Here is a 57,671-nt window from a genome sequence, read left to right on the forward strand (position 1 = left end):
GGTTAGTACCAAAGAAAGAGTTGATAACTGATGATAATGTTTTAGCATTAATCAAGTCAATTGGTGTAAACACCTCGTTATCTCTAACGTTCATTCTCTCACGAATAGTTCTAGCCATACGTGCTAAACCGACACCGAATTGTTGAGACAATTGTTCTCCAACTGTTCTAACACGACGGTTTGATAAGTGATCAATATCATCAATCTCTGCTTTAGAGTTGATCAATTCGATCAAATATTTTACAATGGTAATGATATCTTCTTTGGTAAGCACTTGCTTTTCCATTGGGATATCTAAACCAAGTTTTTTGTTCATTCTATAACGACCAACTTCACCTAAGTTATAACGTTGATCAGAGAAGAACAATTTATCTATAATACCACGAGCAGTTTCCTCATCAGGCGGTTCAGCGTTACGCAACTGACGGTAAATGTGCTCTACAGCTTCTTTTTCAGAGTTTGTTGGATCTTTTTGTAACGTGTTGTGGATAATCGCATAATCTGCTTGATTATTATCCTCTTTGTGTAACAAAATAGATTTAACGTTTGAATCAATGATTTCTTCAACATTATCTTTGTCGATAATAGTATCTCTATCAAGGATGATTTCGTTACGTTCGATAGAAACTACCTCCCCGGTATCTTCATCAACGAAATCCTCGTGCCAAGTGTTCAATACACGCGCAGCAAGTCTTCTTCCAATATATTTCTTAATACCAGTTTTAGAAACTTTAATTTCTTCAGCTAAGTCGAAAATCTCAAGGATATCCTTGTCTCTTTCGAATCCAATTGCACGGAATAAAGTTGTAACTGGTAATTTTTTCTTTCTATCGATATAAGCATACATTACGCTGTTGATATCTGTAGAAAATTCTATCCAAGAACCTTTAAAAGGAATTACTCTGGCAGAATAAAGTTTTGTTCCATTTGCATGGAATGATTGTCCAAAGAAAACCCCAGGAGAACGGTGTAGTTGAGATACTACAACACGCTCAGCACCATTGATTACAAAAGTACCGCTTGGAGTCATATAAGGTATTGTTCCAAGATAAACATCTTGTACAATAGTTTCAAAATCTTCGTGTTCTGGATCTGTACAGTATAGTTTTAACCTAGCTTTTAAAGGCACACTATAAGTAAGACCTCTCTCTATACATTCTTGAATTGTATAACGTGGTGGATCAACAAAATAATCTAGGAACTCCAATACAAAGTTGTTTCTTGTATCTGTGATTGGAAAGTTTTCCATGAAGGTGTTGTACAACCCTTCGTTGCCTCTTTCGTCAGATTTCGTTTCTAATTGAAAGAAATCTTTAAAAGATTTAACCTGAACATCTAGAAAATCTGGATAGTCAGGGATATTTTTTGTAGAGGCAAAATTCAATCTTTCAGTCTGATTTGTTATCATCAATGGACAAAATTTTGATTAAAAAAAAGTAATTTTTTTGTGTAAAAACACACTGTTTAATCTATACTTTCTTATTATAATCAATACATCTTTAAAAATAAACCGGTAAAGATTCAGTTCAATTTTTTTTCTTCGTATTGATCAAAAACTTTTTCGTATTTTAAACTATTTGATAATAAAACTTGATATATTTTATTATACGAAAAATGGTTTAGGTCATTGAGTTAACTCAAGACCTAAACCTAGTTCTTAAAACTGAGTTGAATTATTTAAGCTCAACTACAGCTCCAGCTTCTTCTAATGATTTTTTAAGACCTTCAGCCTCTTCTTTAGAAACACCTTCTTTAACGTTACTTGGAGCACCGTCAACTACATCTTTAGCCTCTTTCAAACCTAAACCTGTAAGTTCTTTTACTAATTTTACAACTGCTAATTTAGAAGCACCAGCTTCTTTTAATACAACTGTAAATTCAGTTTGTGCTTCTTCAGCAGCACCTTCTCCACCACCAGCAGCAACTACTACAGCTGCAGCAGCAGGCTCGATACCATACTCGTCTTTTAATATTGTTGCTAATTCGTTAACTTCTTTAACTGTTAAGTTAACTAATTGTTCTGCGAATTGTTTCAAATCTGCCATTTTTTCTATCGTTTAAAATGATTTGTAAAATATAATTTATTTATTGTGCGCTAATTAAGCAGCAAGGAAATAACATTCCCTGCGTTTGTTATTATGCTTCTGTCTCTTCGCTGTTTGCGAATTGATTTTGTAAAGCAGAGATAACTCTTTGTGCTGGTGATTGCAATAATCCAATAAGTTCTCCAAGAAGTTCTTCTTTAGATTTAATAGTTGCTAATGCATCTAATTGATCATCTCCAATATAAATTTCAGAGTTAATATAAGCTCCCTTTAATAAAGGTTTAGCCGATTTTTTTCTAAAATCTTTAATTATTTTTCCAGGTGCATTTGCAACATCTGAAATAAATATAGCACTATTACCAGTCAATACTGAAGGTAAATCACCATAGTCATTAGCAGAAGCTTCCATTGCTTTTGCAAGCAAAGTGTTTTTTACAACCTCTAATTTAATACCTGCTTTAAAACAAGCTCTTCTCAAGTTTGAAGTTGTTTCTGCGTTTAATCCAGAAATATCAGATACATAAATAATATTTGTACCAGCTAACTGTGCAGTTAAATCTTCAATCGCGATTGATTTTTCTTCTCTAGTCATACTAAAAATTATTAACTACCAATTATACTGCTTTAGGGTCCAATGCAATTGCAGGACTCATAGTGCTTGTAAGGTGAATACCTTTAATGTAGGTACCTTTAGCAGCAGTTGGTTTAAGTTTGATTAATGTTTGAATAATTTCGTGTGCATTGTCATAAATTTGCTCAGCTCCAAAAGAAACTTTACCAATTCCTGCATGTACGATACCAGTTTTATCAACTTTAAAGTCAATTTTACCAGCTTTAACCTCTGCAACAGCTTTTGCAACATCCATAGTTACAGTACCTGTTTTAGGGTTTGGCATTAAACCTCTAGGTCCTAAAATACGACCTAATGGCCCTAATTTACCCATAACAGCTGGCATAGTAATGATAACATCAACATCTGTCCAACCATCTTTAATTTTTTGTAAATAATCGTCAAGACCTACATAATCAGCCCCAGCTTCTTTAGCTTCCGCTTCTTTATCTGGAGTAACCAATGCTAATACTTTAACGTCTTTACCAGTTCCGTGAGGTAATGTAACTACACCTCTAACCATTTGATTCGCTTTTCTTGGATCTACACCCAAACGAACTGCGATATCAACAGACTCATCAAATTTTGCAGAAGCTATAACTTTAATTAATGCAGCTGCATCTTTTAAAGAGTATAGTTTGTTCTTTTCAATTTTTGAAGCAGCCTCTTTTTGCTTTTTTGTTAATTTTGCCATTTCTTTCTCTTAATTAAAAAGGAGCATCTCCTGATACAGTTATACCCATAGATCTAGCAGTTCCAGCGATCATGCTCATTGCAGATTCGATTGTGAATGCATTTAAATCTACCATTTTATCTTCAGCAATTGCTTTGATAACGTCCCAAGTAACACTAGCTACTTTTTTACGATTTGGTTCACCTGATCCAGACTTTAGCTTTGCAGCTTCCAATAATTGGACAGCAGCTGGAGGAGTTTTTACAACAAAATCAAATGATTTGTCTTTATACACAGTAATTTGTACTGGGCATATTTTGCCAGGTTTATCTTGTGTTCTAGCATTGAACTGCTTACAGAACTCCATGATATTAACCCCAGCAGCTCCTAAAGCAGGTCCAACCGGTGGCGACGGATTCGCAGCACCTCCCTTAACTTGTAGTTTAACTACCTTACTAATTTCTTTAGCCATTTTTTAAAAAATTTAACACCATAATCATAGGAAGCGATTATAGTGGTTATTATAGATGTAACAAAAATTATACTTTTTCAACTTGCATAAAACTCAACTCTAATGGAGTCTTTCTTCCGAAAATCTTAACCATTACTTCAAGTTTACGCTTTTCTTCATTAATTTTTTCAACCGTTCCGTTAAACCCATTAAAAGGACCATCGATCACTTTTACAGTTTCTCCTAAGTTGAAAGGAATAGCACGAGTATCTGTATTAACAGCCAACTCATCTACCTTACCTAACATTCTATTTACTTCAGATAATCTCAAAGGAACAGGTTCTCCGCCTTTGATCTCTCCTAAAAATCCAATTACACTAGTAATAGACTTAATAATATGAGGTATCTCACCAACTAAATTGGCTTCGATCATAACATATCCAGGAAAATAAACTTTATCCTTAGACATTTTCTTTCCTTCTTTTACAGTAACTACTTTTTCTGTAGGCACTAAAACTTGGGAAACATAATCACCCATACCTAATCTGGCAATTTCAGTTTCGATATAAGCTTTGACTTTATTTTCTTGTCCGCTTACAGCTCTAACTACGTACCATTTTTTCACATTATTATCTGCCATCACAAAAAAATTATCCTTTTAACCAGTTAAAAAATCCAGCCAAAGCTTTTGCAAAAAATTCATCTACTCCCCATGTTGCCAGAGCGAACAGAACTGAAAATACAGCTACAACAATTGTCAATTTTTGAACCTCAGCCCAAGCAGGCCAAGAAACATTTGACTTTAACTCTTCGAAAGCCTCTGATAAATAATTCGTAACTTTTGTCATTTGATATATTTTTTATTGCACGGGCGGAGGGATTCGAACCCCCATCAACGGTTTTGGAGACCGCTATTCTACCCTTGAACTACGCCCGTAATTAAAAGCCAGTGATTTCAGTTAAGAAAATCAACTGGCTTTTTATAATATTTATAGGATTATCCTACGATTTCAGTTACCTGACCTGCACCTACAGTTCTACCACCTTCACGGATAGCGAAACGTAAACCTACGCTCATTGCGATTGGGCTTAATAAAGATACATTGATAGTCAAGTTGTCTCCTGGCATTACCATCTCTACTCCTTCTGGTAAAGTAATAACTCCTGTTACGTCAGTTGTACGTACGTAGAACTGTGGACGGTAGTTATTATGGAATGGAGTATGACGTCCACCTTCTTCTTTTTTCAAGATATAAACCTCAGCTTTGAAAGTAGCGTGTGGTTTTACTGATCCTGGCTTAATGATAACCATTCCTCTTTTGATAGATTCTTTATCAACACCTCTTAACAATAAACCTACGTTATCTCCAGCTTCACCTCTGTCAAGGATTTTACGGAACATCTCAACTCCTGTAATAGTAGAAGTTAATTTATCAGCTCCCATACCAATGATTTCAACAGCATCTCCTGTATTAGCAATACCAGTTTCGATACGACCTGTAGCAACAGTTCCACGTCCAGTAATTGTAAATACATCCTCAACTGGCATCAAGAATGGTTTTGCAGTATCACGAATTGGCTCTTCGATCCAATTATCAACAGCTTCCATTAATTCAATGATTTTAGGAACCCAAGCAGGATCATTATTCAATCCTCCTAAAGCAGAACCTTGAACTACTGGACCATTATCTCCATCATATTCATAGAAAGATAATAAATCTCTAATTTCCATTTCAACAAGCTCTAACAACTCAGCGTCGTCAACCATATCTACTTTGTTCATGAAAACTACCATTCTAGGAATACCAACCTGGCGACCTAAAAGGATGTGCTCACGAGTTTGTGGCATTGGACCATCTGTAGCAGCAACTACTAAGATAGCTCCGTCCATTTGAGCAGCACCAGTAACCATGTTCTTTACGTAATCCGCGTGACCTGGACAGTCAACGTGAGCGTAGTGACGGTTAGCTGTTTCATACTCTACGTGTGATGTATTAATAGTAATACCTCTTTCTTTCTCCTCTGGAGCGTTATCGATTTGATCAAACGATTTTGCTTGACAGTAACCAGCATCAGACAATACTTTTGTAATTGCTGCAGTTAATGTAGTTTTTCCGTGATCCACGTGTCCAATTGTACCTATGTTTAAGTGCGGTTTGGAACGATTAAAATTCTCCTTTGCCATTTTACTTAATTTTTAATCTTAGTTATATATTAATTTTCAATTTCCTACTTACTTGAGCCAACTACGGGAATTGAACCCGTGACCTCTTCCTTACCAAGGAAGCACTCTACCCCTGAGCTAAGTCGGCAGAGAGTTCTGATTTTAGATTCTTGAATTTAGATTTCAGATTTTATAATCCAAAACCTACAATCCGAAATCTTAACTTCTTTTTTTTGTGGGGAGAGCAGGATTCGAACCTGCGAAGTTCACACAGCAGATTTACAGTCTGCCCTCGTTGGCCGCTTGAGTATCTCCCCTTTATTTTATCAATAATTGCATGAACAATTTCAAATCGCATTTGAAATATTTAGAGCCGGCGGAGGGACTCGAACCCACGACCTGCTGATTACAAATCAGCTGCTCTAGCCAACTGAGCTACGCTGGCAATATCAATAAAAAAGTCCGCTATTTCTAACGGACTGCAAATGTAGCTATTTTATCTTTGTATCAAAACATTTTTTGAAAAAAATTTTCAATTATGTTCAATTATATATGTGCTCTTATTTTTTCTTTCCTTTTTACCAGTAAACGTTCTAAAGACTCTGCCGAAAGTTCAACTGCTTCCTCGAATGTTTTACATTGCTTCTTAACCAAAAAATCATCCCCAGGAACATTAATTTTAACCTCTACTGCCTTATTCTCCTTATCACTTGTTCTTTCAACTTTCAAAAAAACATCGGCCGAAACCACGCGATCATAATATTTTTCTAATTTATCCATTCTCTCCTGAATAAAATCTACCAACTTTCTGTCAACAGTAAAGTTAACTGCATGAACATCTACCTTCATAATACTAATTTTAGGGTTAAACATTTCAGAACTATTATTTGTTCCGAGGATGCGCATCAGTATACACCTTTTTAAGCTCTGCTAAACTATTATGAGTATAAACCTGCGTAGACGCCAAACTCGAATGCCCTAATAATTCTTTAACTGAATTTAAATCCGCTCCGTTATTTAACAAGTGAGTCGCAAAAGTATGCCGAAGCACATGTGGACTTTTTTTTACCTTTTCAGAGACTTTACTAAAGTAAGAATTTATTAATCGATACACAAAAGATTCACTCAATTTTAACCCTTTTCGAGAAATAAAAAAATAATCTCCATCTACTATCTTTTCAAGCTGAGATCTTTCCTGCAAATACATACCAAACTGCTCCACAATAACAGGCAAAATCGGAATAATCCGTTCTTTATTTCGTTTCCCTAAAACCTTAACTACATTAGAAGACAAATCAACGTTACTCTTCATTAAATGTATTAGCTCTGCTCTTCGCATTCCCGTAGTATAAAACAAATCAACAATAAGCTTATCCCTTACCTCTTCAAAACCAATAGGACTATCAATATCAGACATTAAATCTGTTAATTCTTTTTCAGAAAAAGGAATCTGAATAATTTTTGGTGTTTTCAAAGCCTTATGCTTCAACATCGGACTCACTTCTATTTGCTTTGTTTTTAAAAGAAACTTATAAAAAGCTTTCAAAGAAGCCATTTTTCGATTTACAGAAACATTTGAAATATCCGCATCGACCAAAGAAACAATCCAACTTCTAATCTGACTGTAATTTACCTTTTCAATACTTTCCTGCTCAAAATTCTCCCTATTAAATATTTCAAAGAACAAAATATCATTCAGATATGCATTGACGGTATGCGGAGAATATTTTTTCTCCAATTGAAGATAATCCCGAAATGCTTCTTTATTTGATTTCATAAGAATAAACACTTTTCCATATTATACAAATCCAAACCCTACACCTATATATAGAATACTATTTATCTCAAAATTAAGCATAAAAAAACCGTTAGCATCAAAATTTTGACAGCTAACGGTAATTATTTTTATAAAGCTATATACTAACTCTCTAAACCATCTCTCATGTTTTGGATGTAAGCAGCTTTTTGAATTTGTGCTCTTTTGATAACAGAAGGCTTAATAAAAGCAGTACGTGCTCTTAGTTGACGAACAGTTCCTGTTTTATCAAATTTTCTTTTATAGCGCTTTAATGCTCTATCGATATTTTCTCCGTCTTTAATTGGTATAATTAACATAATATTGACACCTCCTCTCGTTAAGGGTGCAAAAGTATATATTAATTATGAATTATGAGGTATAAATTCCAAATTATTTTTCTAAATATAAATTTCCTTATAAATACTCTCTGCGTGAGGGATTGTAATGGAAATTCTTTTATATTCTTAAAGAAAGAATATAAAAGATTACTTCACTTAATATCTATTTTAATTGGAGTTCAGTGAACTTCGTTTGTAATGGAAAGCCCGACCACAAAAACAAAAGCCACTCAACGTTTGCTAAATGGCTTTTGTTTTTGTGGGCACGCCCAAATTATTATTTTACTCTTTTAATAAGTTTCTTGAAATAACAACTTTTTGAATTTCAGTAGTTCCTTCTCCAATTGTACATAATTTAGAATCTCTATAGAATTTCTCTACAGGAAAATCTTTTGTATAACCGTAACCCCCGTGAATTTGAACTGCCTCGTTTGCAATTTTCACACAAGCCTCTGAAGCATACATTTTTGCCATTGCACCAATGGTTGTTACAGGTTTATGCTGTTGTTTTAAGAAAGCAGCTTTATGCAATAACAATTCCGAAGCTTCAATTTCGGTAGCCATATCAGCAAGTTTGAATGAAATTCCCTGAAAATTACTAATAGGTTGTCCAAACTGATGTCTTTCTTTAGAATATTTAAGAGCAGCTTCATACGCGCCTTTTGCAATTCCTAATGACAAAGCTCCGATTGAGATTCGTCCACCATCTAATATTTTCATAGCCTGAACAAATCCTTGCCCTACTTCTCCTAATCTATTTGCATCCGGCACGCGACAACCATCAAAAACTAATTCTGCAGTTTCACTGGCACGCATTCCTAATTTATTTTCTTTTTTCCCTGACGAAAACCCTTTCATTCCTTTTTCAAAAACAAAAGCTGTCATTCCTTTAGAATCGCCTTTTTCTCCTGTACGAACAATTACTACGGCAATATCTCCTGAAATCGCATGTGTAATAAAGTTTTTAGCTCCATTTACAATCCACTCGTCACCATCTCTTACGGCCGTTGTATTCATTCCGCCAGCATCAGAACCTGTATTATGTTCTGTCAATCCCCAAGCTCCTATATACTCAGCTGTTGCAAGTTTTGGCAGCCATTTTTTCTTTTGTTCTTCATTTCCAAAAGTCAAAATATGATTTGTACATAACGAATTATGAGCTGCAACAGATAATCCTATTGAAGGATCTACTTTTGAAATTTCTTCAACAACTGTAATGTATTCATGATATCCTAAACCGGAACCTCCATATTCTTCGGGTACTAAAACTCCCATAAATCCCATTTCGCCTAATTTTTTAAATAAAGGAATTGGGAAAATTTGAGCCTCGTCCCACTCCATTATATAAGGTCTTATATTTTTATCGGCAAAATCCTTTATTGACTGAGCAATCATTGATTGCGTTTCATTGTAATCAAAATTCATTGTGTGTTATTTTTTTAGAACTCCAAATATAAACTAATTATTTTTGCTTTTTCAACAGGAAAATCTTTAATTTTTGATAAATCCTCAATATTATTAAAATTTCCGTTCATGCTTCGAGCTGTCACGATCTGTTTTGCCAATGCATATCTGAAATAAGGAAACTGCGACAATTCTTTTAAAGAAGCATCATTTATTGCAATTTTTTTCAAATTTGGAGGTATCACCACTTTAAAATGAGAATTCAATTCTGCAATTACTTCAGGCGAAAGTCCCCAAACATCACTCATTTGTTCATAGAAACAAAACAGCCTAAAATCTCCTTTTGTTTTAATATACGCAAAGACAAAGCTTCACCTATTCCATACAATTTAATTAAATCGTCCTGAGTTGCCTGATTAATATCTAAAACTATTATTTTATTTTCTTTTTTCGAATAAGTTTTCTCTGTATACTCTTTCTGTTCTGTCTTAAAGTTAGATTTATTCTGAGTCCAGTCCGGAAATTTAAACAAAGGCGAAATAACTTTTAATAAAGAATCTGAAACTTTTGTGACTTGCTGAAATTCTTCAGTTGAATTTACATATTTATTTTGTTTTCTAAAAGCTAACAAACGATCAATTTCTTCAATCGACATTCCAAGTTTATCCCCTTTATAGTCTGAGATAAAATTTGGATTAAAAGTATACACTTTTGGCTCCCCATTATATTTTATTGATTTCAACGAATCAATTTCAGTTTGTAGAGAAACCCATTGTTCTTTCTCAGGGAAAGACTTTTCAGGAAGACTAAAGTCTACAAAAAAATAAACTACCTTTAATACTATTATAAGTATAAAAAGCAAAAAAATCCCTGTGCGTTGCTGACTTGTAAACTTAAAAAGTCCTGATAATATTTTAAAACTCATTAATTAATACATTTTCTATTTCTAATTGTAATATGATTTGTGCGAAAATAAATTATTTTATTAAGAAAAGTATTAAATAAATGACTAATTTACGAATTGATTAATCTGCTATAAAACACTAGTAATTTTAATGAATATAAGAATTTAAAGAGTGTTTCTTGTGGGTATTATCACATAATTAAATATTTTATAACTTAAAAGATGATTATTGTTTTTATTTTTTACAAAAAACAATACATTTGGAGCTTAATAACAATAAACCAATATAATATATGTCAATTTGGAGAGTTAAACCAATATCTGCTTTTGAAGCTGATATAAAAAAAAGTAATTTAAAAAGAGTTCTAGGAAAGTGGAGCCTTACTGCAATTGGAGTTGGTGCCATTATTGGTGGTGGAATTTTTGTTCTTACAGGTACGGGGGCATATTATCATGCAGGCCCTGCATTGGCAGTTTCTTTCATTATTGCAGGTATTGCCTGCGTTTTTGCTGCTCTTTGCTATTCTGAGTTTGCGTCAATTCTACCGGTTGAGGGTTCAGCTTATGCTTATGCTTACGGTACAATTGGAGAAATCTTTGCCTGGATCATTGGTTGGGGACTTATACTTGAGTACGCCATGGGATCAATGACCGTAGCGGTTTCCTGGTCAGGATACTTCAACAAATTACTTAAAATGTTTCATATTAAACTTCCTGAATGGCTCACAACAGACCCAGCCAGCTATACTGGAGAGGGTTTTTCTATGAATCTTCCTGCTTTCTTAATTGTACTTTTAGTTATTTCATTACTTATTAAGGGAACAAAAAGCGCAGCAAAAGCAAACAATATGATTGTTATTCTTAAAGTTTCTGCTGTAATCTTTGTAATCATTGCAGGACTTTTCTTTATCAATACCGCTAACTGGCATCCATTTATTCCAGCAGCGACTCAAATCATTGAAAAAGAAACAACTCATAATGCATATGGAATTGGCGGAATCGTTTCTGGAGCTGCTGCAATTTTCTTTGCTTATGTAGGTTTTGATGCAGTTTCTACACAAGCTGGAGAGGCTATTAATCCTAAAAAAGACGTTCCTTTTGCAATTATTGCTTCTTTATTAATTTGTACTACATTATATATTCTTGTTTCTTTAGTGCTAACCGGAATGATGAGTTATAAAGATTTCAATCCACTAGGAAAATATCCTGAAGCTATAAAAGCACCTGTTGCTTATGCATTTGATATTGCCGGACAAGCCTGGGCTGGATTTATTATTACAATTGCCGCAACTATTGGTTTAATATCTGTATTAATGGTAATGATTATGGGACAATCAAGAATTTTCCTTGGTATGTCTAAAGATGGTTTAATTCCTGCTGTATTTTCTAAAGTAAATCCAATTTCTGGAACACCAAAAACTAATTTAATGATTTTAGGAGGTATTATTGCTATAGTAGCTGCTTTTACTCCAATCAACAGATTAGCTGATATGACTAGTTTTGGTACTTTATTTGCTTTTACAATGGTTTGTATTGCAGTTTGGATTTTGAGAGTAAAACAACCTCAATTAACAAGAACTTTTAAAGTTCCTGCTCTTCCAGTAATTGCCGTTTGTGGTATTTCAATCAACACTTATCTAATGATTAACTTGAGTTTAGATGCTCAATTACTTTCACTTGGATGGTTAGCGATTGGTATTTTAGTTTATTTTGGATATAGTAAAAAAAGAGCCAAACTTAACCAGCCAAATACTGAAGCTGAAACAGAATAAATATCAATATGATTTCATAAAAAAACTCCATTAGTAGCAACTAATGGAGTTTTTTTTATTTTATAAATCAAAAACTGAGGTCCTTTTTGAACGAATTAAATCTTTTAATCGAATCCAAAATGCAAGGGTAAGATAAACTCCAAAGCCCAAACCAGCCGTTACAAACGAAATATAAATAAAAAATAATCGAACACTCGTTACACGCATTCCAAGCTTGTCAGCTAATCTTGAGGAAACATGAAATCCATATTTCTCGAAAAAGAATTTTAGTTTTAAAATAGCAGACATAGTTGGTTTTAGATTTATCCTTCGGCTACGCTCAGGATGATATTCGACATTCTTCAGGTGAACAAAAGTACAAAATTATCTAATTGGCACATTTTCTAATTATTAAATTACCAGATTATCTTAATTATTCTTCAACAACTCCATGCCTAATGCGCATTTTAAACACGCTCTCTTATTACAATATTCATTTTTAAGTTCTAATAAAGTTTGAGTTTCAAAAGCATTTTTAGACAGGATCCCAAAAGATTTAAACTTACTTATAATTGTATTATTCTCTGGCGCAACTTCATTCATGAACTCAATTAGATCTTCAGAAATTGTTTCACCTCTTGTGGTGGAATAAGCAAATTGAAGCGGAATTATTGTATTTATAATCACTAAATCTAAGAATGCTTTTGATAAAGTTTTCGCTTTCATTGGACTTTCTTTATCAAACTGATAGTGGTTTTGCCAATATAAACTAGCAGAAACCCTAAGTAAACCATATACTTCTTTAACCGTTTTTAGACTTATAATTTTAGAGAATAGATTTTGATGTTTGCTATATAAATTTGCCAATTGCGAAAGCCGAATCGTAGGGAAATTATCCGGTCGATGTTTAAAAAACTGAACCGAATCTATATGACATTTTTCGAATTGGTATTTATGCAGAAGATAGAAATACCTAATTTTTAAGTCTGTAAAATAAACATCTTCTCCTTCTTTATCTAATAAACCAACAGTTCCTAAAAATAAAGCTTCGAGATTTTCAACTTCGAAACTTTCTTTTCGAATAACCGAAAATGGAATAGCCTTAGCCACTTGCAAGAAAGAAACTCCATTTGTATTTAAACCAAAATTCTTTGCTAATAAACAGAATAAAACAGCCTCCCAATCCTGATTTGTTTCTTCAAGCAAATCGTAAATAAATTTTGACTTGCGTTCTAATCGTTCAAAAAACAGCCTTTCTTTCCAATTTTTAAAAACAAAATCATCTATTTCCGAAATTTGTCTTTCACAGAATATCCATGATTTTGGTGCAAGAAGTGATTTATAGGAAGATATAACATCAAATGAAACATAATCTTTTAAAACTAAAACTGGAATTTGAATGTTGTTTTCTTTAAAAATTTCCGCATCGTGCTCCCAGACGACATGCAAAATTACATTTTCGTATGCAATATCTTTTTCATGATGATGCACATACCAATCAGAAGATTTTAGGTGAATTTCGATATTTCCTGCCCACTTTTGATCTCCAATTATAATCTGGGCATTAAAAAATCCGGGCCTGAAAGCTCTAAATAATCACCTGTTTTAATAATAATGACAGGTTCGTTTTGTGTAGTTCTTAAATTCAAGGTTTCAAACTTCTTGAATTTCCAGAGATAATGAAGAAAATCTTCTTTCATTTTTTGGCTTTTACAATGATTTACAAAAGCCTAAATTTAATTAAAAATAATATTAATCCTACAATTTATAGTTAAATTTATTTCAACATATATAACTTAGCACAAGCTCGTGCATCAGATAATGCTTCATGATGGTTTAACTGAATCTTCATTTCCCGGCAGCAATCGCTCAATTTTGTTGGTTTTAAACCTTTTGCTTTATAAATCTTAACGGTACATTCCCATTTTGAAGCAATATTTAAATCTTCATAATCTAAACCGTGAAGTGCCATTGATTTAAGCAAAACGTTACGATCAAAACTTTCGTTATGTGCTACTATTACCCTATTTTTTAATCTTCTTTCAATTTCAGGATAGACCTGTAGAAACGATTTTGCATTTATTGTATCTCTCGGATAAATACCATGAACCTGAATTGTAAATGGATTATACTCATTATTAGGCGGTTTAATCAAAGTGACAAATTCGTCTACAATTATTCCGTTTTGCACAGTAACAATCCCAACAGAACACGGATGATACCCTGTAGCAGTTTCAAAATCTATTGCGGTAAAATTCATTTTAAAATCTATTTAAGCTAAAAAAAACCATAAATCTAATCTCGATAATTAGATTTATGGTTTTATAAAATTATAAAAAAATGTCTTATTTTATAGATCCAATGATATCATATTTTGTAATAATATGATGGTTTCCATTTTCAAGATCTACTAAAACTGCATCGTTTTCTTTGGTAAACAATTTAGAAACTTCTTCGATTGGAGTTCCTAATTTTACAATTGGGAAAGGTTTTCCCATTACTTCTTTAATTGGTTTTTCGGCTACATTTTTATCCGCAACATAACTTCTAAACAAATCTGTTTCATCTACAGAACCAACAAATCCGTTAATGTCTACAACCGGAATTTGAGAAATTTTATATTTTCTCATACGCTCAATTGCATGGGAAACCAATTCTTCAGTACGAACAACGATCAATTGTTTATCGATATGATCCTTAATTACGTCTTCGGCTTTGGTTACGTTTTCTTCCAGGAATCCACGTTCGCGCATCCAATCGTCATTAAACATTTTACCAACATAACGGCTTCCTGAATCGTGAAAAAGAACCACAACAACATCATCAGGTTTAAAATGTTCTTTTAACTGCAACAAGCCCTTAATACAGGCTCCAGCAGAATTTCCAACAAAAATAGCTTCTTCAAGAGCAATTTTTCTAGTATAAACCGCAGCATCTTTATCAGTTACTTTTGTAAAACCGTCGATTAATGAAAAGTCAACATTTTTTGGTAAAATATCTTCTCCAATTCCTTCAGTGATATAAGAATAAATCTCATTTTCATCAAAAATTCCAGTTTCGTGGTATTTTTTAAAAACAGATCCATAAGTATCAATTCCCCAAATTTTAATATTTGGATTTTTTTCTTTCAAGTATTTTCCAACTCCTGAGATAGTTCCTCCGGTTCCTACTCCAACTACAAAATGAGTAATTTTACCATCCGTTTGTTTCCAGATTTCAGGTCCTGTTTGCTCATAATGCGCCAACGAATTAGACAAGTTATCGTATTGATTTACGTACCATGAATTTGGTGTTTCATCCGCTAAACGCTTAGAAACCGAATAGTAAGAACGTGGATCAGTTGGCTCAACATCAGTAGGACAAACCACTACTTTTGCTCCAACTGCACGCAAAATATCCATTTTTTCTTTGGACTGTTTATCTGATATAACACAAATTAACTTGTATCCTTTTATGATTGCTACAAGAGCCAATCCCATTCCTGTATTTCCAGAAGTTCCTTCAATAATAGTTCCTCCAGGTTTTAATCTGCCATCTGCCTCTGCGTCTTCAATCATTTTCACGGCCATTCTGTCTTTTACAGAATTACCCGGATTAAAAGTTTCGACTTTTGCCAATACCAAGGCATCAATTTCAGCAACAATTTTGTTGAGTTTTACCAATGGTGTATTACCAATTGTTTCTAAAATGTTTTTTGAAAAGTCCATTTTTATTTAAATTTAATATTTGGTTTTTAATGTAATAAGAACCTAATTCTATTGGAAGAAATTCCAAACCAAACCAAATCGGATAACAAAATCACGATAAGGATTATTAGGCGCTGAATAATAATCGCTTTTAGAAAACAGAGCATTGATGTGTTCTGCTTTTAAATAAAATCGAGTCTGGCGAATTCTCGCATTTACAAATAAATCGAATAACGGATAACCTCCGATTTTTTTATTTTCCTGAATAAAAAACTCTCCAACAACCGGATTGTAATCGTTACCATAATATTTAGTAAAATAATTAAACACGACTCCGGTTTGCATATATAATGCCTTTTTGAAAAAATATCCTGAATAATAGAATGTATTTCTGGTTACAAAATCAGGCACATTTAAAATTAAATCAGATTGATCTACTTTTTGATACAAAAGTGTGTTGTCAAAACCAAAAGGTCCAAACTTAAACTCTCTGCTCGCTTTTATTGTCAAATAATTAATCGCATTTCCGTATTGTGCCGGGCTTATAATTTGAGTCTGATCTGCAATTTCTTGTGCTGTCGAAATATCTTTAAAATACAAATGATCTTTTAAAACTGAATATTCAACCTCTGCATTCAGCCAAGGTGTAAAAACATTTGCACTAAGAGAATTTATTTTTTCATTCTTAAAGTTATTCGACCAATTGTATTTTACGTAACTACTTTGATATAAATTATAGTTGTTATTTGGCAATTTATTGACGTTTCTATATCTAAAATCAAACTGTATTTTATCATTCAAATTGTATCTCAACTTAGCATCTAAATCAGAAAGTGACACATCTGTGATTGATCTTGAATATAAAAAACGACCGTTCCATTTGTTTTTCTGATATTCATATTGTCCTCCAAAATTATTAATCTGTTGGTATATATTATCCGGAATAGTTCTTCCATCTTTAAAAACTATAATTCTGTCATATTTATAATTTGATCTGTAATCGTCTACAAAAAAATTGAATTTCCCCAATAGCGAATTCTCATAAGCAACTCCAACTTTATTATATAATTTTTCATAACGAGTCTGATCATTAATATTACTTGTTGCATAAGACTCTCCAAAACGCTGAATCTGCTCGCCATCTACCGTAGATAGTACAGTTGGCTGATTGTATTCGAAGTATTTATATTCGTAATTAAACTGATGTGTTACATATAAATTATTACTCCCATTTGTTGGATTTATCCTAAAAGCATGGTCAAAAAACAAGCGTCTTCCTTTTAATAGCGACTTAGCATCTGTGAGGTAAACTTGTAAACGCTGACGATTTTTATAATCTTTATTATCACTTTCAAAATCTGTCGGTGTCGTTATCCCGCCATTTTCTTCATTCGAAATATCCTGAGAAGTAAAATGCGCATTTAAAGCATATCTTCTACTTGTTGTTGCATAACTTGTGGTAAATCTGAAATTTCCGGCACTTACCAATTGGTTTATATAATCACCCTCTGAACGTAAACCCCTGTATGCAATAGAAAAATTAAGATTTTTAGATGTATTTAATGTAATAAATGAATCTACGTTTTGTCCTTTATTTATTGTTGTATTAAAAAATAATTCGGTTAACGGAGTTGCTGCCGAGTAATATTTAATTTCATTAGCTTCCATATAATTAAAGTGTTTGCCTTTGAAACCAATTTCAGGATACGGCGAAAAACTTGTTAAATTATATTGTAATGTATTATAGGTTTGCCCAATGTTTGAGAAAGGCAAAAGCCCAAAAGTATCTTTTCTAAGATGGTTTTGCTTATAGGCACTTTTTAGTGTTAACGAAGTGTCTATGTATGTTGTGTCATGTTCTAATGTAATAATTTGATATTGGTCAATAGTTGCAACTAATGATTTTTTCTTCTTTACGGTATCAGTTATACTTGAATATTTTGTGTTCATGTCTAAACCTTTTTTAGGAGTAGTTTTTTCTTGAGAAAACAATAAAGTTGGTACAACTAATAGATATAGAAAAATGAATATTCTCATTTGATGGCTTTATATGTAATTATTTCGATAAAATTTGATGAAGCAAAGGTAAAAGATAAAAACGTATAAATAAAAAAACATAATAGATAATATAATATCTCAACAGATACTATTTTAAGCAAGAACCCCGATTACAAAAATTGTAATCGGGGTTCTAAAAAATTCAAAATAATTATTGTTTACTATTCTAAGTTAGCTTTTACTTTATATGATTGAGTTTATTCAGAATCCAAATTAACCATCATAAAAGCAATACTAAAACTTGTCCCAGAATAATTTAGTATTCAGTAAGTCACCACCAATAGCAGCGGCAGCTTTAGTATAATTTGTACCATTCACAGATTGCTCAAGACCAGGGTATGTGTATCTTACAGGAACTGTCAGGATATTTTTATTTATAGCAGCTGTTGGTGATTTTAATACAGGGAAATCTAATCTTCTATAAGATGTCCATGCCTCAAATCCTCTGTTATAAAGAGCATACCAAGCTTGCATACCAATTTTTTCTTTCCATGTTGCTCCACTTCCTGCACTTAAATAATTTACTTTAGGTTGTGTTAAGTAAGTTGTTATAGCAGCAGGTGCTACTCCCCAATCCGCCATTGAAGCAGTAATTCCAGCATCATAATATGTTTTTGCCACAGCTGAACCTCCCGGGATCAAATTTTTCTCAGCAGCTTCTGCCAATAAGAAATTCAATTCAGAAAAGTCAAATATTGTAGCAGGATACTCAGCTTTATTTAATGTAGCGGTAATGTGCGAATATGTTGCAAAAACGTTAGCTTCACCATAAGTACCTCCTACATAAGTTCTACCCGCGGGAATAACCGGAACTGGCTTAGTAGCATTCACAAAATATTTCGCCATTCTTGGGTCTCCACCCGGAACAACAGCATCCATTGCTGCAACAAAAGTTTCAGCCGGAATAAAATCATCTCTCTTACTAACAACTAAATCAGCATATAATGGGTTTTGATTCCCTGAAGTAGTTAAGTATACTAATTTAGTATTATCTGTATTAGCAGTCATTACGCCAGAAGCAATAGCTGCCTGAACCTGAGTAGCAGCATATGTTGCATCAACATCCGAAATGTTTACAGCTAATCTTACGATTAATGAATTAGCAAATTTTACCCACTTTGCATTACTTGCTGCATCACCTGCGTAAATAATATCAGCACCACCAAAGTTAGCATATGCAGCATTTTTTTTCAATACAGCAACATCTGCAGTTAATCTTGTTATAAGATCTTTGTAAATTGTTTGAGCATCATCATAAGCTGGTAAAGGATATTTTACAATATCTCCTGTCTGAGTATAAGGAACATCCCCAAAAGTGTCTACGAGGATACTATATGCATAAGCTTCTAAAACATCAATAAGAGCTAATTTATTTTGGTTAATAAGAGCAGCTTCGTCTGTTTCAGTAACCTGACTTTTAATCATCCCTTTTGCATCATGAAAATCAGCTAATACATCTCTGTACAAAACACGAAAATGAGCATCAGGAATTTTTCTAACAGTAAGCTCGTATTGACTTTCGTTTGGATAAGTAGTTTCTGCCCATTGCTGAGCAAATAATCTAAAAACGTTAATATTTACGTTTGTACTTGCCATCTGGTCTACTAATTTCTTTTCAGCATTAGTAAACATATATTCCGGCTTGGTTGTAGTTGGTCTTTTTGGATCAACATTCATATCTGTAATATCAGTACTGCATGATGACATTGCAACACTAACAAAAGATATTAATAAAAGTATTTTTTTCATGATTTAGAATTTTAATGTTAGGTTACAACCAATATTTCTTGTTGTAGGAAGAGAACCTCCTGAATAACCTGCAGACAAGTTACCTGAACTAAGTCCACTTTCTGGATCTGCATCCGGAAGATTTTTATGGATGATCCATAAGTTAGAACCTATTAAAGAAAGTCTTAAATCTGTCAACTGCAATTTAGAAACTAATGCTGAAGGAAAGGTGTATGTAAGAGTTACCTCTCTTAATTTCACATAACTTGCATCATAGATAAATGCTTTTTGTGGATTCTTAGTATATCCATAAATACCACCTGCAACTTCTGGAGCTGGTGTTCTTGTAGTATTAGGTGTACCATCTTGGTTTACACCCGGAAGGATAACTCCACCACCGTTTGCAAGTGTATTTCTTACTGGATTTCCTAACTCATTATATCCTGCAGTTGAAGCATATAAACCTGAGTTTTGTCCGTAGTATTGATCCAGAGAGAAAATATCTCCACCTTTTTGCATATCAATTAAGAAACCTAATGCAATTTGTTTGTAAGAAAATTTATTACGAATTCCACCAATCCAGTCCGGAGTAACATTTCCAATAACATTGGTAACTGACTCAGTCACTAAGTAAGTTCCTCCCTTAGTAACTTTTTGTCCATCTGGAGCATACAGGTAATCTTTACCAATAATATCTCCATAAGCATGACCTGGTTTAGCGACTATACTTACCCCACCTTGAAATGTTCCTAATGTTAATATTTCAATTCCCGGAGCTAAAGCAACAACAGTATTTTCGTTTTTAGACCAGTTTACAAAAACATCCCATTGAAAATCCTTCAATTTTACAGGAGTCAAATTAAGTTGTACCTCAATACCTTTATTCTCAACAGATCCTGCATTTGCATATCTTGAAGAATATCCTGTTGATGTAGAATAGTCTACAGGAAAGATTTGATCAGAACTCAAACTTTTGTAAACACTTGCTTCAAAACCAATTCTTCTATCAAGGAATTGCATTTCTAAACCTATCTCTTGAGATTTAGTTTTTACAGTTTTTAGATCCGGATTAGCACTTATGTCTGGTTTGGAATACAATGGATTTGATCCAAAGTTATTGAATTTACTAAAGACGCTTTGTAATGCATACAAATCGATATTTCCTTGTGGGTTCTCAGCGTAACTCGCTCTTAATTTTCCAAAAGTCAACCACTCTTGGTTAACATGCTTAGTAAAAACGTAACTAGCAGAAGTAGAGAATGTATTTACTTTGTTATTCCCTTTTGGCAATGTAGAGAATGCATCATTACGCACTGTACCATCTAAGTATAAAAAGTCTCTATACCCTAAAGAGACAGATGCATAAGCACTATTCACTCCTGAATTATCTTCAGCCTCTACAGGATATGGAGCAGGATTTACTGAGTTTGATAATGCATAAATTCCTGGTATAATAAGTCCTCCATCTGTAGAAGCAAGTGTAGAAGTACGTCTCGTTCTTAAAGAGTTAAGTCCAACTAAACCATTTAACGAAATACTTTCTGTAAGTTTTTTATTAAAATTCAAAGTTAACTGATAATTTTGCTCAGAAAACATACCACTATATTTTTGGTATCCAGAACCAACAGCCAATCTGTTTATTCCAAATGTACCATTTAAAGAACCAACTGCTTTTCTTTCTTCACGCAATTCAGAATAACTATCTGTACTTGCTTTTCCGGTTACAGATAACCAGTCAGCTACTTTATAATCTAATTGAGCATATCCTATAAAACGGTTTCTCTCATCAGATTGGTAGTTTTTATATCTTGTAAAATAAGGGTTATCCCAGTATTTAGCGCTAGTATTACCATTAGCAGGATCTGCCATATTCCAAGAGATGTTTTGTCCTCCTGAATTTTTAAAAACTTGTTCCTGAGCTTTGATATCAACATTTGTACCCCACCACTGACGGAATAATCCGGCAACGTTATCACCACCATATCCTGTTGTATTTCTACCAACTGTAGTTTGTGCCAAATAATTTGCAAAAGCACTAACAGATAATCTATCAGTAAACTTGTGGTTAATTTTAAGACTGATATTATTTTTCTTTAATTCACTATTTGGTAATATTCCGTTTTCTTTATAGTTGTTATAGTTTACAACAAAATTAGTTTTGTCTGTACCATCCTCTATAGAGATAGAATTATTGAATGTTGTAGCTGCCTGAAAAAAGGTAACAGGTCCATTTTCAGCTGCTTTCCATTCTGTTTTCTTTCCAAAATTAGGAGAATATTTAGTATAAGCATCCCATTGGTAAACTGAAAGACTTGGATCAAAAGCAACACCATAAGAAGCATCGTCTGTAGTAGTCGCAACTTGGTTTCCGTTACTATCAATAGTAAAGAAAGCTCCTGTTGGCCCCACTGGAATACCCTTAGGATTACCATTACCATCATAAGTTGGTCCGTAACCTTGTCCGTATTTATTTTGATAAACAGGGAAAGTTTTTTTATCAACACTACCTACTGTAAAATCACTAGAAATAGTTACTCCCATTCCTTTTTTGGCTTTTCCTTTTTTGGTTGTAATCATGATTACACCATTACCAGCTTGCCATCCGTATAATGCTGCTGCTGCTGCACCTTTCAAGACGTTTAATGTCTCGATATCATCTGGATTAATATCCATAGCCGCATTACCGTAATCGTATGTATTACGAGCTCCCTCAGTTTGTTTTCCTGCACTTGAGTTCGTATTAGCGTTATTAATAGGCATACCATCAATAACAATAAGCATTTGATTATCTCCTGTAAGGTTTTTAACACCTCTGGAAACTACGTTTGTAGAACCACCAAAGTTGGTGTTTTTTCTAATATTTACACCAGCTGCTTTTCCAGAAAGTTCATTAAGAAAGTTTCCACTTGCAGCACCTGAATTTAAATCAGCACCTTTAATCTCTTGTGAAGCGTAACCTAAAGATTTTTTCTCTCTTTTAATCCCTAAGGCTGTTACTACGACACCTTCAAGTTCAACTGATGAACTTATTAATTTTACATTTATTGCAGTTGAGCCTGCAGAAAATTCTTGAGATCTCATCCCAATGTAAGTAAATACCAAGGTTTGACTTGGTGTTGCTTTGATAGAGTATTTTCCATCAAAATCTGTTTGCGTTCCTGTTTTTGTTCCTTTAACTAAAACACTCACACCTGGCAAAGGCATTCCTGCATTATCGGAAACAATTCCTGAAACAGCTCTTTCTTGCGCAAAGGTAAGTTGCGCCATAAGTACTACAAGTAGCACTAAGAATCCATTAAACTTTAGTTTCATTTTTTAAATTTTGAATTAGTATCCGGCAAACATCATAATATTTTCTTAAAACAACAAGCTGATTTTAAACTTCCCTTAGTTTTTTTTTAATATTATTTTAACACATACTCATATCTCAATAGTTAATTAGCACTTAATTAACGGCATCTGCAATTTTAAACCTAAAATACTGACTTTTCACTAATCTAAATTTTAACATTTAATTAACACATAAAGGAAGAATTACCCCAATAAAAACACTTATAAAGCCATAATTAATATAGCTTTTACCTTACAAAAATGTAGCTAAATAAAACAATTCCAGCTAGAAATGTTTTATTTGACTACTTTTAAAATTACAATCCTTTATCCGTTTACTTCAAATTTTGATTCAATTATCCTAAAATTCACACATTCTCAATTTCAGCTTTTATTATCACTTTTAAAGAGTTTCAAAGCTCAATTTTATAAAAACTCTCAATCATAAAAATGCCTTACGCTTTTATAAATTAAGTTCTCTTATACCGCTACCAATTCAGATTCTGATATTAATCCATGTTTATTTCATTTACATCTATTGAATTATTCCAGAAAAAAAATATAATATTTGCTTTTTAAAACTAAAAAGAATGCTTGCAAAAAATTTCTCCGGATTTGTTTTCGAAACTGGCACTGATGAAGCTGGTCGCGGTTGTTTGGCTGGACCTGTAACTGCTGCTGCCATAATTTTACCCACTGATTTTGAACATGAAATTTTGAATGATAGTAAGCAATTATCCGAGAAAACAAGATTTTTTTTAAAACCTATCCTTGAGGAACATGCCGTTTGCTTTGCAGTTACTCATTTATTTCCTGATGAAATTGATGAAATAAATATTCTAAACGCTTCGATGAAAGGAATGCAGGAATGTATTTTAAAATTAAATCAGGTTCCTGAATTTATTATTGTTGATGGAAATCGTTCTTTGAATGCTAAATTGGGTTTAAAAAATTCTGTTGGAAAACAATTTTCTAAAACCGAGATAGAACTCTTAAAATCTATCCCCAACCAAAGTATTATAAAAGGTGATGCCAAGTTTTTGAGTATTGCGGCTGCTTCTGTACTGGCAAAAACATACCGCGATGAATACATGGATCAAATCCATGAAGAATTCCCAATGTATAATTGGAAAAAAAACAAAGGCTATCCAACCAAAGAACATCGCGATGCCATTAGAAAATATGGCCCAACAAAATACCATCGTATGAGTTTCAGGCTCTTGCCGGATCAATTAGAATTTGACTTTTAAACTAATAAAGAAAGGCTTATCAGATTTGATAAGCCTTTCTTTATTAATCTATATTCGATCATTTAAAATCGTTGCAATTACAATCTTATTTCTTGCTTTTTAAGAATTCAGCAAATTGTTTTGTATCAAAATAGAAAGCTCTAATTGCTGCAATCTTTCCATTTTTTAAATCAAAATGTTCTGAAATTGGTATTGAAAGTGTTTTACCTGATTTTTTTGCTCTGCCCTTTATTGTAAAATAAATAATTACTTCATTTTTGGTAGCGTCACTAAAATAAACAGGCTCTTTTTCTATCTCCAAATCAAAAAATTCAGCTGATTTAGCATACATTTTTGTCCATTCATCAAACCCTTTATATGTTCCTCCGTATGGCAAACCTTCCGCCTGGCTATAAATCGCACCATCTTCGATTAACCCCGACATTGCTGCAAAGTTTTTACTTTTAAAAAGCAACTCATAATATTGAGCAACAACTTTGTAATTATCGGTTTCCAGATTTTTTAAAATTTCAGACTCAGACAAAGTAACTTCTGAATCCCAAAAACCAATAATTTTACTTATCTGGCCTTTTCCGTTTAGTCTCGCAAAATCACGACCGCCCATTATAAGTTTACTTTTTGAATCAAGAATTTTCCAATCCCAGCTTACATAATTGTCTTTTGCGACTTTTGAACCGGAGGTTAATATCGCATCCGGATATTTTTTATAAAACTCATTAATAACATTATTTAATGCTGCAGCACCTTTTATAGATGCCGACGGATCCTCAAAAGTGCTATCGTCTAACCAGATTGTTTTTATTAATTTTAACCGTGTTTCACTATTATGTTCTAACCATGCTTTTTCATAAACTGCAATTGGATTTAATTTATCTTTCTTTTGAGCAAAAAGGCCATTAAGCATAAAAAGGAAACACACAAAGTAGATTTTTCTCATAAGTTTTTAAATTTAGTTAAAGCTATTTTTAGAAGTATTAACCCAAATTTACCATAAAAACATTACAAAATCACAACACTCCTGTAATTTGCCATCAATTCAAATTCCTGACTATTATCAAATCAATTTTACATTTTTAACAATCTTTTTTTCAAAAATTAACTTCTATCCTAAAACAGAAACTTCATCTCTCAATTTAAAAGCAGTTTTAATTTGGTTTTCCCAATCAGAAATGTTTTCAGTCGAGGCTCTATCTGCTTTATCAAAGTAAAAATGATTTTGAATCTCTAGTCCGCAATAGTTGAAAATTCCGGTATCAAAAGTCAACGTTAATGCTTTATCCATTCCCATTGCCTCGTACTCCTCTTTTGATTTTCCATGCGAGTTGATGATGATTGCTTTCTTTCCTGTCAATAATCCTTTTTGAACACCCTGATCGTATCGATAAGCAAATCCATAACTAAAAACACGATCAATAAAACCTTTCATAATCGCCGGCATTCCTGTCCACCAAATTGGGTAAATAAAAATAATCTGATCTGCCCAAGTGATAAAATCCTGTTCTGCTTTTACATCATCAGCAATCTGCCCCATTCTTTGTCCTTGCATATCTTCCAGCGATAAAACAGGATTAAAATTGATTTGATTTAAATCTCGAACAATAACTTCTTCTCCTGAATTTTCAAGACTTTCAACAACGGTTTGCTTGAAAAAATGGTTTAAACTTGCTGAATTTGGATGCGCGTAAATAATTAAATTTTTCATGTTTTCTATTTTTAAAGATTGAACATGACAAATGTAAAACGGAAGATTTGGCGACAATTGTAAGAAAACGAAAAGTGGTTTTTAATCCGCTTTTGAACTGCAGATATCACTTTGGAATTTTAGAAATTTCGTTGGAGAAATATTCATATAATATTTAAAATCGTGTATCAATTGACTCTGATCATAATAACCACATTGATCAACGATAGAAAGCCAATCGGTTTTTGAATCGTTTTGAATATCTTTCTGAATGGCTTCAACCGCTTTTAAAAATCTTTCGTACCGACTGATTTCTTTAATGGTATAACCAAAAAACTTCTTTTGATTGAGCTGAATATTTCGTTCTGATTGATTGGTTCGAGAAGCAATTGCTTTGATGGGATTTAGGTTCTCCTCTTTAAAATCGGCCAGAAGAGTTGTTAAAGCATTTTGCTCTCTTAAATAAGGCTTGCAGAATTCTAATATATAATCAACACGTTCTTTTGTATCAGACAAATTATTGAGTTCTTCCCATAAAACTGAAAAGCAATTCTCTGCAATTAAAACGTCCGGGTGAATTGGTAATGAATGTGTTAGAAGTGCATTTCCAAAGAATCTATAAAAAGCATCTTCTTTAAAATTGGCTACTAAAATCTCCGAATTGGGTTCTAGTGTATAATCGAATGCTTGTTTTATTGGTCCCAAAACAATACATTTTTCGATTTCGAGAGTTGAGTTCTTTTCTGATTTTAAAGATGATTTTGTTCCGAAATTAAAAACAAGAATGGTTTGAAAACTAGGCAATAAAGTTTTCGTTATCGGAAATGCTGTTTTATTCTCAGCAAAGTAAAAATGAGAAAAAACAGTTTCAAATGCTGAAGGAACAGCAATTCTAAAATTGTTATTTTCTTCAGCATCTTTCATACTATTTATATTTTAGAAGCCTGTAATATTATTTTTTAACACATAGAAACATAGCTTTTTTAGCTAAAAAAAAAAGGCGTTTCACTTATTTAAAATACACAAAGCTAACTATGTGAAAGAAATGTGTTTCTTTTTTGCACTCTTTATACACATAAAAATCTATGTCTCTATGTGTTTAATTAAAATTTCATCAAACAAATTCGGCTTCAAACAATTGAGTCAAATGTTTTACAATTTTGGCTTTCACTTCAGTTTCGTCAACTCTTTCTACACCAAGTTCTACGTTTAATGAAGTAACACCTTTTCCGCGGATTCCGCAGGCGATAATATTATCAAAATATCCTAAATCGGCATTTACATTTATAGCAAATCCATGCATGGTTACCCAGCGTGAAGCACGTACACCAAGAGCACAAATTTTGCGAGCAAACGGAGTTCCAACATCCAGCCAAACACCTGTTTCGCCATCACTTCGTCCGCTTTTTATACCGTATTCTTCTAAGGTCAGAATAATAGATTCTTCGAGAAAACGTAAATATTTATGAATATCTGTAAAGAAATTTTCTAAATCTAAAATAGGGTAACCTACAATTTGTCCTGGTCCGTGATAGGTAATATCTCCGCCTCGATTGATTTTATAGAAAGTTGCTCCTTTGGCTTCAAGCTGTTTTTCATTTAATAACAGATTCTCCATATCACCACTTTTCCCTAAAGTATAAACATGCGGATGTTCTACAAATAGCAAATAATTTGGCGTTGGTAAATCAAGTTCTTCTCTTCTGTTTTTGATTTTTAAGTCGACTATGTCCTTAAAAAGTTCTTCCTGATATTCCCAGGTCGATTTATAATCTTTACTTCCTAAATCTTGAAGTTGAATTTTTTTGTTCATTTTAATTATTTTTCAAACTCTACTTCAAAGTTGAGTTTGTCAGGATTCTCCATATAATCCGTGAAAGGGTATTGAATTGTAATTGATTTGCGGTCTTCGCTAAACAAAGCGTTTGGGTTTGATACTTTTTTGATTTTTTTAGGAAAATGATATTTTACAACATAGTTTGACGAAGCAAAAATCATCTTAGACATATCTGCTGCAGAATCCTTTACTTTTTCAGCAACTTGTTTGTCTATTACGGCTTTACGCGTAAACTTCTTTCCGTCGTAAGTATAACTTAATTTGCTTTTATTATTTGCTAAACCTCCTCCAAATGCTGATGAAGGGCTTCCGCTGCCTCCTTCTAATTTTTGAAGCGCGCTTGCTGTTTGCAATATATCCTGTAGTTCATTTACGTTTTTAAAATCAGTAGAAAGTGTCATTAGAAACTCTTTTTTCTCTGCACTCATCTTAGTATTTACTACAAAATTTTCCAGTTTTTTAAGCTCTTTTTGAGTTTCTGGTGATAGTTTTGCAATACTGTCTTTTTTCTCTTCAAATAATTGTTTGAAGGTAAAAGTGGTATCGATATTTTTCTTGGCATCCGCTCCCATTTGACTCCCTACTTGATCTCCAGCCATTGCCATAAGCGCAGCTCCATCCATATCGACAGAAAATTTACCGGTTCCATTGTCAGTTATGTACATGTTTTCAGTAAATGTGCAACTTGTTAATGTTGCTAATAAAAAAGAAAAACTAAGTAGTTTATATAATTTCATAGGGTTAATTTTTATCAAAGATACGAAGTCTATTTTTAATTGTTTAATCGTTGAGCGTTGATTTGTTTAATCGAATAATTGTTTTTATTTATGATTTCTATGATAAAACTTTTTTAGAAGCTAATCCCGCACCCGAGCCTGAAAGTGCGAACTGGCGAAGCAATCCGTTTCAAACGAAGTTCACTGAACTCCAATTAAAATTAAGAATTAAGTGAAGTAATCTTTTGTGGCTCCCGATAGCTATCAGGACCGCCACAAAAGGATTTCCACTTCTATCGGGGCTAGGGCATTCATTTTCATAAGAGTGTTTTCGTTTACTTGTCAGTTTTGACGAAGTAGAAATGACAAAAATTAATATCAGCTTTATTCTAAAACTACTTCTAAGTTTGTCATTTCTGGATTTTGCCAACAATCTGAAAGTTGAAATTCTAAAGTCAGTGACTTTCTATCTGAACTTATAATTGCTTTTTCATTTGAAAATGATACTATTTTTCTGGGAAAATAATATTTTAAAGTATAAGTTTCCGTCAACTTATATTTAGAATACTTTGTTTCAAATTCTTTAGCATTTTTTTTATCCTCATCAAATTTTTTCTGATCTGTAATTATCACGTTTCTTTTGAAAATCATTCCATCAAAAGTATATTTTATTTTAAAAAATTGCCCTGAAATTGGGTAATTCTCTTTTAAAGAATTTGCTAAACCAAGACTTTCATTAACATTAGGAATTTCTTCTATTTTTTTAAACTCAAAAGAAACGGTATTAAAATTTTCCATTTGAACCGGATCAACTTTTATATGCATTTTAACATTGGCTTGTTCCCGAAACAATGCCTGATCAGATTTACAAAATCTTACAAAAGTTTCCTGATACTTTGTGATATAATCCTGAAAAACAAATGTTGTGTCTCTAAATTTTTCCGCCATTAAATTCTGTTCTCCTAACTGCATATAACTATTTTCATCCCGAAGCTGGACAACTTCAATAGTTCCACTTCCGTCTGGATTGATTTGTATGGTTTCGGTAATTTGACAACTTGTAAGGAGAAATAGAATTATTAAGGCTGATATGTATTTCATTTTTTCTTTGAAGATTCTCAGGTTCTGAGAGACTAAGATACTGGTTTTTTTTTCTCTTTTCTTTTTATAAAATAAAATTTTATCGGTTTGTGTGTCATTTCGACAAAGGAGAAATCACATCCAGTATTCTACAAAGATTGGCGAATTTCTTTGTGGAGTTTCTAGTGTGATTTCTCCTTTGTCGAAATGACAAAAAGTGAAAATCATTATAAAACATCCCAACTAAAAAGTCTGTTGAAAACTAAAATTTCTAAAATAGCCCCGATAGAAGCGGTATCCTTTTTTGCTTTTTTCGGCAAAAAAGATACAAGCGAATAGCGGGACTAAAGGGCATTGTAAATCAAAAATTACTGCTTCAAAAAATCTAAAAACTGCATTCTGAAATCTACATTCTTTTCTTTATCTTTGCACACTTAAAAAAGAGCACAAAATGGCATTATCAGAACAAGAAATCATCAGAAGAGAAAAACTTCAAAACTTACGCAACTTAGGAATCAATCCTTACCCAGCTAATCTTTTTCCTGTAAATCATACTTCGAAGCAGATTAAGGAGTCTTTTGAAGAGGGTAAGAAGGTTATCGTTGCCGGACGTTTGATGAGCGTGAGAGATCAGGGAAAAGCTTGTTTTGCTGAATTGCAGGATAGCGAAGGGCGTATACAATTGTACGTGAATCGCGATGTTTTGTGTGAAGGTGATGATAAAACATTATACAACACGGTTTTTAAAAAATTAACTGATTTAGGCGACTTTATTGGTATCGAAGGTGAATTATTTACTACACAAGTTGGTGCGCAATGTATTCGTGTGAGCGGATTTACTTTCTTGAGTAAAACTTTGCGTCCATTACCTTTACCAAGAGTCGATGTAGACGGAAACGTTCACGACGCTTTTACAGATGCCGAGTTACGTTACAGAATGCGTTATGTAGATTTAACGGTTAATCCGCAAGTTAAAGAAAACTTTATCAAACGTACGAAGTTGTATACTGCAATGCGTGGTTATTTTAACGATGCAGGTTATCTTGAAGTTGAAACTCCGGTTTTACAGTCAATTCCTGGTGGCGCTGCTGCGAGACCTTTTATCACGCACCATAATTCGCTTGATATTCCGCTTTACATGCGTATTGCAAACGAATTGTATTTGAAAAGATTAATTGTTGGTGGTTTTGAAGGTGTATATGAGTTCTCTAAAAACTTTAGAAATGAAGGTATGGACAGAACGCATAATCCTGAATTTACCGCTATGGAAATATATGTAGCCTACAAAGACTACAACTGGATGATGGAATTTGCTGAAGGTTTACTTGAGCATTGTGCAATTGCCGTAAACGGAACTAGCGAAGTGACTTTTGGTGAACACCAAATTAACTTTAAAGCGCCGTATGCTCGTGTTACCATGACGGATTCTATCAAACATTTTACTGGTTTTGATATCTCTGGAAAAAGCGAAGAAGAATTGTTTGACGCTGCAAGAGGAATGGGTATCGACGTTGATAAAACAATGGGGAAAGGAAAATTGATTGATGAAATTTTTGGCGCTAAATGCGAAGGAAATTATATTCAACCAACTTTCATTACTGATTATCCTAAAGAAATGTCGCCTCTTTGTAAAGAACACCGTGACAATCCTGAACTTACAGAGCGTTTTGAATTAATGGTTTGTGGTAAAGAAATCGCAAATGCTTATTCTGAATTAAATGACCCAATTGATCAGCGTGAACGTTTTGAAGACCAAATGCGTTTGGCTGCAAAAGGTGATGATGAAGCAAACGGAATCATCGACGAAGATTTCTTGAGAGCACTTGAATACGGAATGCCGCCAACTTCTGGAATGGGAATTGGTATGGACCGTTTGATTATGTATTTAACTAACAATGCATCGATTCAGGAAGTTTTATTGTTCCCGCAAATGCGTCCGGAGAAAAAACAATTAGTTGAATTGTCTGATGAAGAGAAAGCAATTATCATTTTACTAAAAGGAAACGAAAATAAAATGGATCTCGCGCAACTAAAAGTTACTTCTGGTTTAAGCGGTAAAAAATGGGATGTCTCAATGAAAAACTTATCTAAAAATGGTTTAACAAAAGTTGTTGTTGACGGTGAGTTTAAATTTGTAGAATTAGCAGAGTAAATTTTAAAAATTCAATTTTGGAAATTGCTTCGCCTGTTCGCTAGCGCTCGGGTTCAAATTCCAAAAACTGGGATTCTAAATATATCAAACCCCGACAGATTTTAAAAATCTGTCGGGGTTTTTATTTGAATTTAATGACTTAGAAACAATTATGTTTAAAATTACTTTCTTTATACAGTACTCATGTATTCACATTTCTTGGTATTTATGAATTGATTCATTTATAAATCAGGAACTATAATTTTCAGAAGCTGTTTTATTCAAAACAAAATTTAAATATCTTAATGGTATATTTTTCTTCGAGGGTTCAGACTATATCTACTATCAAACCTCCCGATTAAACAACTAAAAAACAACAACTTAATAAATACGAATTATTTTATAGTAAAATATATTCATCTCTACTGACGTAATGTAAAACAAAATTGGGCTAATATTGAATATACAATTGATTCCATTTTTATTTTTTTTAGCAAACAAATTACTACATTTGAAAAAAATTAGACTTTATATAAAGCCTAATTTTTTTTTTACCTAAAACCCATTTAATTAACATTTTTCAACCAATACCATAAATGAAAATTAGCCAAACAGAACCTAACGAAGACTTAGCAGCAACAAACAAGAAAAAAAGAAATCGTTACAAATTTGCTCTTATTACTATTATCCTTCTCTCGACTGCATCATTTTTTGGATTTAAATATTTTAAAACTGAAACTAAAACTATTTGTTTAGAAACAGATACCAAAATCTATGATGCCTACAAAGACGCAGTGGTGCTTATAAAGCATAGATATGGCTATTTTGCTAAAATTAATGGGAAAGAATTTCAACTTACTGTTGAGGACGCTAAGGAAGAAACAATTTATGGAACTGGCTTTTTTGTAGATACAGACGGAAACATGATAACCAATAAACATGTTTTAGAGCCGTGGAATTCATCAGATGAAGAGAGTGAAAAAGTAAATACTAGTATACGAAATCTAAGAATGAAGATTGCTTCTATTCTTACTAAAGATGTTTCTGAAGATGAGTATGAAAGTTTTATTGCTACAAACTGGATAAATGCTTCAGTGTCGTATGATGAAGGTGAAGGAGAGGGAGATTATGAAGAAACAAGCGAAGAAACTACAGAGCCAGCGGGTGAAGAATTTGTTAGTTCAAATGAAACAACAGCCGATACATCGACAGTAGCAACTGATATTGCAGCATCTATTCCGGTAAAAGAATATGTTTCTATAGATGAGATTGAGGTATATGTAAAAACCTTAGACATTGAAGTAGCCCTTCATGATTCTGATAATTTATGGCTTAATTGTGAGATTAAAAAACTTTCAGAAGACACTAATATTGATTTAGGTATTTTACAGCTAGCTGATCATAAAACTCCAGCAAGTGTTACCAATGTAATCAATCTTGATAATGCAATCGACGATGATAAATCATTGACTCCTGGCCAAAAAGCGATAATGGTGGGTTATCCTTTGGGAATGGATTTGGCACAAACAAATTCAGGGATAAAAGTGCAGCTTTATAACGGCCAAATAAGTAAAGAATCAGACGGTAATAAAATTCAATACAGCATAACCTCTACACATGGTGCTAGTGGCGCACCCGTTTTTAATGAATGTGGTCAACTGATTGCAATTAATTTCAGTGGAGTCGATCAGGTTCAGGGTATAAATTTTGGAATAGTAGCTAAGCATGTTCGCTCTCTCTAATTTGAAAAGTTCTAAAAATAAAAGCTTTTAAAACTAATCGCGTTTTCACATTTCAAATCAAATAAAAATTCACACTTATTAATTATGAATAAAATTTTTAATATCTGTGCACTACTGTTCTTTAGTGCCGTTTTTTCACAGATTCCAACTCTGGATGTCGAAAATCAGAAAAAAAATTCAGTAATCCTGCAGGAAGTAAAAATTGAAACCAAAATTTTAGGAAATCTTGCATCAACTACAGCAACATATATATTTTACAATCCTGGTGACAGAATTTTAGAAGGAAACTTTACACTTCCGTTACCAGAAGGCGTAAGCATAAGCGGCTATGCTTTAGACATCAACGGAAGTTTAAGAGACGCAGTTCCTGTTCCGAAAGAACGAGCTAAAGAGGTATTTGAAAGTATTGAAAAAAGAAATATAGATCCCGGTATTATTGAAAAAGTAGCCGGAAATAATTTTAGAACCAGAATTTATCCAATTACTGCCAGAGGCAGCAGATTCATTAGGATTACATACAATCAGGAATTAAAAAATTCGGCCACTGATTATCAGTATTTTTTAAGTTTTGCCAATGCAGTCAATATTCCAAAATTTAATCTGAAAGTATTGGTTAATGAAAGTCTGACAGCTCCTAAAATTACGGAAAATCCAGATGGAAGTTTTGCTTTTCAAAAACAAGGAAATCAATGGATTGCTGAAATAAACAAAGCGAATTTTACGCCAAATGAAAGTCTTAAAATAAGTATTCCAAAAGTAAACGAATCTTCAAATGTATTGCTTCAAAAAGCTTCTGACGATAAATCTTATTTTGCTGCAAGCGTTTCGATGAATTTCCCTGTAAAAGAAAAAGCAAAATCTCAAAAAATTGCTATTATTTGGGACAATTCATTCAGCGGATCAAAGAGAGACCATCAAAAAGAGCTTGATTTTCTTAATGCTTATTTTTTAGAGAACAAGGATATTGCCGTATCTTTTATACTTTTAAATAATATTCTCGAAAAAACAGAAGAATTTACTGTTTCTGGAGGAAACTGGAGTACATTAAAAGACCGAATCCTTAATCTGAAATATGATGGCGGAACTGACTTTGGTGCTTTAAAAGAAATTCCGCAAATAGACGAATATCTTTTATTTTCTGACGGAATTTCAAATTTTGGAGATTTAACTTTAAAATTTAAAAAACCGCTCAACAGCATAGCAAGCACACCGACTTCTGATTTTAATCTGCTTAAACTTTTAGCACTACAATCAGGAGGAAATTTTATCAATCTTAACGAACTAGACACTCAATCTGCTCTAAAAACGTATAACAGATTGCCTATTATCTTTTTAGGTTTTAAAGAAGCTAATACTATTCAGGAATTGTTTCCTAATATTGGAACTGCAGTAAATGAGCCTGTCAATATATTTGGAATTTCATCTCCAAATTTGGGCAAACTTACAGCTCTTTTTTCTGTAGGGAATAAGAAATTTGAAGTTCCAGTAGATTTTAATAACGCAGTACAAGTAGATAAATGGCCAATTGCACAATTTTGGGCGCAACGAAAAATTAATGATCTTGAACTTAATTCAACCCAAAACAGCGATGAAATCAGAAATCTGAGCGAACAGTTTGGGGTGGTAAGCAAAAACACCAGCCTTATAGTATTGGATGACATCAATGATTATGTACGTTTTGGCATCACTCCTCCACAGGAATTACTACCAGAATACAATAAAATTGTTTCCCAAAACAAAAGACAAATTTTAGAACAAAGAAAAAATCTTCTATCAAAAGCTTTTGATAAAACACGTGAACTGTCAACCTGGTGGAATACCGAATTTAAGTCTATAGAAAAAAAACAGTACCCTACAATTTCCAAACAGTCACAAAAAGCATCGGCACTAGAAAGTGCTAATGTTCATAATGGCAATTCAGATGCTGTTTACGCTGAAGAAAGCAACTCCATTACCGATAAAGCAAAATCCACAGGTAAAATAACTTTGGTAGATGTAGAGAGCAATCAAGAGTACATGAAAGATTTTCAGACTTTACAGTCACCGGAATTGATTTACCAGAAATATCTTGAAAATCGTCCTAAATATGAAAAACAAGTAACCTATTATTTTGATGTTTCTAAACTGTTGTTTAAAAAAGGGGACAAAGCACTTTCTCTAAAGGTTTTAAGCACACTAGCAGAACTTGATTTGGAAAATGAAGAATTGTATAAAACAATATCTTACTTATTGAAACAGAGAGGTAATTATGAAAAAGAATTGTGGATTACCCAAAAGATTCTAGAATGGAGACCATTCGATCCTCAAAGTCATAGAGATTATGCATTGGCTTTGGTTGACAATAAAAAGCCTCAGGAAGCTCTTAATATCTATAAATCTATGCTTTATCAGGAATACACCGATGAGATTTCTGTTAGAGATAACGGTATTGAAGAGATTTTGATTATGGAAATCAATAATATTTTGAGTCAAAACAAAAATGTTGATGCAAGCAAAATAGATGATCGTCTAAAAGCAAATCTCCCAGTCGAAATCCGAATTGTTATTAATTGGAATAAAGACAATACTGATATTGATCTTTGGGTTACAGATCCAAGAGGAGAAGACTGCTCCTACTCACATAGATCTACGGAAATTGGAGGAAGATTAAGTAACGATTTTACTCAGGGTTTTGGTCCTGAACAGTTTTTACTAAAAAAAGCAATCAAAGGGAAATATAAAATTAAAACTAATTTTTTTGGTGAGAGACAGAACATTCTTTCTGGACCAACGACCGTTATGGCAGAAGTATACCTGTATTATTCTGATGGAAGACAAGAGCGAAAAATTGCTGTTTTCCAGAGTCAGAAAGAAAACAAGCGTGAAAGCGACAGTAAAATTCTCATTGGAGAATTTGAATTTTAGAAAATTATACAAATTACCGAAGATTAACACTTCGGTAATTTTTTTGTTTAAATTTTACCAATATTCTTCAAAATAAATTCCTGCTTTTGGTTTAGCAATTGAAATAGGTCATTTTCTTGAAATTCCAAAAATTGATCTTTATAAAATTCAATTAAAACGAATATTTTTCCAACTTCTTCCCATCAATATCTAAAACCTTTGCACTTTCTCTTGAAGCTTCCTCTTTGACAACTTCCTGAACAGATGGATTTGACGGATATTTTCTGTTTTTAAGTTTTAGAAGATGAAATTTCCCTCCACTTACAGCTATTAGATCATAAAATTTTTCAGTTACTGAAGTGGTTACATAAATAGGAAAATCAGTTACCGAAAATTTATTGATTAAACTTCCGTCATTATTCAGAATAAATCCTGAGCAACCATCGCTTCCGCAAAAATAAGCATTCGAGAAGCCTACAAAATACTCGTCTTTTTTGTCATTGTTTAAATCGAAAGCACTGTAATAAAAGAAACGATCGTCTTTGGTCAAGGCTGGTAAATCCGCTTTTAGTAAAACCAAAAGCTGTTTTCTGATTAATTCTACTACTTTATCATCTTTTGGAGCAGCATCGCTTACATCTGCAGTTCCAGCTGCTGTTTTTGTTATGGTATCGGTTGCAACAGCTTCAACGACATTTTCTTTTTCTGTTTTTTCTTTATTCTGACAAGAAAGCATTGTTAATACTCCCAGGGCAGTTAAAAATTTATTTTTCATAATTTCTTTTTTTATTCTTATGATTAATTTTCTAAACCAACAAAGCGGCTTTATTCTCAATATCATTTTGAGCCAATAAAGACTTTATATTATTGAAAGTGACTAAAGCGATTTGCGTTAAAGCTTCATTGGTAAAAAAGGCCTGATGCGCCGTTACCAAAACATTTGGAAAACTCATTAAACGCTGAATCGCATCGTCCTGAATAATATCTGCCGAAAGATCTCTGAAAAAAAGTTTTTCTTCCTGCTCATAAACATCAATTCCCAGATATCCAATTTTACCTTCTTTAAGACCTTCAATAACAGAAGCTGTTTCGATTAATCCGCCCCGACTTGTGTTGATAATCATCACACTGTCTTTCATCAAAGCAATTGACTTTTTATTGATTACATGTTTGGTTTGTTCGTTGAGCGGACAATGCAGCGAAATAATATCACTCGATTTGAAGATTTCATCGAGCGTGACAAATTTTACTCCGTCTTTTTCCATTTCAGGATTCGTTACAATATCATACGCCAGGACTTTGCATCCAAAACCTAAGGCAATTTTCGCAAAAGCTTTTCCTATATTTCCCGTTCCTATGATTCCGATTGTTTTTCCGAATAAATCAAAACCTAATAACCCGTTTAAAGAAAAATTTTGTTCTCTAACTCTATTATAAGCTTTATGTGTTTTTCTATTTAAAGTAAGAATCATTGCCATTGCGTGTTCTGCAACTGCCTGAGGTGAATATGCTGGAACTCGGCAAACTCTTAAATTATACTTTTTTGCAACTTCCAGATCGACATTATTAAATCCTGCACAGCGCAAAGCGATAACCCTCACTCCTTTTTCTGCTAATTGTTTTATAACGGCTTCATTGACAATATCATTTACAAAAACACAGACAATAGAAGTTTTTTCGATCAAAATAACAGTCTGCGGATTTAGTTGTGTTTCAAAAAAATCCAACTCAAAACCAAAGTCGATATTGTATTTATTGAAGAAAGCTTTGTCATACGGTTGGGTCGAAAAAAAGGCAATTTTATTATTGTTTGATGTAGTATTTAAACTCATGATAGTTTATTTTGAATTCTGAACTTATGGTTTTACTAAGTTAAGCAATTAAATGTGAAGTAAATTTCTGATCATAAAAAAAGAGCTTCTACTAAAGCTCTTTTTATCAAAATAGTTTTTTTATTCTCTAAATTTTAAATGATCTGTACTAAAAAGCAATCCAATACCACTGTAAGGATCTCGTTTTAAATCGTAAAAATTATTAACTCCTGCCAAATCTTTGTATAAATCATCAATTATCGAAGATTTTTGAAATCCATCTATTGTATGTCTTATAATTGTATCTGACAAACAAGTTAGCTCTTTTGTGGTGTTTGTAATTCCGATATTATTTCCGGTTTCCCAATCCCAAATAATCCAATCCCAATGGTACTTTTTATGAACAGCATCCATCCATAAATACGATAGATTATTGATTTTTATTTTTCCTAATTCTTTCTCTTTCCAATATTCAATACTTTCAATTATTGCTTTTGTGGCATCCTCAGATTGATTATAAAGAAAGTCAGGATTCGAAATTTGAATAATCTTTATAGCATCAGCAATTTTGGTTGCAATTGTTTTTAATTCCTTTTCAGTGGGTTTTCTTAAAAAAGCAAATTCAATATCTTGACGTTCAAAAACATTTCCCGGCGATTTCAATAGCATTTCTGATGGAATACATTTTGTATTAGAATGTTCATCCAGAAACTCTTCCTTTGGATCAAAAGAAAAATTTTCAGCTGCATAAAAATTGGAAACATATCTTTGTTCGATTTCTTTTATCAGTAAATAAGCCTCATAATTTATATCTTCTTTTAGTGCATCCTCATTTTCAAACCTGCAAAAATAATCCGGTTGCAGCATCCAATATAAACAAAGTGCTGAGCCTTTGTCCAGATGTTTTTGCCTGATAATCCATTCAAAAGGTTCAAGTCCGTCATCATAATTCCAATGCTGAATAAATTGATGTAATTCTGCAGCAGTTAATTTTTGATACGACATCTCATTATTTACCGCTTTAAGAACACGATTTTTACTTTTCTTATTGAATAATTCTTCCATTTTTATTTTCTGATGCTCGGTTTTAAATCTTAAATATTATAAGCAAATTTAAAAACCAATTCTTACAAAAACATCACAAATAACAAAATAACTCTTTAGACCTGAGCTAAAACCCTCTGTATCAATAAAATCATTTTATTTTTTGTATTTAAATTTGTTAAATAATCTATAATTCTGATTATCAGATTAAACCTATTGAATTTGATAATGTCTAACTCCTATAACAATTAAAAAACTTACATCATGAAAAAATTATTTATCGCAGCTTTGTTATTCATCGGAGTAGCAAGTTTTGCACAAGAAGCGGATCAAAAGCCAACTCACGAACAAAGAGAAAAATTAACTCCGGAACAACGCAATGACAAACAATTAAAAAAACTTACTTCTGAATTAAATTTAGATGCCAATCAACAAGCGCAAGTAAAACAACTTCTAACTGACAGAAGTGCTAAAGCAGAAAAATTCAGAGAAGCCCGTAAAGCAAAAAAAGACAGCGATGTAAAACCTACTGCAGCTGAAAGAGAAGCTTTCAAAAAAGAAGTAATGACTGAAAGAGATGCAAATGATGCTAAAATGAAATCTATCTTAAATACAGACCAATACACTAAATGGAAAGCAATTCAAGAAGAAAACAAAGACAAAGCAAAAGAAAAAATGAACGAATATAAAAAAGAGAATAACTAATTCATTTTATAAAAAAAGAGGCTCAAATTTGAGCCTCTTTTTTGTTTTTTAGAATGTTTTTGAAACCTTATCAATTGCATTAATTGTAAAGTCTAAATCTTCATACGTTAATGCATCTGTAATAAACCAGGTTTCATACGCAGATGGCGCAATATAAACGCCTTCGTTTAATAAACCGTGGAAGAATTTCTTAAACGTTTCGTTATCTCCTTTTGCAGCCGTTTGAAAATCAACAACCGGATTTGCATCAAAGTGAACAGAAATCATTGAACCTACTCTATTGATGGTAAAAACAACATTATTTGCTTTTAAAACTCTATCGATCCCTGCTTCTAAATAAGCTGTTTTTTCGTCTAAACGATCAAAAATTGCACGATCATTATCTAATGATTGTAACATTGCTAATCCTGCAGCCATTGCCAATGGATTCCCAGACAATGTTCCTGCCTGATAAACTGGCCCAAGTGGTGCAAGATAATTCATGATTTCGGCACGTGCAGCAAAAGCTCCAACTGGCAAACCTCCACCAATTACTTTTCCGAAAGTAACGATATCAGCATTGATATTGAACAATTCCTGAACTCCACCGCGAGCCAAACGGAAACCTGTCATTACCTCATCAAAAATTAGCAAAATTCCGTTTGCGGTACATAAATCTCTTAAACCTTGCAAGAAACCTTTTTGAGGCGGAATACATCCCATATTTCCGGCAACCGGTTCTATAATTATAGCGGCAATTTCGTTTTTATTAGCTTCGATTAAAGTTTTTACATTCTCTAAATCATTGTATTTTGCCAACAAAGTATCTTTTGCAGTCCCTTCTGTAACTCCCGGGCTATTTGGAGATCCAAAAGTTACGGCTCCACTTCCGGCCTGAATCAAAAATGAATCCGAATGTCCGTGGTAACAACCTGCAAATTTGATTATTTTATCTCTTTTTGTAAATCCACGAGCCAAACGAATTGCACTCATACAAGCTTCTGTACCTGAATTTACAAATCTGATTTTATCAATATTCGGAACCATAGAAACCGCCAAAGCTGCAATTTCAGTTTCTAATTCTGTTGGCATTCCAAATGAAGTTCCCAATTTTGCTTTTTCAATCACAGCATCCACAACTGGCTGATATGCATGACCCAAAACCATTGGTCCCCAAGAATTGATATAATCTATTAATTTATTTCCGTCTTCATCATACAAATAAGCACCTTTGGCACTTTTTACAAAAATAGGAGTTCCGCCAACCGCTTTAAACGCTCTAACTGGTGAATTTACTCCTCCCGGAATTACTTTTTCTGCTTCAGCAAAAAGCTGACTACTTCTTTTATATATCATTATTTATTTTAGATTTTTGAGTTCAGATTTTCGATCTAATTAAAAAATTATACGTTGATCTAATATAAACTCATTAAAATATTTTTGTTCTATTTGTTCTTCTTCACTAAGTTCTCCAAGTTTTTTATCAGACATGCCAATAGGAGAATAAAATAACCATTTCCATGTTGGGCGATGTTTTATAAAAAAATGCCTTTCGGCAAATTCATCATGAACATAAACTCCACAAAAAACTCTAATACTTAAAACTACTGCAAAAGCAAAAACTCCCCACAAAATTCTCTTCTTCATAAATCACTCAAAACTTATAATCCACAATTCATAACCAAAAAACTACTGAACTTTCAACTTCTGCCCGATAGAAAGCGCATTATCTGAAAGATTATTTTTCTGTTTTAAATCGTCAACCATTAAATTGAATTTTTTTGAAATCGAATATAAGGTATCTCCTTTTTGAACTTCGTATAAATTTGGATCGTTTGGGTTTATGTTTGTATTAGAAGTTGGTGCACTTTTAACCGCAACAGATTTCTCAAAAGGCTTGTAGTTTCTGCCTGTAACCTGACAATCGTATTGATGCAGATTATAACGCTCGATATAACTTATTAATTTGTCCGGATAATTAGGATCTGTTGCGTAACCACAAGCCCTTAATCCTTTTGCCCAGGCTTTATAATCGTCTTTTTCATAAGTGAATAAACTTGCATATCTCTTTTTTCCAACCAAAAACAAGGCGTGATCTCTATAAGATTCTGAAGCTTCTGGATATTTTCTAAAACATTCCTGTGCTGAATCATCATCATGACGAACACTTTCGCCAAGCCAATCATTATGACATTTTATCCCAAAATGATTATTTGCATCTAAGGCCAAATCTCCTTTTCCGGCTCCGGATTCCAGAATTCCCTGCGCCAGAATAATACTTGCAGGAATACCATATTTCGTCATATTCCCCATTGCAATATCTTTAAATTGCAATATATAATTGTTAACTAAATCGCTGGTTACAACTGTTTTTGAAGTAGACTGAATAACCTCAGTTGTATTATTTGTAGAAGGGTAATTTTTGCCAATTGGCTTAGAATAAGTTGGCTTTTTGGTCGTTGCCACTCTTGGCCTCTGTACTGCTGCTGCTTTCTTAGTCGTCGCAATAGTAGGCTTACTAGAGGAACAACTTACTAAAGTTGCCAGAATTAAGAATGTTATTATTTTTTTAACCATTGCATTTGAGTATTGGTAATTTTTTCTGCTTCAATTTTATATTCATTCCCTCAATTCCTTGTAATCCGCCGGTATGAATGAGTAAAATTTTTGAATTTGCAGGAAAATAGTTTTTATGTATTAAGTCTATAACGCCAAAAACCATCTTTCCCGTATAAATTGGATCTAAAGGCACCTTATTTTCTTCAAAAAAAGCATTGATAAATTCAATTAATTCTAAATTTATCTTCCCATAACCTCCAAAATGATAGTCAGAAATTAAATTCCAGTTATCTTTTTTTGCAAAAATACGAATTTCATCGGTTAAAAAGTCACCTTTTAACGCCGGAAATCCTAAAATTTTCTGATGTGGCAATGCACTATTGATCAATCCCGATATGGTTCCGCCCGTTCCTACCGCGCAGCAAACGTAATTAAAAACAGCATCTTCCGCTGTCAAAATCTCTTCACAGCCTTTTACCGCCAATTCATTTGTACCGCCTTCTGGCACTAAATAAAAATCGCCAAATTTCTCTTTTAACTTTTCTACAAAGGAATTTTCGCTTTTATGTCGGTAATCTTCTCTGGAAACAAACTCAAATTCCATTCCGTTTTCCTGAGCAAATTTCAAGGTTGGATTTTCTTCAATTTTATCAGAAAGTTCGTCACCACGAATAATTCCAATAGTTTTAAAACCTTGTTCTTTTCCCGCAAAAGCAACCGCCGCAATATGATTCGAAAAAGCACCGCCAAATGTTAATAAAGTAGTTTTATTTTCGGCTTTCGCCTGAAGTAAATTGTATTTGAGTTTTCTAAATTTATTTCCTGAAACAAAAGGATGAATCAAGTCTTCTCTTTTAATAGTCAGAGAAATATCGTTCTGGAAAGTGATATGAATTTCCTGGTTCAAAATCTATTTTTCTTTTAAAGTTAAGTAATTCAAAAAACAAAAAAAAGATCGGTTTTTCAAATAATCAGAATCTGCTTCATTCGTATACGCTTCTCTTTCAAAGCTTATATTTCGGTACGCCAAATCCTTATTTTTATATTGTATCAGCCTAATTATATATTCTAAAACATAAAAGATATAAAAAGGAAGAACCAGCAATTCTAATTGTTGTCGGAGATGGATTTTTTCGTGATTGACAAAAACGGGATTTTCTTTGTCCTGATTGTATTTTAAAAACACAAACGGAAAGACAGCCATTCCTCGATATCCTTTCGGAATTAAATATTTAGCAACAATCAGAAACATTAGCTGTAAAATTTATAAATTTGTAGATAAAATTTGTTCGATTTCACTAAAATCACAATCAACACCATGATTTTGACTTTAATAAAAAAGAACGGGAACCCTAAACAGATTTATGGAAGAGCAAAGTAATGAAAATAAACTAATCGAAGGCGAAGATTTTTACTATACGCCCGAAGGTTATAAATGCTTTACCGAAAAACACCACCTAAAACGCGGTTATTGCTGCAAAAGTGGTTGCCGTCATTGTCCGTATGGATTTGATAAAAGAACAGGTGAAATAAGAAAGAAAACTAATTAGAAAATGTGGCAATGTGACAATGTGCCAATTAGATAATTTTGTCATCCTGAGCGAAGTCGAAGGATAAATCTAAAATCAACAATCTAAAATTATATATGGATATTCTCTTGCGAAAATTTAGGATTACGATCCACAAATCCTATCACAGGTCGGATATTCGTTATCCCTAGTTTAATTAGAAAATGTGCCAATTTGAAAATGAGATAATTTAAATAAATTCCAAATTTTAAATTCCAAATTCCAATTGCATCAATTAACCGTCGGTCACATTTGAGCCCCTGCAGGGCGACATAATCTAAAAAACAAAAAATTAATCTGTTGTTAATCTGGCTAAATTATCTTAGCCACTTAGAATCTTAGCAACTAAGCACCTTTTCAAAAAAATGACTTTCAAAGAAGAAATACAACAAGGAATTCCAAGCATATTACCACCAAAAAAAGAATACGATTTAGCGATTAATCATGCGCCAAAACGAAAAGAAATCCTTTCGGTAGAAGAAAAAAAACTAGCTTTAAAAAATGCTTTACGTTATTTTGATGCCAAACATCACGCAGAATTAATTGTCGAATTCTCTGAAGAATTAGAAAAATACGGACGTATATATATGTATCGCCTTCGTCCGGATTACAGAATGTACGCAAGACCAATCGACGAATATCCGGGGAAATCATTGCAGGCAAAAGCGATTATGCACATGATTCAGAACAATCTGGATTATGCTGTTGCGCAACATCCGCATGAATTAATTACTTACGGCGGTAACGGAGCTGTTTTCCAAAATTGGGCGCAATATTTATTGACAATGCAATATTTGTCTGAAATGACAGATGAGCAAACGTTGACGATGTATTCAGGACATCCAATGGGGTTATTCCCTTCGCATGCTGAAGCTCCAAGAGTTGTCGTTACAAACGGAATGGTAATCCCAAATTATTCCAAACCGGACGATTGGGAAAAAATGAATGCCTTGGGCGTTTCGCAATACGGACAAATGACGGCAGGAAGTTATATGTACATTGGACCACAAGGAATTGTACACGGAACGACGATTACGGTTTTGAACGGTTTTAGAAAAATTAAACTTAATCCGGAAGGAAACTTATTTGTGACTTCTGGATTAGGCGGAATGTCCGGTGCACAACCAAAAGCAGGAAATATTGCAGGTTGTATCACGGTCTGCGCCGAAGTAAATCCTAAAATCACTAAAATTCGCCATGAGCAAGGATGGATTAATGAAATCGTAACCTCAACAGAAGAATTGGTAAAAAGAGTCAATTCGGCGAAAGCCAATAAAGAAGTGGTTTCGATTGCTTATTTAGGAAATGTCGTTGATGTATGGGAATGTTTCGATAAAGAAAACATCAAAATTGATTTAGGTTCTGATCAGACTTCGCTTCATAATCCGTGGGCTGGAGGTTATTATCCTGTTGGAATTTCGTTTGAAGAAGCGAACGAAATGATGGCAAACAATCCTGAATTATTCAAAGAAAAAGTTCAGGAATCTTTACGCAGACAAGCCAAAGCGATTAACAAACATACCGCAAAAGGGACTTACTTTTTTGATTACGGAAATGCATTTTTATTAGAAGCTTCCCGCGCTGGTGCAGATGTAATGGCAGAAAACAATATCGATTTTAAATATCCGAGTTACGTTCAGGATATTATGGGACCAATGTGTTTTGATTACGGTTTTGGTCCTTTTAGATGGGTTTGTACTTCTGGAAAACCGGAAGATTTACAAAAAACCGACAACATTGCAAGTCAGGTTTTAGAAGAAATGGCAAAAACGGCTCCAAATGAAATTCAGCAGCAAATGCAGGATAACATTAAATGGATTAAAGGCGCTCAGGAAAATAAATTGGTTGTGGGTTCTCAAGCCAGAATTTTATACGCTGACGCTGAAGGCCGAATTAAAATTGCAGAAGCTTTTAACCAGGCGATTGCAAAAGGCGAAATTGGAACTGTTGTTTTAGGACGCGATCATCACGACGTTTCCGGAACGGATTCTCCTTACAGAGAGACTTCTAATATCTATGATGGATCTCGTTTTACGGCCGATATGGCGATTCAAAACGTGATTGGAGACAGCTTTAGAGGCGCAACATGGGTTTCAATTCATAATGGCGGCGGAGTTGGCTGGGGAGAGGTTATAAATGGCGGATTTGGTATGGTTCTTGATGGTTCTAAGGAGGCTTCAAAACGCTTAGCATCAATGCTTTTTTGGGATGTTAACAACGGAATTTCAAGAAGAAGCTGGGCTCGAAACGATGAAGCTATTTTTGCCATAAAAAGAGCTATGGAAGTTCAGCCTTTATTAAAAGTGACTTTGCCAAATATCGTAGATGAAAATCTATTCTAGACAAAGATTCGTATTTAATTTAAAATGAGAACATTAAATTTTTAAATATATGAAAACATTCAAATTAGTACCCGTTTTTTTGCTCTTAATACTAGCTTCATGCAGTACAGTTAGTGTTTATTCTGATTATGATAAAAACGTAGATTTTGCGCCTTATAAAACTTATGCTTTTTTTAAGCCCGGAATTGATAAGGTTGAAATTTCTGATTTGGATAAAAGACGTATTCTACGTGCCATTGATGATCAAATGCAAGCCAAAGGTTTTACAAAAAGTGAAAATCCTGATTTGTTAATTAACATTTTTACCAAATCAAGAGAACAAGTTGATGTAAACCAATTTAGCGCCGGATGGGGCTACGGTTGGGGCTGGGGATGGAATCCATACATGATGTACGGAAACCAGACAACTGTTACAACTTCTACAGAAGGAACTTTATTTATCGATTTTATAGATGCCAAAAAGAAAGAAATGATCTGGCAAGGTGAAGGTATTGGTACTTTGACCAAAAACGTGGATAAAAAAGATGAAAAAGTTGCTGAATTTGTAACTAAAATTTTAGCTCAATATCCTCCGGTTAAAAAATAATTAATACATTTGCGATTCAATTATCTGAAATGAAAAACTTAAATATCATTATTATCTCTATTACTATTATTGCAATTCAGCAATAATGGCGAGGTATTATATAAATAAGTAAACAAAATACAATTTATAAAACCTCCCAAATCGGGAGGTTTTTTTATTTAATGAAATTTTAAAATAGCCACGAATTACACAAATTAGCACGAATTAATATTTTAGCGTCAAGCAAATAAAAATTAGAGAAAATTTGTGCAATTCGTGGCAAAAAAACAAACACAATGAATCTATTTAACGAAGTTCTTGCTGCCAAAAAACAGCTTGAAAATGTAGTTGCTGCTACTCCACTCACACAAAATTTGAATCTTTCGGAAGAATTTAAATCTACTATTTTATTAAAAAGAGAAGATTTACAAATTGTGCGGTCATACAAAATCAGAGGCGCTTACAACAAAATCTCTTCGTTAAATGATGCCGAAAAAGCTATCGGAATTGTTTGCGCAAGTGCCGGAAATCACGCTCAGGGCGTGGCTTATTCCTGTCATCTTTTGCAGATAAAAGGCAAAATCTACATGCCAAAAACAACTCCAAAGCAAAAAGTAAAACAAGTACAATTATTCGGGAAATCATTTGTCGAAATCGTTCTTATCGGAGATACTTTTGACGATGCTTATGCTTCGGCTACAGCCGATGCCATTGAAAATCATAAAATCTTTATCCATCCTTTTGACGATGAAAAAGTTATTGCAGGTCAGGGAACTGTCGGATTAGAAATTCTGGAAAACTATAAAGAACCTATCGATTATGTTTTTGTTCCGATTGGCGGCGGCGGACTCGCTTCCGGTTTATCTGAAGTTTTTAAACATTTAAGTCCGAATACAAAAATTATTGGCGTTGAACCAAAAGGTGCTCCTTCGATGAAAACTTCGATCGAAGAAAATAAAAACACCCCATTAACCACGATCGATAAATTTGTAGATGGTGCAGCTGTAAAACAAGTTGGTGATAAGACTTTTGAAATTTGCCGTTATAATTTAGAAGATATCGTTCTGGTTCCCGAAGGAAAAGTTTGTACCACGATCTTGCGTTTATATAACGAAGAAGCAATGGTTGTAGAACCTGCAGGTGCATTGACAATTGCAGCTTTAGATTTTTATAAGGATAAAATAAAAGGTAAAACGGTCGTTTGCGTTGTAAGCGGAAGTAATAACGACATTGAAAGAACTGCCGAAATAAAAGAACGTTCTTTATTATATGAAGGCTTAATGCATTATTTCATGATTCAGTTTCCGCAGCGTCCGGGAGCTTTAAAAGAGTTTGTAAACAATATTTTAGGTCCTGATGATGATATTACTTATTTTCAATTTGCCAAGAAAAACAGTCGTGAAGTAGGTTCTGTAGTCGTTGGATTAGAATTGAAAAATAAAAAAGATATTCTGGCTATTAAAATGAATATGACCAAAAATGGTTTTGAGTTTCAATACCTAAATGACAATCAGGATTTGTTCACGCAATTAATTGGATAAAAGCAAAAGGCTGTCTGAAATCAGAATCAGACAGCCTTTAAATTCAAATATAAAATTACTAATTGAATTCTAAATTTGTAAACTATTGTTTCAGGATTTTTTTAGAATAAGAACCTTTACTATCGTTTATTCTAACAATATAAAGTCCTTTTGGCAATCTTGAAATTTCAATTTGAGATTGATTTCCTTTTTCAAAATTCACGGCTTTTTTCAAAACAGTTTGTCCTGTCACAGAAAATAATTCAACCATTCCCGCTCCTTGATGATTCGTGTCAATTTTTAAATATTCATTTGTAGCATTGATATAAACAAGCATATCATTTTGGTTTTCAATTTCAGTTGGAACAGCTTTTACTGATGCGCTTTTTCCGGCAACTGTTTCAACTTGTACAAATTGCCATTGTTGATTTAATCCGCTGGTATATGCCCAAACTTGAATATTAGCTCCGTTTGCAGTTGAAACATTTTCAACATCCAGAGATTTTCCGCTATTTAGATTTATGATTTTATAATAACCACCGCCAAGACTTGTAACCGTCCATTTGAAGTCATTTGTAGCTGCGAATGTTTTTTGCTGCACTTTTAATCCATCAGCAGTTCCATTATTTTCCGGAGCAAGATACATTCCGGTCGATTTTACAATGATGTAAAAATTACCACTTCCGTCAGGAACAAATTTCCAACGCTGATTACTTCCTCCACCATTCGTAATATCGTATTGCTGAATACGTCCTCCGCTCGTAGTTGAATTATCTGCAACGTCTAATCCTTTATTGCTGTTTCTTGAAATAATATTGTAATAACCCGGATAAGTCGATGATGAAGCTGTAACAGTAATTGTGCTTGTTGCTGTTTTCGATCCGTCAACTGTTGTAACTGTAATAGTCGCCGTACCAGCAGAAATTCCAGATACTAAACCTGTAGCATTTACAGAAGCTACAGCCGAGTTGCTTGAGCTCCATGTTACGTTTTTGTTTGTTGCATTACTTGGCGCAACTGTCGCTGTTAACTGTGTTGAACCTCCCGCCGAAATCGAAGCTGAAGTTGGACTAACACCTACTCCCGTTACTGCAACCGGAGCAGTTGTTGCCCAATTAAATGTAACAGCTGATGAAGCCGGAACGGTGTAATCAAATGCTGATGATCCCGAAACAACTTTAATAGTATTTGCTGATCCTGAATTATAGATAACAAGCGAAATAGATCCGTCAGGATTTTTAAATCCAGCAGAAACAATTGAACCGTTTGTACTTGAAGAAGAAATTCTTAAAGCTCCTGGTTTTACAAATTTTGAGATTTGACCAATAATATAATACGCTACATTTTTAGTATAACTTGTACTATTGTTAACCGTTATAGCACCCAAACAAGTATTGCATCCGCCGGGAGTACGCGGTCCTAAACCTGAGTTGTTTGCAGCATTCCACTCCAGAACAGTTTTTGACCAGTTATTAGTACTTCCAATAACGACGTTTTGCATGTGCCAGCCAAAATCTCCGCTAAAGCTTCCGCCTGATCCTGTGTATTGTTCTGTAAAATAAACATTTTTATTGGTTGCATTTCTTACTGTCGACATTGCCGAGATATTTCCTAAATACAAATGAAATGCCGCGCCATCAACATAACTGCTATTGTTTAAAACATCAATAGGATAAGCTGTATTGTCGCAATTGTGATCAAAAGCTATAATTTTAGTTCCGCCATATCCGGCCGCAGCCATTTGTGGTCCAAGTTGTTGATTAATAAAGTTCTTTTGTTCTGTTGAATTCATCAACATACTTGGTTCGTTATTTGGATTTTCAGGCTCGTTTTGAGGTGTGATTCCCCAAATAGAAATTCCCTGCGCCGCCATAGCATCAAAATACTTCACAAAATATTTGGCGTAAGCGGCATAATATTGTGTTTGCAAACTTCCGCCGACCCACGAACCGTTGGTTTTCATCCAGCGTGGTGCTGACCAGGGTGTTGCTAATATTTTTATGTTTGGATTAATTAATTGAATCTTTTTTATAATCGGAATCAAATAGGTTAAATCTGGTCCGTTTAAACTAAAGTTATTCATATTTACGTCTCCCGAAGTTTCGTTATAACTATACGAAGAACTGCTTAAATCTGAAGCTCCAATACTAATACGAATCACGCTGGCATTTAAACCTGTAGTAGGATTGTACAAATCATTTAATAACTGATTTTGCTGTGTTGTGGCCATTCCACTAATCACTTCGCAGCTTCCTTCGGTAAGCGTATAACCAAATCCATCCATGGTTTGGTAAGTTGTTCCGGCATTAACAGTTACCATTGAAGGATTCGATCCTGAATTAGCAATAAAGCTCACAGTGCCTTGCTGTTGCAATAGTTTCGTCTGATCTCCCGAGGTTATCCATGGAGTAACGGTTTGAGCATTTACTTTAGTAATAAACAAAAGCAGTATAATGACCTTTATCATTATTGTAGCTTTCATTCGGTTTTTAGGTTTTTGGGTAGTTTTGTGCATAGTTTTTTAGTTTTTTGATAATTTAATTTTTCTCATTTTTTAAGATTAATTTTATTAATACATATCAATATTATGTTAATTTTAATTAAAATGGCAATATTTCAACTTTACAAATACACATCAAATCGAAAATTTTCCTTTACAAAAACTTATCTATCATTTCTGCAAATACCTGTTTTTCAATAAATTAAAACACAAAAACTAATCAAAATCTTACTTAATTTTTACAGAAATGTAAAACAACCTATAATTTAGGCGTTAATTGTGGAAATCGAGCCGAAAAATTAACCGTTGAAGATAATTTACTTTAGATAAAATAATCCTAAAATGATAAATATCAGAAAACATAAACAATCATATATCGTATTTTTGCAGTTCATTATACAGATAAAACATGGCAACTCTTAAAGATATTTCAAACCTCGAGGATATAAAATTAATGGTCAATACTTTTTATGACAATGTTAGAAAAGACGATCTTCTTGGTCCAATTTTCAATGATAAACTACAAGATCGCTGGGCAGAGCATTTAGAAAAAATGTACGGCTTTTGGCAAACTATTTTGTTCGATGTTCGTGCTTATTCGGGAAGTCCATTTCCTCCGCACAAACAATTACCGGTAGATAAATCTCATTTTGATCGTTGGATTGAAATTTTTAATACTACAATTGACACCATATTTTCAGGACCTATTACGGAAGAAGCTAAAATGCGCGCCACGAATATGGCTTTTATGTTCAATCACAAAATTGAATATTTTAGAAATGCCGAAAACGAACTTCGAAATGCATCAGGTAAATCTTAAAAAATATTGAGCAATTAAATTGGATACTATTTTTAATTAAATAAATTTGATTGAATAAATACAGTTAAAAGCCTCAATCAAAACCAACCTATTTAAGATGAAAAAAGTTATCCTGTTCTTTACAATCTGTTTCTCTTTTTTAAACCATTTAAACGCACAATCTCAAACTCCGGTTTCTAATTTATACAAAGGAACTATTGACGGAAAAACACCAATAACTGTTTATATTAAAACAGAAGAAAGCCCTTGTACGGCTGAATTAATGTTTACCTCAATGTATCGCTACAATAAATCAAACAAATGGATTCAAATTTACCCTACGCAGAACAAAAAGGTTGAAAATGAATTTGTAATGGTCGAACATGGTTTCAGCGGTGTTTTAATTTTAAAGAAAACCGGAAATACTTTTACAGGATTATGGATTAGTCCTGACACTCAAAAGCAGTTAAAAGTTGATTTAAAAGAAGTTTCAATGACAAAAAAAGAGATTGAAAGCTTCGAGAAGACAATGGAAAAAGTCAATTACGAGAATAATGACTGCTAAAATTTTCTCTTTACTGCCTGTTCTTTAAAATCTATAAAAACGCAATAAAAATTCATTTCGAACAAAAAAATTGTTACGAATAGCAAAAAATAGCGTCTTAAATTCGTAATTTTACATTCTAATCTACAACGTTTTCGAAATGAATGCAAGTATTGAAACAAACCCGTTATTAGAGCGATTGCCTAAACATTTAAAGCAATTTATTAAACCTCAGGATTATAGTGATTATACTCCGATTAATCAGGCGGTTTGGCGCTACGTAATGCGTAAAAATGTAGATTATTTATCAAAAGTGGCACATAACTCCTATTTGGATGGTTTGAAAAAAACCGGAATCGAAATTGATTCTATTCCAAGTATGTACGGGATGAACCGTATTCTGACTGAAATTGGCTGGGCTGCTGTTGCTGTTGACGGATTTATTCCGCCAAATGCTTTTATGGAATTTCAGGCTTATAATGTCTTAGTTATTGCATCAGATATTCGTCAATTAGAACATATCGAATATACGCCTGCACCGGATATTATTCACGAAGGTGCCGGTCACGCTCCTATTATTGCCAATCCTGAATATGCTGAATATTTGCGTCGTTTTGGAGAAATTGGCTGTAAAGCGATTTCATCACACAAAGATTATCAAATGTATGAGGCGATTCGATTGCTTTCTATTTTGAAAGAAGCCGAAGACACTCCGCAGGAAAAAATAGACGAAGCAGAAAAAGCGGTTGCTGATTTGCAAAACAATATGGGCGAATTGTCTGAGATGGCTCAAATTCGAAATCTACATTGGTGGACGGTTGAATATGGTTTGATTGGAACGGTTGAAAACCCAAAAATATATGGTGCCGGATTACTTTCTTCTATTGGCGAAAGTGCCTGGTGCATGACGGATAATGTGAAGAAAATACCTTATGATATCTCGGCAGCAAATCAAAATTTTGATATTACAAAGTTACAACCTCAACTTTATGTCACACCAAACTTTTCTTATTTGAGTTTAATCTTAGAAGAGTTTGCTAATAAAATGGCTTTAAGAACCGGAGGACTTTCGGGAATTCAGAAACTGATTCACTCGAATGCTTTGGGAACTATTGAATTGAGTACAGGTTTACAAGTTTCAGGAGTTTTCACCAATGTAATTGAAGACGAGGGAAAACCTGTTTATATTCAAACTACCGGGAAAACGGCTTTATCGTATCGTGAAAAAGAATTGGTTGGACACGGAACTCTAACACATCCGCATGGATTTGGAAGTCCGATTGGGAAACTGAAAGGCTTTAATTTGGCAATTGAAGATATGAGTCCGAAGGATTTACAAGCGTATTCTATTGTTGAAAACGAAACCGTAAAACTGGAGTTTGAAGGTAATATTATTGTTAAAGGTGAAATCATTACAGGTTCAAGAAACCTGCATGGAGAAATTATCCTGATCAGTTTTAGAAATTGTACAGTTACTCATGGCGAAACGATTTTGTTTCAGCCTGAATGGGGAAATTATGATATGGCAATTGGTAAAAAAGTGGTTTCTGCTTTTTCCGGTCCAGCCGATGTGAATAGTTTTGATCTGATTAATACTGTTCCGAAAACTACTACTATCAAAGCAAAACATACAACTGAACGTGATGATTTAGAAGTTCTATATCAAACCGTTCGTATGATTAGAGAAAATAAAGATTCTAAATCTGAACTAAAATCAGTGTTTCATAAACTGAAAGAAAATCATTCTAACGATTGGTTGCTAACTATTGAAATTGCGGAACTTTTGAAGGGCTCAAATGAAGATCAGCTTTTACAGGAAGTCTTGGTTCACTTAGATCAATTAAAGGTTAAACGTCCAGAAGTGGCACATTTAATTGCCGGCGGATTGGATTTAATTTTTGATAAAGAAGCGGTTTAATGGTTTTGCCACGAAGGCACTAAGACGCTAAGTTTTTTATTATTTCACGCAGATTTTGCTGATTTGAGCTGATCTATGTGGATTTTTTAATCTCGCAAAATTTTTCTACAATCTTGTCATTTCGAGGGACGAGAAATCTCCATGAGAAGCTCGACAAAGATTGGATTCTCGTTGCGGAGTTACTTGCGGAGATTTCTCGTTCCTCGAAATGACAAACAGTACGATTAATCTTTACTTTAATAAAACTTTGCAACTCTGCGTCTTTGCGAGATTCTTTTTATGCATATTTTAAATCATTTTAATCCTTTATCTGTGGCAAAAAAACCTTTGAACCTTTGTCGCTATGAACCTTTGAACCTCCTCCCCTACAATTTCAAATCCTGATTCAACTCTTTCTCTGATTCGATCGTTTTTCCGTTGTATTGTAATTTCCAGCCCATTGAATTTGTCAGGATTAAGATTTTAGACAATTCACTAATCAATCTGTTTTGAGCGTTGGTTTTTAAAGTAGAATTTTCGATTTTCTTAGCCAGATTTGCTTTAACCGATTTGTTGATTTTATTGTAATCGTCTCCCGTAAACGGATTCAGTTTGCTTTGTTCTACATCATAAAACTGAATATCAGGATTGATCGTGATTTCTTCTTTTGGGATATTAAGAATCGTGATTGTTTTGTTTTTTTCGTCGATGTCGTATTTCATTTTATGCAAATCATACGCAACCGTAACATTCGCATTGACAACAACAAGTGCTTTCTTTTCGAAAGAAACCATGTCCATTAAATATTTCTCCTGATTTTTATAGGTGATCACTTCCGAAAAATGACCTTCAGTGACAACCAATTTTCCAACATTCAGGATTTGCTGCTGGATCAAATTGGTGTTATAATCGATTGTAGAATCATCGTCTTTTTTGAACTGACAATATTTGAAAGCCAAAACGACCAAAAGTACGACTGAACCTAAAACTATAATTCTTTTTATTAAATTTTGCATTCCATTAATTTATTAGACCAATTTACAAAATGTGAATTAAAGTTTGCCACGAATTTCACTAATTTTCACTAATTCTTTATGCACATAAAAATCAATTTCACGAATTAAAATTTGTGAAATTGAATATTATACGCAAAGTATGTATTAGTGCAAATTCGTGAAATTCGTGGCGAAAAAAAATCGTGGCAAAAAAAACTAAAATGGATAGCCAATTGCGATATTCAGTATCAGATTGTCTTTTCTCCACGGGCCGCTTCCAAAATCAATATCCTTGATTACCCATCTTTCACCTTCTGGCAAATACGGTTTTCTGAGCGGGAATGCTAAATCGGTTCTTAAAATCAGGAAAGATAGATCAAAACGCAATCCTGCTCCTACGCCAACGGCAATATCTTTCATAAAATCTTTGGTAATTTCCCCACCAGCTTTATCAGGATCAGGGTTTAAAAGCCAAACATTTCCTGCATCAATGAATAACGCTCCTCGAACAATACTAAAAAGTTTTGCTCTATATTCGGTACTAAATTCCAATTTTAAATCTCCCGATTGATCCGGCAAATAATTATTTGTTGTCTCTGTATTAAGAAAGCTTCCCGGCCCGAGTGATCTGGCTCTAAAGGCACGAATACTATTGGTTCCTCCCACAACAAATTGTTTTGAGGTTGGCAAAGCACCTGAATTTCCATACGGAAGTCCAACGCCAACGATAATTCTGCTGGCCAATTGGCTTTCTTTTCCAAGTTTTAAATAATGCCTGAAATCGCCTCTCATCTTTACATATTGACTAAACGGAACATCAAATATCTTGATTGTATCGTTTTTCTTTACGTTTGCTCCGGTTACTAAACCTGTAATATTTCCAGCCAAATCTAAATCTCCGCTAAAATAAAACGTATTCTTTCTACGCTTCTGCATTGTATTAGTGTAGGTAAACGTATAAGTTGGACCAAAAATCAATTGCTTTTCGATTACTTTCTTCAGTGACTCATCTTTTTCTGCATCAGCTAAATATTCCGCCGTAACATGATTTGGACTTACGTACGTAACATCAATCACGTTTAACTGATGTTCTTTTCGAATATTTTCTTTCCACTGATAACCAAACGAAGTTTTAAATGAATTTAAGGCATATAATTGTGTTCTGTTTTGATATTCGTATCTCAACGTGGCTTTTGTCCTTGGTACAAATTCGCTTGAGCCTTCAATATGAAAAAACGGAACAATAAATCTCGGCCATGTCAAACTGGTTTCGGTTCCAAGTTTATAGATATTTTTACCGTTATTAGCTCCTGAAAGCTGAAAATCGGCACCGCCAAAAATTGAAACCGTAAGCAATTCAGCTCCTCTAAGTAAGTTTCTATTATTCCAGTTTACGTTAATTTCTGTACCGGTATAACTAGCCGAATTGGTTTTTCCTAAAACCTCAACACGAATAAATTTCTTTGGCAAAAGCGTTAGATAATAATACGAATCTAAGGTGTTTGGTAAACTGTCTGAAGGCTTAAATTCATTTTTTACGAAACTAAAAGTTCCGAGATTCACAAAACGATTCAATGTTAAATTATGATCTTTTCTATTGTACAAATCTCCTTTTTTGAAATAGATTGCCCTGTCAAAAACTCTTGGTTTAAAAGTATCTGCGGTATCAATAATCGTGAAATCTTTGTACTGAACAACATCCTCTGGTTTGTATTTAACACTGTCTTTCGAAATTATAAAATTTGGATACACTACAATTTTATTGATCTTATAGGATGTAAGTGCTTTTGGCGGTGTATCGGCTTTTATTACCAGTCTTATTTTTACTTCATGATCACCTTTACTACTGTCTACCTGAGCCAAAATATAATCAGGATTAAAGTAGTAATATCCCTTTTCTTTAAGTCTTGCGTCTATACGCTCGCGTTCTGCTTTAATGATATCGAGGTCATACGGTTTACCTACTTTTAGTAAACTTCTTCGGCTTGATCTGGCAATTAATCTTGACATTGCCAATGAATCATCCGGAAAAGTCACACTTTTAATGATATATTGTCTTTTGGGAACAACTGTATATTCAGCCGTTACTCTTTTGTTGCTTACGGTAGAATCTGCACTTACACGAGTTTTAAAATAACCACGATTTTCCGTGAAATTTCGTAAAACCGAAGCATTATAATCCAAGTCTACTTTACTAAAAAGTACGGGCGGTTCACCTACTTTATTACGCAGCCAATATCGAATTCCTTTATCTTTTTTAGGTTCTCCGGCAATGTTATAAAACCATAATTTAGGACGTAAACCCAGGAATTGTTTATTAGGTTTTGGACGCAATAAATCTTCGAGTTCACTTTCCAGTGCTTTACGTTCTTTCTTTTTTAAAATAGTATCTTTTATGGTCACAGAACCGCCAGTGTACAACAATTCTCCTTCAGGCAAATATTTAGTATTGCTACATCCTAAAACAAAAAATAAGGATAGCGCAATAAAATATCTGATATATCTTGTTTTCATATTGCTATGTTTTTTGCTCATCACCTTCAATTTGATTTTCTTCTTTTTCCTTATCTTCCTTCTCTTTCT

At 33.4% G+C, this 57,671-nt stretch carries 51 protein-coding genes, 4 tRNA genes and 1 pseudogene (2 of these 56 cut by a window edge); 13 read left to right on the top strand and 43 right to left on the bottom strand.

The genetic code is table 11. The features are described 5' to 3' along the window. From rpoB to LPB88_RS12960, 18 genes are all read right to left on the bottom strand, one after another. A protein-coding gene (gene rpoB, locus LPB88_RS12880; protein ID WP_230716098.1) for a DNA-directed RNA polymerase subunit beta crosses the window boundary here: on the bottom strand, nt 1–1,408 show its start. It extends 2,405 nt beyond the left edge of the window; only the first 1,408 of its 3,813 coding nucleotides appear in the window; it begins with the start codon at nt 1,406–1,408; its stop codon lies beyond the left edge, outside the window. 265 nt (nt 1,409–1,673) lie between these two features. Next, nucleotides 1,674–2,045, bottom strand: coding sequence for a 50S ribosomal protein L7/L12 (gene rplL, locus LPB88_RS12885; RefSeq protein WP_007807437.1), 372 nt, complete (start codon nt 2,043–2,045; stop codon nt 1,674–1,676). Nucleotides 2,046–2,136: 91 nt separating this feature from the next. Next, nucleotides 2,137–2,637, bottom strand: a complete 501-nt coding sequence (gene rplJ, locus LPB88_RS12890; protein ID WP_059116014.1) for a 50S ribosomal protein L10 — start codon at nt 2,635–2,637, stop codon at nt 2,137–2,139. A gap of 22 nt (nt 2,638–2,659) precedes the next feature. Beyond that, entirely contained in the window at nt 2,660–3,349 is a 690-nt protein-coding gene (rplA, locus tag LPB88_RS12895; protein ID WP_007807440.1) for a 50S ribosomal protein L1, read from the bottom strand. Nucleotides 3,350–3,362: 13 nt separating this feature from the next. After that, the gene (gene rplK / locus LPB88_RS12900; protein ID WP_007807442.1) at nt 3,363–3,800 is read right to left on the bottom strand and encodes a 50S ribosomal protein L11; all 438 of its coding nucleotides are present in this window, start codon (nt 3,798–3,800) and stop codon (nt 3,363–3,365) included. Nucleotides 3,801–3,867: 67 nt separating this feature from the next. After that, nucleotides 3,868–4,419: a transcription termination/antitermination protein NusG gene (nusG, locus tag LPB88_RS12905; protein ID WP_029273444.1), complete on the bottom strand. Its 552-nt coding sequence runs from the start codon at nt 4,417–4,419 to the stop codon at nt 3,868–3,870. Nucleotides 4,420–4,429: 10 nt separating this feature from the next. Continuing rightward, nucleotides 4,430–4,627, bottom strand: coding sequence for a preprotein translocase subunit SecE (gene secE, locus LPB88_RS12910; protein ID WP_089352102.1), 198 nt, complete (start codon nt 4,625–4,627; stop codon nt 4,430–4,432). Between the two features lie 18 nt (nt 4,628–4,645). Further along, nucleotides 4,646–4,716, bottom strand: a tRNA-Trp gene (locus LPB88_RS12915). 60 nt (nt 4,717–4,776) lie between these two features. Next, the gene (gene tuf / locus LPB88_RS12920) at nt 4,777–5,964 is read right to left on the bottom strand and encodes an elongation factor Tu (protein WP_059116012.1); all 1,188 of its coding nucleotides are present in this window, start codon (nt 5,962–5,964) and stop codon (nt 4,777–4,779) included. A gap of 55 nt (nt 5,965–6,019) precedes the next feature. Continuing rightward, nucleotides 6,020–6,091, bottom strand: a tRNA-Thr gene (locus LPB88_RS12925). Nucleotides 6,092–6,179: 88 nt separating this feature from the next. Beyond that, nucleotides 6,180–6,260: transfer RNA gene (locus tag LPB88_RS12930), tRNA-Tyr, on the bottom strand. A gap of 54 nt (nt 6,261–6,314) precedes the next feature. Beyond that, nucleotides 6,315–6,388 (bottom strand) — tRNA-Thr (locus tag LPB88_RS12935). A 101-nt stretch (nt 6,389–6,489) separates the two neighbouring features. Then, nucleotides 6,490–6,792 (bottom strand): ribosome hibernation-promoting factor, HPF/YfiA family, encoded by a 303-nt coding sequence (gene hpf / locus LPB88_RS12940; RefSeq protein WP_173964702.1) that lies wholly within the window; start codon nt 6,790–6,792, stop codon nt 6,490–6,492. Nucleotides 6,793–6,826: 34 nt separating this feature from the next. Beyond that, complete coding sequence (locus LPB88_RS12945) at nt 6,827–7,720, bottom strand: tyrosine-type recombinase/integrase (protein WP_230716099.1); 894 nt, start codon at nt 7,718–7,720, stop codon at nt 6,827–6,829. Nucleotides 7,721–7,863: 143 nt separating this feature from the next. Beyond that, nucleotides 7,864–8,058: a 30S ribosomal protein S21 gene (gene rpsU, locus LPB88_RS12950; RefSeq protein ID WP_026985791.1), complete on the bottom strand. Its 195-nt coding sequence runs from the start codon at nt 8,056–8,058 to the stop codon at nt 7,864–7,866. A 303-nt stretch (nt 8,059–8,361) separates the two neighbouring features. Beyond that, nucleotides 8,362–9,504, bottom strand: a complete 1,143-nt coding sequence (locus tag LPB88_RS12955) for an acyl-CoA dehydrogenase family protein (RefSeq protein WP_230716100.1) — start codon at nt 9,502–9,504, stop codon at nt 8,362–8,364. 14 nt (nt 9,505–9,518) lie between these two features. Further along, on the bottom strand, nt 9,519–9,791 hold the full coding sequence (locus LPB88_RS23865; RefSeq protein ID WP_370635834.1) for a ComEA family DNA-binding protein: 273 nt from the start codon (nt 9,789–9,791) through the stop codon (nt 9,519–9,521). Then, the gene (locus tag LPB88_RS12960; RefSeq protein WP_370635835.1) at nt 9,788–10,408 is read right to left on the bottom strand and encodes a ComEA family DNA-binding protein; all 621 of its coding nucleotides are present in this window, start codon (nt 10,406–10,408) and stop codon (nt 9,788–9,790) included. Before LPB88_RS12960 ends, LPB88_RS23865 begins: the two co-directional genes overlap by 4 nt. A gap of 272 nt (nt 10,409–10,680) precedes the next feature. On the opposite strand from LPB88_RS12960, the gene LPB88_RS12965 reads away from it, so the two are divergent. Beyond that, a complete protein-coding gene (locus tag LPB88_RS12965; RefSeq protein WP_230716101.1) occupies nt 10,681–12,159 on the top strand; it encodes an APC family permease in 1,479 nt (492 codons plus the stop codon). 60 nt (nt 12,160–12,219) lie between these two features. Here LPB88_RS12965 and LPB88_RS12970 read toward each other — a convergent pair whose 3' ends face one another. From LPB88_RS12970 to LPB88_RS13000, 7 genes and pseudogenes are all read right to left on the bottom strand, one after another. Further along, complete coding sequence (locus LPB88_RS12970; RefSeq protein ID WP_008466940.1) at nt 12,220–12,447, bottom strand: PspC family transcriptional regulator; 228 nt, start codon at nt 12,445–12,447, stop codon at nt 12,220–12,222. Nucleotides 12,448–12,567: 120 nt separating this feature from the next. Next, nucleotides 12,568–13,838: pseudogene (locus LPB88_RS12975) on the bottom strand (DUF2851 family protein). Between the two features lie 77 nt (nt 13,839–13,915). Beyond that, nucleotides 13,916–14,398 (bottom strand): 3'-5' exonuclease, encoded by a 483-nt coding sequence (locus LPB88_RS12980; protein ID WP_230716102.1) that lies wholly within the window; start codon nt 14,396–14,398, stop codon nt 13,916–13,918. 85 nt (nt 14,399–14,483) lie between these two features. Continuing rightward, complete coding sequence (locus tag LPB88_RS12985; protein ID WP_230716103.1) at nt 14,484–15,845, bottom strand: pyridoxal-phosphate dependent enzyme; 1,362 nt, start codon at nt 15,843–15,845, stop codon at nt 14,484–14,486. Between the two features lie 48 nt (nt 15,846–15,893). Further along, entirely contained in the window at nt 15,894–17,861 is a 1,968-nt protein-coding gene (locus LPB88_RS12990) for a putative porin (protein WP_230716104.1), read from the bottom strand. A gap of 255 nt (nt 17,862–18,116) precedes the next feature. Next, nucleotides 18,117–19,631, bottom strand: coding sequence for a SusD/RagB family nutrient-binding outer membrane lipoprotein (locus LPB88_RS12995; RefSeq protein ID WP_230716105.1), 1,515 nt, complete (start codon nt 19,629–19,631; stop codon nt 18,117–18,119). A 3-nt stretch (nt 19,632–19,634) separates the two neighbouring features. Beyond that, nucleotides 19,635–22,922 carry a SusC/RagA family TonB-linked outer membrane protein gene (locus LPB88_RS13000; protein ID WP_230716106.1) on the bottom strand — a complete coding sequence of 1,096 codons (3,288 nt, stop codon included), beginning with the start codon at nt 22,920–22,922 and terminating at the stop codon, nt 19,635–19,637. A gap of 608 nt (nt 22,923–23,530) precedes the next feature. On the opposite strand from LPB88_RS13000, the gene LPB88_RS13005 reads away from it, so the two are divergent. Then, on the top strand, nt 23,531–24,190 hold the full coding sequence (locus LPB88_RS13005) for a ribonuclease HII (RefSeq protein ID WP_230716107.1): 660 nt from the start codon (nt 23,531–23,533) through the stop codon (nt 24,188–24,190). Between the two features lie 85 nt (nt 24,191–24,275). On the opposite strand, the gene LPB88_RS13010 is transcribed toward LPB88_RS13005, so the two are convergent. The 6 genes from LPB88_RS13010 to LPB88_RS13035 all read right to left on the bottom strand — a co-directional run bounded on the left by LPB88_RS13010 (nt 24,276) and on the right by LPB88_RS13035 (nt 29,525). Next, nucleotides 24,276–25,127 carry a nuclear transport factor 2 family protein gene (locus LPB88_RS13010; protein ID WP_230716108.1) on the bottom strand — a complete coding sequence of 284 codons (852 nt, stop codon included), beginning with the start codon at nt 25,125–25,127 and terminating at the stop codon, nt 24,276–24,278. A 165-nt stretch (nt 25,128–25,292) separates the two neighbouring features. Beyond that, nucleotides 25,293–25,892, bottom strand: a complete 600-nt coding sequence (locus LPB88_RS13015) for an NAD(P)H-dependent oxidoreductase (protein WP_230716109.1) — start codon at nt 25,890–25,892, stop codon at nt 25,293–25,295. Between the two features lie 81 nt (nt 25,893–25,973). Further along, the gene (locus LPB88_RS13020) at nt 25,974–26,795 is read right to left on the bottom strand and encodes an AraC family transcriptional regulator (protein WP_230716111.1); all 822 of its coding nucleotides are present in this window, start codon (nt 26,793–26,795) and stop codon (nt 25,974–25,976) included. A 190-nt stretch (nt 26,796–26,985) separates the two neighbouring features. Next, on the bottom strand, nt 26,986–27,684 hold the full coding sequence (gene lipB, locus LPB88_RS13025) for a lipoyl(octanoyl) transferase LipB (RefSeq protein WP_230716113.1): 699 nt from the start codon (nt 27,682–27,684) through the stop codon (nt 26,986–26,988). 5 nt (nt 27,685–27,689) lie between these two features. Then, nucleotides 27,690–28,445, bottom strand: coding sequence for a hypothetical protein (locus tag LPB88_RS13030; protein ID WP_230716115.1), 756 nt, complete (start codon nt 28,443–28,445; stop codon nt 27,690–27,692). Nucleotides 28,446–28,808: 363 nt separating this feature from the next. Continuing rightward, the gene (locus tag LPB88_RS13035) at nt 28,809–29,525 is read right to left on the bottom strand and encodes a hypothetical protein (protein ID WP_230716116.1); all 717 of its coding nucleotides are present in this window, start codon (nt 29,523–29,525) and stop codon (nt 28,809–28,811) included. A gap of 430 nt (nt 29,526–29,955) precedes the next feature. Between LPB88_RS13035 and lysS the strand changes: the two genes are divergently transcribed. The 3 genes from lysS (at nt 29,956) to LPB88_RS13050 (ending at nt 36,281) form a co-directional block, all read left to right on the top strand. Next, nucleotides 29,956–31,656 carry a lysine--tRNA ligase gene (gene lysS / locus LPB88_RS13040; protein WP_230716118.1) on the top strand — a complete coding sequence of 567 codons (1,701 nt, stop codon included), beginning with the start codon at nt 29,956–29,958 and terminating at the stop codon, nt 31,654–31,656. Nucleotides 31,657–32,231: 575 nt separating this feature from the next. Further along, entirely contained in the window at nt 32,232–33,377 is a 1,146-nt protein-coding gene (locus LPB88_RS13045) for a serine protease (RefSeq protein WP_230716120.1), read from the top strand. A gap of 84 nt (nt 33,378–33,461) precedes the next feature. Next, nucleotides 33,462–36,281, top strand: coding sequence for a VIT domain-containing protein (locus tag LPB88_RS13050; protein ID WP_230716122.1), 2,820 nt, complete (start codon nt 33,462–33,464; stop codon nt 36,279–36,281). Nucleotides 36,282–36,432: 151 nt separating this feature from the next. Here the strand turns inward: LPB88_RS13050 and LPB88_RS13055 are convergent, their stop codons facing one another. The 3 genes from LPB88_RS13055 to LPB88_RS13065 form a co-directional block, all read right to left on the bottom strand. Next, on the bottom strand, nt 36,433–37,035 hold the full coding sequence (locus tag LPB88_RS13055; protein WP_230716124.1) for a hypothetical protein: 603 nt from the start codon (nt 37,033–37,035) through the stop codon (nt 36,433–36,435). A 31-nt stretch (nt 37,036–37,066) separates the two neighbouring features. Further along, the gene (locus LPB88_RS13060) at nt 37,067–38,092 is read right to left on the bottom strand and encodes a 2-hydroxyacid dehydrogenase (protein ID WP_230716125.1); all 1,026 of its coding nucleotides are present in this window, start codon (nt 38,090–38,092) and stop codon (nt 37,067–37,069) included. A 120-nt stretch (nt 38,093–38,212) separates the two neighbouring features. After that, entirely contained in the window at nt 38,213–39,136 is a 924-nt protein-coding gene (locus LPB88_RS13065; protein ID WP_230716128.1) for a DUF4274 domain-containing protein, read from the bottom strand. A 243-nt stretch (nt 39,137–39,379) separates the two neighbouring features. On the opposite strand from LPB88_RS13065, the gene LPB88_RS13070 reads away from it, so the two are divergent. Continuing rightward, nucleotides 39,380–39,820, top strand: coding sequence for a hypothetical protein (locus LPB88_RS13070; RefSeq protein WP_230716129.1), 441 nt, complete (start codon nt 39,380–39,382; stop codon nt 39,818–39,820). Between the two features lie 48 nt (nt 39,821–39,868). Here the strand turns inward: LPB88_RS13070 and hemL are convergent, their stop codons facing one another. From hemL to LPB88_RS13095, 5 genes are read right to left on the bottom strand one after another with little or no spacing between them, the layout of a single operon-like run. Further along, entirely contained in the window at nt 39,869–41,155 is a 1,287-nt protein-coding gene (gene hemL, locus LPB88_RS13075) for a glutamate-1-semialdehyde 2,1-aminomutase (protein ID WP_089352068.1), read from the bottom strand. 39 nt (nt 41,156–41,194) lie between these two features. After that, complete coding sequence (locus LPB88_RS13080; protein WP_089352066.1) at nt 41,195–41,446, bottom strand: hypothetical protein; 252 nt, start codon at nt 41,444–41,446, stop codon at nt 41,195–41,197. 42 nt (nt 41,447–41,488) lie between these two features. Continuing rightward, nucleotides 41,489–42,376 (bottom strand): glucosaminidase domain-containing protein, encoded by an 888-nt coding sequence (locus tag LPB88_RS13085; protein WP_230716131.1) that lies wholly within the window; start codon nt 42,374–42,376, stop codon nt 41,489–41,491. Continuing rightward, nucleotides 42,369–43,265, bottom strand: a complete 897-nt coding sequence (locus tag LPB88_RS13090) for a 1-aminocyclopropane-1-carboxylate deaminase/D-cysteine desulfhydrase (protein ID WP_230716133.1) — start codon at nt 43,263–43,265, stop codon at nt 42,369–42,371. The genes LPB88_RS13085 and LPB88_RS13090 overlap by 8 nt, the downstream gene beginning before the upstream one ends. A gap of 3 nt (nt 43,266–43,268) precedes the next feature. After that, a complete protein-coding gene (locus tag LPB88_RS13095; protein ID WP_230716135.1) occupies nt 43,269–43,610 on the bottom strand; it encodes a hypothetical protein in 342 nt (113 codons plus the stop codon). A 112-nt stretch (nt 43,611–43,722) separates the two neighbouring features. Here LPB88_RS13095 and LPB88_RS13100 point away from each other — a divergent pair, with 112 nt between their 5' ends. From LPB88_RS13100 to ilvA, 4 genes are all read left to right on the top strand, one after another. Continuing rightward, a complete protein-coding gene (locus LPB88_RS13100) occupies nt 43,723–43,908 on the top strand; it encodes a DUF5522 domain-containing protein (protein WP_230716138.1) in 186 nt (61 codons plus the stop codon). A 383-nt stretch (nt 43,909–44,291) separates the two neighbouring features. Next, entirely contained in the window at nt 44,292–46,268 is a 1,977-nt protein-coding gene (locus LPB88_RS13105) for a urocanate hydratase (RefSeq protein ID WP_230716140.1), read from the top strand. A gap of 49 nt (nt 46,269–46,317) precedes the next feature. Next, nucleotides 46,318–46,854, top strand: a complete 537-nt coding sequence (locus LPB88_RS13110; RefSeq protein ID WP_230716141.1) for a DUF4136 domain-containing protein — start codon at nt 46,318–46,320, stop codon at nt 46,852–46,854. 275 nt (nt 46,855–47,129) lie between these two features. Next, nucleotides 47,130–48,374 carry a threonine ammonia-lyase IlvA gene (gene ilvA / locus LPB88_RS13115; RefSeq protein ID WP_089352060.1) on the top strand — a complete coding sequence of 415 codons (1,245 nt, stop codon included), beginning with the start codon at nt 47,130–47,132 and terminating at the stop codon, nt 48,372–48,374. A gap of 82 nt (nt 48,375–48,456) precedes the next feature. Here the strand turns inward: ilvA and LPB88_RS13120 are convergent, their stop codons facing one another. Next, a complete protein-coding gene (locus tag LPB88_RS13120) occupies nt 48,457–50,868 on the bottom strand; it encodes an RICIN domain-containing protein (protein WP_230716143.1) in 2,412 nt (803 codons plus the stop codon). Nucleotides 50,869–51,262: 394 nt separating this feature from the next. Between LPB88_RS13120 and LPB88_RS13125 the strand changes: the two genes are divergently transcribed. From LPB88_RS13125 to LPB88_RS13135, 3 genes are all read left to right on the top strand, one after another. Next, complete coding sequence (locus LPB88_RS13125; protein WP_230716145.1) at nt 51,263–51,673, top strand: group III truncated hemoglobin; 411 nt, start codon at nt 51,263–51,265, stop codon at nt 51,671–51,673. Between the two features lie 97 nt (nt 51,674–51,770). Next, the gene (locus tag LPB88_RS13130; protein ID WP_230716146.1) at nt 51,771–52,217 is read left to right on the top strand and encodes a hypothetical protein; all 447 of its coding nucleotides are present in this window, start codon (nt 51,771–51,773) and stop codon (nt 52,215–52,217) included. Between the two features lie 139 nt (nt 52,218–52,356). Then, the gene (locus LPB88_RS13135; protein ID WP_230716147.1) at nt 52,357–54,114 is read left to right on the top strand and encodes an aromatic amino acid hydroxylase; all 1,758 of its coding nucleotides are present in this window, start codon (nt 52,357–52,359) and stop codon (nt 54,112–54,114) included. Between the two features lie 365 nt (nt 54,115–54,479). Here the strand turns inward: LPB88_RS13135 and LPB88_RS13140 are convergent, their stop codons facing one another. From LPB88_RS13140 to LPB88_RS13150, 3 genes are all read right to left on the bottom strand, one after another. After that, entirely contained in the window at nt 54,480–55,109 is a 630-nt protein-coding gene (locus tag LPB88_RS13140) for a DUF4230 domain-containing protein (RefSeq protein WP_230716149.1), read from the bottom strand. 195 nt (nt 55,110–55,304) lie between these two features. Further along, the gene (locus tag LPB88_RS13145) at nt 55,305–57,602 is read right to left on the bottom strand and encodes a BamA/TamA family outer membrane protein (protein ID WP_230716151.1); all 2,298 of its coding nucleotides are present in this window, start codon (nt 57,600–57,602) and stop codon (nt 55,305–55,307) included. Nucleotides 57,603–57,606: 4 nt separating this feature from the next. Then, nucleotides 57,607–57,671, bottom strand: partial view of a translocation/assembly module TamB gene (locus LPB88_RS13150; protein ID WP_230716153.1) — the final stretch only. The gene runs 5,026 nt beyond the window's last position; only the last 65 of its 5,091 coding nucleotides appear in the window; the start codon falls outside the window, past its right edge; the stop codon is at nt 57,607–57,609.

The organism is Flavobacterium sp. JAS (genome assembly GCF_020991455.1).
Lineage (GTDB): Bacteria > Bacteroidota > Bacteroidia > Flavobacteriales > Flavobacteriaceae > Flavobacterium.

Bases quoted from the DNA above. Each gene is read 5' to 3' on its own strand.
- rplL (WP_007807437.1), bottom strand. From the start codon at position 2,045: ATGGCAGATTTGAAACAATTCGCAGAACAATTAGTTAACTTAACAGTT.
- rplJ (WP_059116014.1), bottom strand. From the start codon at position 2,637: ATGACTAGAGAAGAAAAATCAATCGCGATTGAAGATTTAACTGCACAG.
- rplA (WP_007807440.1), bottom strand. From the start codon at position 3,349: ATGGCAAAATTAACAAAAAAGCAAAAAGAGGCTGCTTCAAAAATTGAA.
- rplK (WP_007807442.1), bottom strand. From the start codon at position 3,800: ATGGCTAAAGAAATTAGTAAGGTAGTTAAACTACAAGTTAAGGGAGGT.
- nusG (WP_029273444.1), bottom strand. From the start codon at position 4,419: ATGGCAGATAATAATGTGAAAAAATGGTACGTAGTTAGAGCTGTAAGC.
- secE (WP_089352102.1), bottom strand. From the start codon at position 4,627: ATGACAAAAGTTACGAATTATTTATCAGAGGCTTTCGAAGAGTTAAAG.
- tuf (WP_059116012.1), bottom strand. From the start codon at position 5,964: ATGGCAAAGGAGAATTTTAATCGTTCCAAACCGCACTTAAACATAGGT.
- hpf (WP_173964702.1), bottom strand. From the start codon at position 6,792: ATGAAGGTAGATGTTCATGCAGTTAACTTTACTGTTGACAGAAAGTTG.
- LPB88_RS12945 (WP_230716099.1), bottom strand. From the start codon at position 7,720: ATGAAATCAAATAAAGAAGCATTTCGGGATTATCTTCAATTGGAGAAA.
- rpsU (WP_026985791.1), bottom strand. From the start codon at position 8,058: ATGTTAATTATACCAATTAAAGACGGAGAAAATATCGATAGAGCATTA.
- LPB88_RS12955 (WP_230716100.1), bottom strand. From the start codon at position 9,504: ATGAATTTTGATTACAATGAAACGCAATCAATGATTGCTCAGTCAATA.
- LPB88_RS23865 (WP_370635834.1), bottom strand. From the start codon at position 9,791: ATGAGTGATGTTTGGGGACTTTCGCCTGAAGTAATTGCAGAATTGAAT.
- LPB88_RS12960 (WP_370635835.1), bottom strand. From the start codon at position 10,408: ATGAGTTTTAAAATATTATCAGGACTTTTTAAGTTTACAAGTCAGCAA.
- LPB88_RS12965 (WP_230716101.1), top strand. From the start codon at position 10,681: ATGTCAATTTGGAGAGTTAAACCAATATCTGCTTTTGAAGCTGATATA.
- LPB88_RS12970 (WP_008466940.1), bottom strand. From the start codon at position 12,447: ATGTCTGCTATTTTAAAACTAAAATTCTTTTTCGAGAAATATGGATTT.
- LPB88_RS12980 (WP_230716102.1), bottom strand. From the start codon at position 14,398: ATGAATTTTACCGCAATAGATTTTGAAACTGCTACAGGGTATCATCCG.
- LPB88_RS12985 (WP_230716103.1), bottom strand. From the start codon at position 15,845: ATGGACTTTTCAAAAAACATTTTAGAAACAATTGGTAATACACCATTG.
- LPB88_RS12990 (WP_230716104.1), bottom strand. From the start codon at position 17,861: ATGAGAATATTCATTTTTCTATATCTATTAGTTGTACCAACTTTATTG.
- LPB88_RS12995 (WP_230716105.1), bottom strand. From the start codon at position 19,631: ATGAAAAAAATACTTTTATTAATATCTTTTGTTAGTGTTGCAATGTCA.
- LPB88_RS13000 (WP_230716106.1), bottom strand. From the start codon at position 22,922: ATGAAACTAAAGTTTAATGGATTCTTAGTGCTACTTGTAGTACTTATG.
- LPB88_RS13005 (WP_230716107.1), top strand. From the start codon at position 23,531: ATGCTTGCAAAAAATTTCTCCGGATTTGTTTTCGAAACTGGCACTGAT.
- LPB88_RS13010 (WP_230716108.1), bottom strand. From the start codon at position 25,127: ATGAGAAAAATCTACTTTGTGTGTTTCCTTTTTATGCTTAATGGCCTT.
- LPB88_RS13015 (WP_230716109.1), bottom strand. From the start codon at position 25,892: ATGAAAAATTTAATTATTTACGCGCATCCAAATTCAGCAAGTTTAAAC.
- LPB88_RS13020 (WP_230716111.1), bottom strand. From the start codon at position 26,795: ATGAAAGATGCTGAAGAAAATAACAATTTTAGAATTGCTGTTCCTTCA.
- lipB (WP_230716113.1), bottom strand. From the start codon at position 27,684: ATGAACAAAAAAATTCAACTTCAAGATTTAGGAAGTAAAGATTATAAA.
- LPB88_RS13030 (WP_230716115.1), bottom strand. From the start codon at position 28,445: ATGAAATTATATAAACTACTTAGTTTTTCTTTTTTATTAGCAACATTA.
- LPB88_RS13035 (WP_230716116.1), bottom strand. From the start codon at position 29,525: ATGAAATACATATCAGCCTTAATAATTCTATTTCTCCTTACAAGTTGT.
- lysS (WP_230716118.1), top strand. From the start codon at position 29,956: ATGGCATTATCAGAACAAGAAATCATCAGAAGAGAAAAACTTCAAAAC.
- LPB88_RS13045 (WP_230716120.1), top strand. From the start codon at position 32,232: ATGAAAATTAGCCAAACAGAACCTAACGAAGACTTAGCAGCAACAAAC.
- LPB88_RS13050 (WP_230716122.1), top strand. From the start codon at position 33,462: ATGAATAAAATTTTTAATATCTGTGCACTACTGTTCTTTAGTGCCGTT.
- LPB88_RS13055 (WP_230716124.1), bottom strand. From the start codon at position 37,035: ATGAAAAATAAATTTTTAACTGCCCTGGGAGTATTAACAATGCTTTCT.
- LPB88_RS13060 (WP_230716125.1), bottom strand. From the start codon at position 38,092: ATGAGTTTAAATACTACATCAAACAATAATAAAATTGCCTTTTTTTCG.
- LPB88_RS13065 (WP_230716128.1), bottom strand. From the start codon at position 39,136: ATGGAAGAATTATTCAATAAGAAAAGTAAAAATCGTGTTCTTAAAGCG.
- LPB88_RS13070 (WP_230716129.1), top strand. From the start codon at position 39,380: ATGAAAAAATTATTTATCGCAGCTTTGTTATTCATCGGAGTAGCAAGT.
- hemL (WP_089352068.1), bottom strand. From the start codon at position 41,155: ATGATATATAAAAGAAGTAGTCAGCTTTTTGCTGAAGCAGAAAAAGTA.
- LPB88_RS13080 (WP_089352066.1), bottom strand. From the start codon at position 41,446: ATGAAGAAGAGAATTTTGTGGGGAGTTTTTGCTTTTGCAGTAGTTTTA.
- LPB88_RS13085 (WP_230716131.1), bottom strand. From the start codon at position 42,376: ATGGTTAAAAAAATAATAACATTCTTAATTCTGGCAACTTTAGTAAGT.
- LPB88_RS13095 (WP_230716135.1), bottom strand. From the start codon at position 43,610: ATGTTTCTGATTGTTGCTAAATATTTAATTCCGAAAGGATATCGAGGA.
- LPB88_RS13100 (WP_230716138.1), top strand. From the start codon at position 43,723: ATGGAAGAGCAAAGTAATGAAAATAAACTAATCGAAGGCGAAGATTTT.
- LPB88_RS13105 (WP_230716140.1), top strand. From the start codon at position 44,292: ATGACTTTCAAAGAAGAAATACAACAAGGAATTCCAAGCATATTACCA.
- LPB88_RS13110 (WP_230716141.1), top strand. From the start codon at position 46,318: ATGAAAACATTCAAATTAGTACCCGTTTTTTTGCTCTTAATACTAGCT.
- ilvA (WP_089352060.1), top strand. From the start codon at position 47,130: ATGAATCTATTTAACGAAGTTCTTGCTGCCAAAAAACAGCTTGAAAAT.
- LPB88_RS13120 (WP_230716143.1), bottom strand. From the start codon at position 50,868: ATGCACAAAACTACCCAAAAACCTAAAAACCGAATGAAAGCTACAATA.
- LPB88_RS13125 (WP_230716145.1), top strand. From the start codon at position 51,263: ATGGCAACTCTTAAAGATATTTCAAACCTCGAGGATATAAAATTAATG.
- LPB88_RS13130 (WP_230716146.1), top strand. From the start codon at position 51,771: ATGAAAAAAGTTATCCTGTTCTTTACAATCTGTTTCTCTTTTTTAAAC.
- LPB88_RS13135 (WP_230716147.1), top strand. From the start codon at position 52,357: ATGAATGCAAGTATTGAAACAAACCCGTTATTAGAGCGATTGCCTAAA.
- LPB88_RS13140 (WP_230716149.1), bottom strand. From the start codon at position 55,109: ATGCAAAATTTAATAAAAAGAATTATAGTTTTAGGTTCAGTCGTACTT.
- LPB88_RS13145 (WP_230716151.1), bottom strand. From the start codon at position 57,602: ATGAAAACAAGATATATCAGATATTTTATTGCGCTATCCTTATTTTTT.